The sequence below is a fragment of the Streptomyces sp. NPDC044921 genome (assembly GCF_056432865.1).
On sequence record NZ_JBWKIF010000002.1, the window covers coordinates 350,730 to 408,400 of the forward strand.

Below are 57,671 nucleotides of genomic sequence, written 5' to 3' on the forward strand. Positions count from 1 at the left end.
GGGGGGGGGGGGGGGGGGGGGGGGGGGGGCCCCCCCGGGGGGGGGCCCCCCCCCCGGGGGGGGGGCCCCCCCCCGGGGGGGCCCACACCGGGCCGGTCGTCAGACCTCACCGCGCCAGGCGCCCGTCTCCGCGCCGCGCTCCTCCATGAACTCCTTGAAGCGCCGCAGATCACCGGCGACCTGCCGCTTGACGAAGCCGAGCTTGTCGCCCACCGTCTCGGCCACGCCACTGGGGTCGAAGTCCATCTGCAGCATCACCTTGGTCGTGTCGTCCTGGATGCGGTGGAACGTCACCACACCGGCCTGCCTGGCCTCACCGTTCACGGTGGTCCAGGCGACGCGCTCGTCCGGGATCTGCTCGGTGATCTCCGCGTCGAACTCCCGCTCCTGGCCGCCGACCTTCGTCACCCAGTGCGTCAGGGTGTCGGTGCGCTGCTCGATGCGCTCCACGCCGTCCATGAACTGCGGGAACGTCTCGAACTGCGTCCACTGGTTGTAGGCGGTGTGGACCGGGACGCGGACCTCGATGGATTCCTCTACCTGCGACAAGGCGGTACCTCCCTTTCTCGTGACCAGAGCGACCGTCGAGTACCGGATTCCGCGCCGATCACTCATGGCCGGCACGACTTCCCGTGACCAGGTGTCCTTTCCGCCTCACCGGGGGACCCGTGCCGGGACCGCAGACCGGGAGGTGATCGCCATGACGGACACGGACCGCACGGCACCCGCCGCCGCGCGCCCGACCACCGCGCCGACGGCCGGTGACGAGCCCGTGAGCGAGCTGGTGCAGCGTGCCACGGCACAGCTCACCGAGCTGGTGCGAGGTGAGATGCGCCTGGCCCAGGCGGAGATGACCGAGAAGGGCAAGCGCTTCGGCAAGGGCGGCGGCCTGTTCGGCGGGGCCGGCGTGCTGGGTTTCGTCACCCTGCAGGCCCTGGTGGCCACGGTGATCGCCGCACTGGCGGTACCGCTTCCGGTGTGGGCGGCGGCCCTCATCGTCACGGCCGTCCTCGCCGTCGCCACCGGCGTGACGGCACTGGCCGGTCGCAAGCAGGTGCGCCAGGCCGGCTCGCCCGCCCCGCAGCGGACCATCGACAGCGTCAAGGCCGACGTGGCCGAGATCAAGGAGAGTGCACAGCGATGACCCAGCCCCCGCACGACGAGCCGACCGCCCGCAGCCCCGAGGAACTGCGCGAGCAGGTCGAGCGCACCCGCCACGAACTGGGCGACACGGTCCAGGAACTGGCCGACCGCGCCGACGTGAGGACCCGCGCCCGCGAGAAGGCGGTGGCGGTGAAGGAACAGGCCGGGCACAAGGCGCAGGCCTGGCGCGGGCAGGCGATGGCCAAGGCGTCCCAGGTCGCCCACACGGTGGAGGAGAAGCTGCCCGAACCGGTGAAGCAGAAGGGCGCCGCCGCCGCCCAGGGCGCCAAGGAGAAGGCCGCGCAGGCCGAGCAGGTCTGGCAGGACAAGGCCCCGCAGCAGGTACGTGACCAGCGCGGTGCCCTGCTGGCGGGCGCCGGCGCCCTGGTCGTCGCCTTCCTGCTGATCCGCCGCCGCAGGAACCGCTGACCGCCGGCCCGGCGACACCGGCCCCCGTCACCGCTCGTGCCGACGGGGGCCGTGGCGTGCGGTGAGAGTGAGAGGAACCGCACGAGGGCGTGGCTTGCGGTGAGGGGGACCGCACGGCAGGGTCGGGGAGCGTGGCCACCTTGCTGATCGTCCATCACACGCCCTCGCCCCACTGCCAGGCGATGTTCGAAGCCGTCGTCTCCGGCGCGACGGACCCCGGGATCGAGGACGTCCGGGTCGTCCGCGTGCCCGCGCTGTCGGCCACGGCCTCCGACGTCCTCGCCGCCGACGGCTACCTGCTGGGCACGCCCGCGAACCTCGGCTACATGTCCGGCGCTCTCAAGCACTTCTTCGACCAGGTCTACTACCCGTGCCTGGACGCCACGCGCGGTCGTCCCTTCGGGTACTGGGTGCACGGCGGCAACGACGTCACCGGAGCGGTGCGCGGCATCGAGTCGATCACGACGGGCCTCGGCTGGCGCCGTGCCGCCGAGGCCGTGACCGTGACCGGCGAGCCGGACAAGGGCGACACCGGACGCTGCCGGGAACTGGGCGCGACGGTCGCCGCCGGACTCATGGACTGAGTGGGCCGGCTCAGGTCTCGTCCAGCCGTCGGCGGTCCTGCTCGTCCCACGTGCGGGTGTCGCGCGGCTGGGTGTACGGCTCGGCCTCCGGCGGATGGCCACCGGCGATCGCCCGCTGCCGCACGGTCTCCGCGTCGAACTCCAGGCCGAGCAGGATCGCCAGGTTGGTGATCCAGAGCCAGACCAGGAAGATGATGACACCGGCCATCGTCCCGTAGGTCTTGTTGTACGAGCCGAAGTTGGCCACGTAGAAGGCGAAGCCGCCGGACGCCACCAGCCAGATCAACAGGGCCAGCAGACTGCCCGGGGTGATCCACCGGAAGCCCTTCACCTTGGCGTTCGGGGTCGCCCAGTACAGGATCGCGATCATGATCGTGACCAGGACGACCAGCGCGGGCCACTTCGCGATCGACCACACCGTCAGCGCCGTGTCGCCGATGCCCAGGGCCGTCCCCGCCTGGCGGGCCAGTCCGCCCGTGAACACGACGATCAGCGCGCTGATCACGGCCAGCACCATCAGCACGACGGTCACGCCGACCCGCACCGGCAGCAGCTTCCACACCGGCCGGCCCTCGGGCATGTCGTAGACGGCGTTCGCGGAGCGGATGAACGCCGCCACGTAACCGGAGGCCGACCAGACCGCGAGGACGAGACCGACGATGGCCATCAGCGAGCCGATGCCGGCGTTGCCCTGCAACTGCTCCACGGCCCGGGTGATGATGTCGCGCGCCGAGCCGGGGGCGAGCTGCTGGACGTTGTCGAGCACCTTGTCGGTGGTCGACCTGCCCGTCAGGCCCAGCATCGACACGAGCACCAGCAGCGCCGGGAAGAGGGCCAGCACCCCGTAGTAGGTCAGTGCCGCCGCGCGGTCGGTCAGCTCGTCGTCCTTGAACTCGCGCAGGCTGCCCTTGAACACCGCACCCCACGACGTCCGGGGCAGTTCCTTCGGCGAGTCCGGTGCCGCGCGCTCGACCTCGGGGCCGGGGCCCGGCTCCTCGGCGGTGCGGCCGGGGCTCTCCCCGCGTTCCGCCGCGGGCCCGGGGCGTGGCTCCTGCGCAGGCGGGGCCTGGGCCGCCTGGCGGTCTTTTCGTCCGGGTATATGCAGCTTCACCATGGGGGCCGGGTAACCCCTGGCCGTGGCCCTAAGCCGGGCTCGGCGAGGAAGTCACCGGGCGGTGCCGTCCCGCAGGGCGAGTCCGCGGCGCCGCAGCGCCTCGGACAGCACGCGCACGGCCTTCGGCCCGACCCCGTGCAGGGCGAGCGGCTGGCCCTCGGAGTGCCGGGCCACCTGCTTTAGGGTCGCCAGGCCGGCGCCGTGCAGGGCCCGGGCCGCGGGCCGCCCGATCCCGGCGGGCAGGTCCCCGCCGGGCACGCCGGCGGCGGCCTCGGCCCTGGCCGGTGACTCGGCCAGCCGCTTCGGGGCGCGGACGAACCAGGACGCCCGCACCAGGGCGTTCAGCTCCTCGCCGTCGAGCTCCGCGAGGGGCACGCGCAAGCCGGTCGGCGTCCCCTCGCGCAGCACGGGCTCACCGGTGGGACGCGCGGCCCGGGCCGCGGCCGTCTCCTGCGGCGGCAGGCTCAGCCGCAGCCGGCCGTCCTGCGTCACCGAGGCGAAGCGTCCGCCCCGCACGCGGAAGACGACCGTCCCGGCCCGCGCCTCCTCTGCGGCCTCCGGCAGGGCGAGCGCGGCCGCGCGCAGCCGGTGCACGCTGGTCATGGCCGCAGTGTGGCACAACGGCCGCGACGCCGCGGGGGGTTGAGGGAGCGCTCCCACTGCGTGCACGATTCCGCCATGACCACCTCTGCGACCGTCCGCCCCTACCGCCCCGAGGACCGTCCGGCCCTGGACGACATCTGCGTCCGCACCGCCCACAACGGCGGGGACAGCCGTCCCCACTACGCGGACCCGGGCGTCTTTCCGGCCACCTTCGCGGCGCCGTACGTCCATCTGGAGCCGGAGCTGGCCTTCGTGCTGGACGACGGGCAGGGGCGGGCCGTCGGCTACGTCCTCGGCACCGCCGACACCGCGCGCTTCGCCGAGGCGTTCCGCACCGCCTGGCTGCCCCTGGTCGCCGAGCGCCACCCGGAGCCGCCCGCGCGGCCGCGCACCCCGGACGAGGAGATCGCCTACCTGCTGCACCACCCGGAACGGATGGTCCTGCCCGAGCTGGCCGCCTACCCCGCGCACCTGCACATCGACCTGCTGCCCGACTGGCAGGGCCGCGGCCACGGGCGCCGGCTGATGCGGACGTTCCTCGGGGCGCTGCGGGACCAGGGCGTCCCGGCCGTGCACCTGGCCATGGCCACGGCCAACACGCGGGCCAGGGGCTTCTACGGCCGCATGGGGTTCCACGAGCTGCACGTCCCCGAGCCGGGCCCGGCCACCTTCCTGGGGCGCGGCACCGGGGAACTCGACCGGCTCTGACCGGCCCCCTGCCGCGAGCGGTGGGCCATCGGACTCCTCACCCGCATCGAACGCGCCAGGAGACACGGAAGTGGCGCAATCCCACATTGCCGCCACGGCCCATCAGGCGCAGCCTGTGCCCTGCGGGAGCGCTCCCACGCGGTGCTCCCGCTCTCCCCACGAGCAAGGCATCGAAGGCACGACAACCCCCACATCCGAAAGAAGGAGATCATGAAGTGTCATGGTCATGATCGTATGCTGTCCGGCGCGAGGTCCCGTCTGACGCTCGTGCTGAGCGCCCTGGTCGCCGCGCTGCTCAGCGTGATCCCCTGGAGCGGCACGGCCGTCGCCCACGGTTCCGTCGTCGACCCCGCCTCCCGCAACTACGGCTGCTGGCAGCGCTGGGGGAGCGACTTCCAGAACCCGCAGATGGCCCAGCTCGACCCGATGTGCTGGCAGGCGTGGCGGGACAACCCCAACGCCATGTGGAACTGGAACGGCCTCTACCGCAACGGCTCCGGCGGCGACTTCCAGGCCGTAATCCCCAACGGCCAGCTCTGCAGCGGCGGAAGGACCGAGGGCGGCCGGTACAACTCGCTCGACGCGGTCGGCCCCTGGAAGACGACCGACGTCACCGCCAACTTCACCGTGAAGCTGCACGACCAGGCCAGCCACGGCGCCGACTACTTCCTGGTGTACGTCACGCGGCAGGGATTCGACCCCACCACCCGGCCTCTGACCTGGAACGACCTCCAACTGGTCGCCCGCACGGGCACGTACGCGCCGAGCCAGAACTACTCGATCCCGGTGAGCACGTCGGGCCTGAGCGGCCGGCACGTCGTCTACACCATCTGGCAGGCCTCGCACATGGACCAGACCTACTTCCTGTGCAGTGACGTGAACTTCCGCTGACCTGCGTTGTCCCCGCCGGCGCGTGCGGCCGGCGGGGCCCGGTGTTTACCGGGTTCATGAGAGTTCCCCGAAAATCGTCCAGACGCCTGAACGCACCGGCGCTCCCGTACGTATGGGGCGAGGGGATTTTCATGCCCGGCACGCCACAAGCGCAGGAGAGCACCCTTGGCACGCAATTCGCGAAGACGCCCTACAGGCAAACGACGCGCGACCTTCGCCGCGTTCGCGCTGATCCTGGGCGGAGGCGGTCTGATGGCCGCGAACGTCTACGCCTCGGCCACGGACGGCGGTTGGGACGGGGAGGCCGAGCGGACGCGGTCCGGCGCGGGGGTTCCGGCCGGGGGCGCGACGATCGACTGCCCGGACGTCGGTACCGAACTGACCTCGGTCCCCGAGCAGGCCAGGGCGGAGGTCGACAAGGAACTCGCTCTGCTGGACGAGCAGATCGCCCAGGCCTACCAGCGGTTGACCGCCTCCGCCCAGCAGATCCGGCAGGACTCCGGCTTCGCCGACAGCGCGATCGTGAACCCGCTGAAGGACAAGCGGGCCGCGACCCTGGAGCGCATCGCGATCGCCATCGACCGGGTGGGGGACCGGCCCGAGGGGCTCGACGCCCTCGCCGCCTGCACGCTGCGGGAGTCCGGCAACCAGGCACCCACCGGGGACCAGGGCCAGGACGGTGGTGAACAGCCCGGCCAGGACCAGGGCGAGGGACAGCAGGACGGCCAGGGGCAGGGACAGGGCGGGAACGGGGGCCAGGCGGGCAACGGCCCCGTCGCCGCCGACTTCGTGGACATCAAGAACGTCCAGCCGAACGTCAGCACCCCCCGCCCGGAGGGGAACGCCTCGCGCGGCTCGTTCGCGACCAGCTGCGGTGTGAACGAGAACGGCCTGTTCAACTCGGACAACGTCATCGTCGCACCGGGTGTGAGCAACGGCGCCCACCACTTCCACGACTACGTCGGCAACCAGGCCAACGACGCCTTCGCCAGCGACCAGGACCTCGCGAACGCCGAGACCAGCTGCGTCGACCAGGGCGACAAGTCCTCCTACTACTGGCCGGTGCTGCGCCTGCAGAACGGCAAGCAGGAGCAGGACGCCCAGAAGCCGGGCGGTGGCATCGAGGGCAACGCCGGGGAGATCGTCACGCCGAAGCAGGTGACGCTGAACTTCGTGGGCAACCCGCGGGACAAGGTCACCGCCATGCCGCGGCTGCTGCGCATCATCACCGGTGACGCCAAGTCGTTCGTGAACGGCCCGGCCAACGCCAACGCCTCCTGGAGCTGCACCGGCTTCGAGGACCGGCAGCTGAAGGACAAGTACCCGCTGTGCCCGCAGGGCAGTGACGTGGTGCGCACCTTCAAGTTCCAGAGCTGCTGGGACGGCCGCAACATCGACAGCGCCAACCACCGCACCCACGTGGCGTTCACGGACGCCGCCGGGAACTGCCCGTCAGGCTTCCGCCCCATCCCGCAGCTCGTCCAGCGCATCGTCTACGACGTCGACGCGCCGAGCCTGGAGGACGGCGGCCGTACGACGCCCCTGTTCGCGGTGGACTCCTTCCCGGAGCAGCTGCACAAGCCGGTGACGGACCACGGCGACTTCATCAACGTCTTCGACGAGGGCCTGATGAAGGAGATGGTCGACTGCATCAACGAGGGCCGCACCTGCGGCGCCGGAGCGGGTCAGGGCGAGGAGCCCGGCCAGGGTGAGGAGCCCGGCCAGGGTGAGGAGCCGGGCCAGGGTGAGGAGCCCTCGCAGACTCCGGAAGCCCCGCAGGAGCAGCCGACGCGCACGCCGGACGCCCCGCAGGACGGGAACGCCGGCGGCAAGCCCGGTGACGCGGGCGGCGACGGCGGCAAGGGCGACGACGGCAAGAACGAGGGCGGCAAGGGCGACGGCGGCAAGGGAGAGGCCTCCGAGCCCCCTGCCGGGGAGAAGCCCCCTGCCGGGGAGAAGCCCCCGGCCGCGGAGAAGCCCACCGCCGCCCCGAAGCCCGCCGACGGGACCAAGGCCCCCGGCACCGCCGGACCCGAGGTCCTCGCGACGCCCTCGCCCGACGGCGGCGCCAACGGGGACAAGGAGGGTGCGGACGCGGACGGCCTCGGCGAGTCCCAGGCCGTCGGAACGGCCACCAGCGCCGCCCCGACGCCGTCGGCCCCGTCCCTGCCCGAGCCGCAGGCGGTCGGACAAGGCGGCCTCGCCGACACCGGCGCCCAGCTCTGGCCCGCCGCCGCGGGCGCGGTCCTGGTCATGGCGGGCTTGGTGGTGCTGCGCCGCGTGAGACGGAGCTGAGCGGCCGCACACCGGCCTGACCGGCGAACGGCGGCGGGGTCTCCCTCCTGGGGCCCCGCCGCCGCTGCGCGTGCGGGCGGGCGTCCGCGCAGCGGCCGGTCCGGGCCCCGCGGCCAGGGCCGGCACCCTTCGGCGACCGCCGAAACGACCACGTCCTAGCGTGATCCCATGAACCTCATCGTCACCTGGAACGGCACACCCGGCGGAGCGGCGGCGTGACGCCGGGGGAGATGGCGGCCGTGCTCGCGGCAGGTGCCGGTGCGGGGGCCGTCAACGCCGTCGTCGGCTCGGGCACCCTGATCACCTTCCCCGTCCTGCTCGCCACCGGACTGCCCCCGGTGACCGCCACCGTGTCCAACGGGCTCGGCCTGGTCCCCGGCTCCCTCAGCGCGATCATCGGCTACCGCGAGGAGCTCCGCGGCCAGGGCCGGCGCGCCCTCCTGCTCGGCGTCGGCGCCGTGCTCGGCGGCCTCACGGGCGCCGTCCTGCTGCTGACCCTGCCCGCGTCGGCCTTCGAACGCATCGTGCCGGTGCTGGTGGGCCTCGCCCTGGTCCTGGTCGCCTGCCAGCCCCTGATCGCCCGGGGGGTGCGCCGCCGTCGCCCGGCCGGGAGCCGCCCCCGCCGCGACGGCGGCCCGCTGCTCTTCACCGGCCTGACCCTGGCCAGCGTCTACGGCGGCTACTTCTCGGCGGCCCAGGGCATCATCTACGTCTCCCTGATGGGCATGCTCCTCGACGACACGCTCCAGCGGCTCAACGCCGTCAAGAACGTGCTGGCGGCCGTCGTCAGCACCGTCGCCGCCGTGGTGTTCCTCTTCTTCGCGGAGTTCGACTGGACGGCCGTCGTGCTGATCGCCGCCGGCTCCGCCCTGGGCGGTCTGATCGGAGCGCGGGCCGGACGCCGCCTCAGCCCCGTCGTCCTGCGCACCCTCATCGTGTCGGTCGGCACCCTCGCCCTCGTCCACCTGGTGACGCACTGACCCGCGCACCAGCGACGCCGGCCGGACCGCCGCCGGCGTCGCCTCGCCCTCGGCGTCGACGCGCGGCAGCACCCGCTCCGGCCACCGCGGTGCCCACCAGGCGTGTGTCACCGCGGAGGTGCGGCGGGGGGCGGTCTCCCGTGTCGGTGGAGGCGTTCGGTGCCCTCGTTGGACGCGTCCGTCACTCTGCCGCGGACGCGCCCCCGCGTGCGGCCGCCTTCCCGAGAGGTCCCTGGGAGGGCGCTGCGTAAGGCCTCCGCCGGAGGAACACCGAGGACCGCAGCGTCCGCTCCCGGCCCGGTGCCGGTGGCCCGCCCGGCCGCCGTAGCGCCCCCGAGCCCAGGGCCACGCCGAGCCCGACCAGCGCGCTGCCCGCGCCCTGCGCGAGGCCGTAGGAACCGGTGCCGACGAGCGGGGCGGTACCGGCCGCCGCCACCGGGATGAGACCGGAGAACAGCGTGGCGCGCTCCGCGCCGATCCGCTGCATGCCCATGTACCAGCACACGAACCCGACCACGGTGACCACCACCGCCTGCCACAGCAGGGCGGCGGCCTCGACGGCGTCCGGAGGCCGCAGCCACCCGGCCCCGTCGGCCGGGATGCCGACCGCCGCCGACTCCAGCGCGGCCACCGCGCACACGACCGCGGACAGCAGCCGGGGCCCGAGAGGCCGCAGCACGGGAACCGCGAGTACGGCGAATCCGACCTCGCCCGCCAGCGCGCACACCGAGAAGGCGAGGCCCGCGCCGTCCGTGCGCCCCCAGCCCTGGACGACGCAGGCGCCGGCCGCCACCAGCAGGGCCCCGTACAGCACCGTGCGTTGCGGCCCGCGTCCGTCCATCAGCGGTACGAGCACGGCGACGACCACCGGGGCACAGCCCACGAGCACCCCGGGAACGGCCGGTTCCGCGGTGCGCTCGGCGGCCAGTACGGCCAGGTTGAAACCCACCATGCCGACCGCCGCGAGCAGGGCGAGACGGCCCCACTGACGTGACGTCAGCGCCCTGAGCCGGGCGAGCGCGCCCCGCCCGGCGAGCGGGAACAGCAGCAGGCAGGCCAGCCCGTAGCGCAGGAACTGGCCGCCCGCGTACGGGTAGGCGCCCAGGACGCTGTTGGCGGTGAAGGACCCTCCGACGAGGACGCAGGCGAGCGCGGCGAGGAGGGCTCCGCGCGTGGTCGTGGCGTTCATGCGGGCGACGCTAGGCAGCCGGGCGGTCCGGGAGGAGGTCCACTTCCCCGCCCTTTTGGCGGACCACTTGACGGGCCGGCGGACCACATGACCGGCCCGTCGCCCCGTACGGTCGGGCGAGTGACGCGGCCGGCGAAAACAGCGGTGACCCGGGGCGGATGATCGCCTAGGGTCGGCGCAGCCGGGGGCAGGGGCCCTCGGACGACCACGTGCCGTGGAGGTGCACCGTGCGCTATCGGGAACTGGGACGCAGCGGCCTGTCCGTGTCGGAGATCGGCTACGGCGCCTGGGGCATCGGCGAGTCCGCGTGGGTCGGCGCCACCGAGGACGAGTCGGTGCGCGCGCTGCACCGGGCCCTGGACCTCGGGGTGAACTTCGTCGACACCGCACGCGGCTACGGCGAGAGCGAGCGCATCGTCGGCCGGGTGGTCCGGGAACGTGCCGGCGACGAGATCCTCGTCGCCACCAAGGTGCCGCCGCTGAACCGGCTGTGGCCCGCGCCCGGCGGGACCGACCCGGCCGAGGCGTTCCCCGGCGAGCACATCCGCAGCAGCCTGGAGGCCAGCCTGCGCGCGAGCGGACTCGACCACTTCGACGTCGTGCAGTTCCACGTGTGGAGCGACGAGTGGGTCGGCCGGGGTGACTGGCTGGAGACGGTCGAGGCGCTCAAACGGGAGGGCAGGATCCGGCTCTTCGGGGTCTCGATCAACGACCACGAGCCGGACAGCGCCCTGCGGCTGGTGCGCAGCGGCACGGTGGACACCGTCCAGGTCATCTACAACATCTTCGACCAGGCCCCGGCCGAGCGGCTGTTCCCCGCGTGCGTGGAGCACGGCGTGGGCGTCATCGTGCGCGTCGCCCTCGACGAGGGCGGGCTGACCGGGCGGATCAGGGCGGGTTCCACGTTCCCCGAGGGCGACTTCCGCAACCGGTACTTCCGCGACGGCCGGCCGGCCGAGGTCGAGCGGCGGGTCGCGGCGATCTGCGCCGACCTGGGCATCGGGGCGGACGACATGGCCGAGACCGCGCTGCGCTTCGTGCTCGGCGCACCCGCCGTCTCGACGGTCATCCCCGGCATGCGCGGCGTCCGCAACGTCGAACGCAACACCGCCGTGAGCGACGGGCGCCCGTTCGGGGACGACCGGCTGAGGATCCTCGCCCGGCACCGCTGGCAGCGCAATTTCTACGGCTGAGCGGCGGCGACGTCCGGGACCGGGCCGGGCGGCGGGAACCAGGAGCGCGTCTCACACGTCAACTCTTTGCCCGGAAGGGGCCGATCGGCCGGCAGACCAGCGGAGAGGGGAATCGCCATGGACGAGGCGACGTCGCAGCAGGGCGCGGAGCCGGAGGCCGCGGCACGCCGGGCCCGCTTCGGGACGCTCCCGGAGCCGGTGCGCGTGGAGGACATGGTCGAGGAGCGCGCGGCGAGCGTCCCCGACCCGTCGCGCACGGCGTACAACCAGGACGAGTGGCTCGTCCGCTACTGCCTGTGAGCCCCGGACCCTGACCGGCCCGGCGCCAGGGGCGGCCCTCAGGAATGCCGGGGGCCGGGCGCCCGCGCGTCGATGACAGGGCGGCCCGCCCGGGCCGCGCCCGCGCGCAGATCCCCCCGAGTACCGACCCGCAGGCCCGAGGTGCCACAGACGGCCACCCGGGCCGCTCCGGCCGCTCGGAGTTCCGCCCCCGCGGCCTTCGCGGCGCAGACGGCGCCCGTCCGGTCGTTCCCGGGACCGCGTGGCGGACGGCGCGGCTGCCTTCGCCCCCGAGCGCCATGCCCTGTCCGGGCGCCCGGCGGTGACGCCCCGGCCCGGCTACGTCCGGTCCCGCGCCCCCAGTCCGCGCAGCCACCGCACCACGTCCTCGGCGTCCTGCCGGCGGGCGATGCCGAGGGGCGTCAGGTCCTCGTAGCCGCGCCAGTCGATGTCGGCGCCGTGGGCGTGGAGGTACTGCGCGGTGGACAGGTGCCCGCCGTGGCAGGCGCCCCACAACGCGCTGGTGATGTCCGCGGGCGACGGCGGCTCGTCGGACTCCACGCAGGCCCGGACCCGGTCGAGCAGCCCGAGTGTCGCGGCGTCCTGGAGGGTGGTCCGCGCACCGTGCTCGACCAGCCGGAACGCCGCGCGCCACTGCCCGAACGCGCGCGCACCGGCGAGCGGGGTGCCCCCGGCGATCACCCCTCCGGGCGCCTCGATGTCGGCTCCGGCGGCCAGCAGCGCGTCCAGGACGGGCACGTCGTCGTTGGCGGCCGCCCAGTGCAGCGGGGTCTCCTCGTGCGCCCCGCCGAAGCGGGCGTCCGGATCGGCCCCGGCGGCGACCAGCACGGCGACCACCTCGGGACCACGGGGCCGGTGACCGGGCCAGTCCGTCGCGATGTGCAGCAGACTACGCGTGCCCTTGCCGTCCTCGCCCTGCTCGGTGATGCGCGCCGCGGCCAGCCCGGGGTGGTCGGCGAGCAGCCGCCGCAGCCCGGGCAGGTCCCCGGACCGGATCGCCTCCGTGACCACCACCGCCAGCGGCTCCTCGGACGTCAGTGACTGCACGGCGGTCCTCCTGGTCGACATCGAGGTGCCGATTCTGCCAGGACCACCCGGCGGCGGGCCGCGCCCGGGCCGCCCGGGCCCTCCGCCCCGCCGGGACGACATGCCCCCGGGCCCGGTGAGGCGTAGCGTCCGGGTAAGAGCGGGAGGACACCGATGTCCGGGAGCAACGAGCCACCTGCGGGTGCCGGATCCCTGGAAGACGCCCTGGGAGCGGCCCTGGCCGACGCCGTGCGCGGCACCGGCGCCTCGACCGGCGGGCTGTACCTGATCGACGACGCGGAGCCCGTGCTGCGCCTGGTGGCGCTGTGCGGCCTGCCGGTGGCGTTCAGCGCCCCCTGGCAGCGGCTGCCCCTCACCGCACCGTTGCCCGTCGCCGACGCCATCCGCGACGACCGGCTGGTCCAGATCGCGAGCCAGGACGAGATGGCCCGCCACTACCCTCGGGCCGCCGCCGTCCTGCCCTACCCCTTCGCCCTGACCGCGGTGCCCCTGACCGGCGTACGGCGTGCCTGGGGCGGTCTCGTGCTGATGTGGCCCGCGATGCGCCCCCGCCCGCTCACGCCCCGCGAACGCGACCACATCTCCTCCATCGCCCGCCGCATGGCCCGCCTGCTGGACGACGCCCCCCGGCCGCCCAGCCCGCCCGACGAGCCGCGCGTCGTCGCCCCGGAGGCCGTGCACCACCCCGTGCAGACCGGTCTGGCCGCCGCCGACTACCTCGAACGCCTCCCCGAGGGCGCCCTCGCCCTCGACCTGGAGGGCCGCATCGTCTTCGCCACGGCCACCGCGGCCCGCCTGCTCGGCCGCGGCACCGACCGGCTGCTCGGCACCCGCCCCTGGCAGTCCCTGCCCTGGCTGGACGACCCCGTCTACGAGGACCAGTACCGCACGGCGGTCGTCAGCCGCGCCCCCGTGTCCTTCAGCGCGCTCCGTCCGCCGGACCAGCGCCTCACCTTCCAGCTCTACCCGGACACCAGCGGCATCAGCGTCCGCGTCGTCCCGGGCGGGGAACGGGCCGACAACCCGCCGGCGCCCGCCCGCGCCCGCCCCGTGGCGGCGCCCACGGGACGCCTCTACCAGCTGGTGCACCTCGCCGCCGCGCTCACCGAGACGGTCACCGTGAGCGACCTCGTCTCGCTGATCGCCCATCAGATCCTGCCCGCCTTCGGCGCCCAGGGGCTGGTGCTGTCCTCGGCGGAGGCCGGCCGGCTGAAGATCACCGGCCACCACGGCTACCCCGACGACGTCATCCAACGGCTCGACGCCCTGTCCCTGGACACCGACCTCACCCCCGCCGGGCAGGTCATCGCCAGCGGCACCCCCGCCTTCTTCTCCCATCCGGCCGAGATGACGGCCAACTACCCCCGGGCGCCCCGGATCAGCGGCAAACAGGCCTGGGCGTTCCTCCCACTGATCATCTCCGGCCGCCCGGTGGGCTGCTGCATCCTGTCCTACGACCACCCGCACCCCTTCACCGCCGACGAGCGCGCCGTCCTCACCTCGCTGTCCGGCCTGATCGCCCAGGCCCTGGACCGGGCCCGCCTCTACGACGCCAAGCACCGTCTCGTCGGCGAACTGCAGCGCGCCCTGCTGCCCCGGGCCCTGCCCCGGCTGCCCGGGCTGGACGTCGCCGCCCGCTACATGCCCGCGGGCCACGGCACCGAGGTCGGCGGGGACTTCTTCGACGTCCTGCGGCTGAACGACACGACCGCGGCCGCCGTCATCGGCGACGTCGAAGGACACAGCGTCGCCGCGGCCGCCCTGATGGGCCAGGTGCGGATCGCGGTCCACGCCCACGCCACCGCCGGCGCCGCCCCCGGCGAGGTCCTCGCCCGCACCAACCGGCTGCTGGCCGACCTCGACTCCGACCTGCTCGTCTCCTGCCTCTACGCCCACCTCGACCTCGCCCGCCACGAGGTGTCCTTCGCCAGCGCCGGGCACGTCCCCCCGCTGCTGCGCCACACCGGCCGCCCGGGCCGCGTCCTGGAGGCCGAGCCGGGCCCCCTGCTGGGCATCGTCACCCACGCCCGCTACCCCGTCACCACCGCGCCCCTCCTGCCGGGCACCACCCTCGCCCTCTACACCGACGGCCTGGTCGAGATCCCGGGCACGGACGCCACGCGGGTCACGGCCGACCTCGCCGGGCGCCTGGACGGCACCGGCGGCCAGGACCTGGAGCGGCTCATCGACCGGCTCGTCCGCCACACGGCACCCACCGGCCGGCACACCGACGACATCACCGTGCTGCTGCTGCGCGCCACGGGCGGTCCGGACGGTCAGCCCTGACCGGAGGGATCCGCCCGTACGCGCCGCGCCACGTCCCGCAACTTGACGTTGTGCTCCTGGGACAGGCGGCGCAGCACGCCGAACGCCTCGTCCTCGCTCAGCCGGTGGCGTTCCATGAGGATCCCCATGGCCTCACCGATGGCGTGCCGGGTCTCCAGGGCGTGTTCGAGCTGGTCCACCGCGCGGGCGGTGGCGAGCGCCACGGCGGCGTGCGAGGCGAGCAGCCAGCCCGCGGTCTCGATGTCCCGGCCGAACGCTCCCGGGCGGCGGGAGTAGAGGTTCAGCGCGCCGAAGTCCTGCCGGTCGGTGTAGAGCAGCACGCCGGTCATGCTGCCGATGCCGAGGTCGCGGGCCGCCCGGCTGAACCGCGGCCACGACGGGTGCGGCACGGTCATGTCGGCGATGCGGAACAGCCGCTCCCCGTCCACCCGGCAGGCCGCGTCGAAGCACGGACCCTCGCCCAGTTCGCCCTGCAGCCGGTCGGACTCCTCGACCATGTCCCCGCAGACGGCCAGCGTCACGGCCCTGCCCTTGGACACCGTCAGGATGCCCGCCGCGTCACAGCCCTCGACGAGCTTCACCGCCGACGCGGCGATCTCGTCCAGGGTGGCCTGCACCGAATCCTGCGCGACCAGGTCGCGGGCGAGCGCGGCCATCTGCTCGGCGTACCGCTGCCATTCCACCGCCCACCACCGCCTCGCTCGCCGTGCCGCCCACCGTACTCCCCGCCGCCCGCCCCGTCCCGCCCCCGGGACCGTCCCGCGGCCTTCGTGACGGGTCAGCGGTAGGCGGTGAGCAGCAGCGCCACGTCGTCCGGCCGCTCCCGGGCGCGCCGGGCGGTTCCCACCAGCCGGTCGGCGAGATGCTCCACCGAGTCCGCCGGGGTGTCGGCCAGGCACCTGCGGACCTGGTCGATCCCCGTCTCGATGTCGCTCCCGGGCCGCTCGACGAGCCCGTCGGTGTAGAGCACGAGCACGCTGCCGGGGTCCAGCGTGAGCGCGGTGACGGGATAGTCCGAGTCGGGCTGCACGCCCAGCATCACGCCGCCCGCGAGATCCAGCGTCTGGGCACGCCCGCCGGGACGGCGCAGCAACGGCGGCGGATGGCCCGCCCGCACGGCGAGGGCCCGTCCGGTGCGCGGGTCCAGTTCGATGTAGCAGCAGGTGGCGAAGACGTCCGCGTCCAGCTCGGCCAGCAGCCGGTTGGTGTGCGTGATGACCTCCTGCGGCGGGCGCCCGCTCGCCGCGAAGGCGTGCACGGCACTGCGCAACTGGCCCATCACCGCGGCGGCTCCGACACTGTGCCCCTCGACGTCCCCGATGACCAGGGCCACCCCGCGCCCCGTCGTGATCACGTCGTACCAGTCGCCGCCGATGGCCATGCCCTGCGTGCCGGGGAGGTACCGGCCGGTGCTGCGCAGCCCCTCCACGGCGGGCAGCCGGTGCGGCAGCAGCCCCTCCTGGAGACCGCGGGCGACGGCGGACTCCGCGTCGTACAGCCGCGCCCGCTCCAGGGCCTGCGCGGCCAGCCCGCTCAGCGCGGTGAGGGCCGAGCGTTCGTCGGCCGTGAAGCGGTGCGGGGTGTCCCAGCCGAGGATGCAGCTGCCCACGGGATGGCCGGAGGCGATCAGCGGCAGGAACGACCAGGCGCTCATCCGGTCCAGGGCGATGCCCGGGTAGGCCCCCGAGAGGTCCTCGGGCGACTCGAAGAACAGCGGCAGCCGCGTGGTCAGCGCGTGGACGCCGGGCAGCTGCGTGTCGAGGGTGATGCCCTCGAACTGGGTGAGGAACCCCTCCGGGTAGCCCGACTCCCACAGCAGGTACATCCGGCCCTCGCGGACGGTGTACAGGGCGAGTTCCCGCACGCCGAACGCGGGCAGCAACTGCTCCGAGACGGCCCGGCACACGTCCCGCACGGTGACGGCCTCGGTGAGCACGCTCGCCATCTGCACCACGTGGTACAGCGCCCCGGCCCGCGCCTCGGCCACCGGCCCGGGCGGCGGCCCCGCGGCCGGGCTCCCCGCCACGGCAGCCGGGGCGGACCCGTCCTCGCGTGCCGGTTCGTCCCCGGTCGGCGGCCCGGCCGGGTACACCCGGCCGGTCAGCCCGTGCACGTCCGGGTACAGCACGAAACTCAGCCGGGCACCGCCCGGGTGCCGGACGAGGAAGGACACCTGCTCCTGCGAGAGCATCGCCGCCCGGTAGCGGTCCTCGTACGCGGGATCCCGCAGCCAGGTGATCACCTCCCACGGATAGCGGCCCAGCAGCTCCTCCCGGCCGCATCCGAGCAGTTCCTCGCTGCGCCGGTTGAGGTAGGTCAGGCGGCCGTCCTGGTCCAGGGAGAAGAGCGCGTCGGGCAGCCGTTCGGCGGCCTCGGCCGCGGTGAGCCCGACGGCCGCGTCGACCAGCGCGCAGACCAGCATCCGGCCGGAGCCGCCGGCGCCCCGCACGAGGTGGCCCCACAGCTCGACGGGCCGGTAGCCGGCCTCCCCGCCGCCGGGGGACGCGTCCAGCACCCGGAAGTGCCGGGACCTGACCCGGCCCCGGGCGAGCGCGTCACCCCGGCTCGCGCGCAGTTCGTGCAGGTCGTCGGGGCTGACGCGGGCCTCGATGTCGTCGAGGGTGCCGCCGAAGCCGGCCCGGTCGATGCCGAGCAGGGCGAGGGCGTCGTCGTCCGCCGTGCACCGGTCGGTGTCCAGGTCCCAGTCGAGGAGCCCGACCCGGACGGGGTGGACGGCGGGCGTCGGCAGCCGCACGCTGACGGGCTCGTCGTCGTACGCGACCGCGGCGGTGCCCGGGCCGGGCCCGGCGGCTCGGGGGCGGCCGGTGGCGAGGCGGCCGAGGCGCTCCGCCAGCCGCCGCTGCGCGGGACGCAGAGCCCGGCCCACCGCCTCCGCTTCGACCGGGGCCCGGGCGGCCGAGCGCAGCACGACCAGGACGCCCACGGTTTCGCCGCCGGCCCGGACCGGCTGGTAGGCGGAGCCGAACGAGTAGGGCAGCCCGGCGGTGAAGTGCGGGAAGCGCAGCATCATGGCGCGCTCGTCGGGCAGCCACAGCGTCTCGTCGCGCCGGTAGGCCTCGGCCATGGGCAGGGCACCCCCCACCGACACCCGCCACCAGCTCCTCAGCAGAGACCTGGGCACGCCGGTGACCATCGCCAGCACCAGGGAGCGGCGGTCGGGGGAGCGCAGGTAGACGAGCCCGCCGTAGCCGTCGAGATCCCGGACGGCCTCGACCAGCGGGGTCGTCAGGGCGTCCTCGATCCACCCCGTGCCCCCGGCCGGGCCCCGGCCGGTACTCCCGCCGTCGCGGCGCCGGCCACCGGGTGACCCCGGCCCGTCCGGTACGGCGGTCGCCTCATCCATGTCGCGTCCTCCCGGTACGGACGCACCGGACACCAATCGCTCCCCACCAGGATGTGCCATGGTCGGCGCTCCGGCGCGGCAAGTGCAACCTTTCGGTCAAGCCGGCCGTCTCACCTGTTATCACCCGCACGCAAGCCTCGGGGGCGGCAATGACAGGAATACGCATCACAAGAGCATGGGCGACGCTCGCGGTCGTGGGCGCCGTGGTGGGCGTGGCGGCGGTCCCGGCCGGTGCCGCACCGGCCGCCGGGCAGCGGGCCGCGACCCAGGTCACGGCCTGTCCGACCGGCTGGGGGAGCCTCGCCAAGACCGGCAGCGGCGCCACACAGGCCCCGCTGGAGAACGTCAGGACCGGGCGCCACGCCTGCTTCGACCGGATGGTCGTCGACGTGCCCGGCGCGGGCGGCGGCGTCGGCTACACCGTCCGGTACGTCGACCGGCTGTACCAGGACGGATCCGGCCGTCACATCCCGGTGGCCGGCGGCGCGGTCCTCGAGGTGCGCGTGGCCGCGCCCGCCTACGACCCGGAGACGGGTGCCCCCACGTACCCCGGCCGGGTGGCACGCCCGCTCCCGGGCGTCGACCTGACCGGCCACCGCACGTTCCGGGACACCCGGTTCGCCGGCAGCTTCGAGGGCGACACCCAGATCGGCCTCGGCGTCCGCGCCCGGCTGCCCTTCCGCGTCCTGCAACTGGACGGCCGTGTCGTCGTGGACGTCGCCCACAGCTGGACCGCGACCCGCTGACCTCCCACGCGCCCGGCTCCCCGGAGCCGGGCGCACCCACGACCGGCTGCCGTACGGACGCGGTGTACACCCACCACGGCTGCCGCAGAGACGCGGTGCGCACCCGCTCCCGGTGGCCGTGGGGCACGCCGCGGCACGCGAGCACCGGGAGGGCGAGGGCGCAACCTTCTCCTCGCGGCCGCCCCGCACCGCTCAGCGCTCACGCAGGCGGCCCAGTTCCTCCAGGGTCCGGGCCGCCGCGCTCGCCAGGCGGGGGCGGTTGCGGACGAAGCGACGGGTGGACCGGGCGGGCTCACGGCTCAGCCAGTGGGCGGCTCCGCCCGGCACCGGCCGGACCACCGCCCCCTCGTACACCCGCAGGTCACGGGTTTTCAGCGACTCCTTGTAGCGGGCCGGGCCGCTGCCCAGGTCGACGATCTCGATCCCGTCGGCCGCCGCGGCCTCCAGCATCCGCAACTGCAGCACCAGCCCGGGGGAGTACTTGGCGTAGGCGCGGTCGTACGCCGGGAACCACCAGGACAGCACCGTGCGCGAGCGCAGGCCGAAGTGCGCGGCGACGGGCCGGCCCGCGGCGTACAGCACGGACAGCACGCCACGGCACTCCGGCTCCTCGCTCCCGCCGAGCAGCCCCACCAGCCGGGTGATCCACTCCTGCGCGAACCGGTCCCGGCGGCCCGTGCGCCGGTACTGCGCCGACTTCCACTCCATCAGCGCCCGCAGGGCCCCCGGGTCCCGGGCGTCGTACACGAACCGCACCTCGCCGGCCTGCCGCGCCAGCCTGCGTTCCTTGGCCAGGGTCTGTCTGAGGAAACCGGGCGACTTCGCCCGCAGCCGCTCCGTGTACCGGGCGAAGCCCTCGCCGATGTCGACGACGGGTGAGGCGAGTTCCTCGGCGGCGTGCGCCGCGAACGCCTCCTGACCGGCCTCCAAGTTGTCGAACTCCCAGGACGACAGCCCGCAGACCCGCAACAGCCGGTGTGCGTCCAGGCGGATCCCGGGGCGCAGCACCGCCCCCTGACTGTCCGACACCCCGAGCCCGACGGCCCGGCCCCGCCCCAGCCGGCCCCTCTCGTACGGGAAGTACCCGACGGGCGAGCCGTCCTCCTGCAGCACCGCCACTCTGGCTCCCGGCCTGACCCGCCCCACGGCCGCGGTGAACCCCGGGTCGAGGAAGGGGTTCGCCGGGGCTCCGGACTCGGTGCGGATCTCCCGCCACATCTTCCGGTCGTCCGGGCCCAGTTCGTCCGGCCGCAGAACGAGCACGCGCTTTCCAGGCAATTCCGCCTCCTGTGTCATCGGCTGGGGACACGCGAAGGCCTGCACATCGCCGCGCCAGGGCACCCGGCGGTACGCGGGTTCGCACGGCGCAGGCCTGCTCGGTACCGCCGCTCTCAGCAGCGGAACGCCCGCAGCTCCACGGCGTTGGGGACGGCTCCACCGGACGCCGGCCACCGCCCGGCCCTCGTCGACGGCCCGCCCGCGTCCCGGTCGGTCCGGGGCGCCGCGGCCACCACGGCACTCACCCCGGCCGCTCCCGCCGCCCGCGGTGTGCGCGCCGCGAGCTGCCGCACCGACGGCTCCCCCTCACACGGACCCGGCTTTTCGGCCTCCTCGGCGGCACCACCGGAAGACGCACCCGGCTCCACGACGTCCGCCGCCACGGCGGCGGACGCGCGCCCGTCGCCCGCCGGTCCCGGCACGAGCAGCTGCAGCATCAGCAGGCAGGCCAGCAGGCCCGCCACCGCTGCCCCTCGTCGCCGCACCATCGGACCCCTGACCTGGGTAGAGCGGGGGGCGCCCCACGCGACCTCGACCCCAGGGCCGGCGCCGGACCAGACCCCCCGTCACGGCCGGCTGCGCCTTCCAGTAGGCCGAGCGCATCGACGCCCAGTCAACCCCCGGTGAGCCGATTCGCCCCACTCGCTCGATCGCGGCGGCAACACGAGGGAAAGCGCTACCTCCGGAGAGGGTGTCAGTCGCCCACGCCCGGCACCTCGCCGCCTTCGGCGCCCGCCCCGTCACCGATCTCGCGGACCAGTTCGATGGCTCGCCGAGGGTGCCGAGCCGCTCGTCGAGGGTGTCCCCGGCCGGATAGAGGCGGACGGTGTCCACACCGGCGTCCCGCCAGACGCGCAGCCGCGCGCGCACCATCTCCTGTGTGCCGATGAGCGTCGTCGCCAGCACCATCTCGTCGCGTAATAAGACTCACTCGGTCAAGAGGGCGGCCGACCGGGGCGATGAGCAGGAGGGGCGGCGTGCCCCGGTGCGCGCGGACGGGCCCGGCGAGCCGCGTACGCTACCGATGGCTCCCTCGCGCGGGATCCTCGCGTCTGACGTGCCCGCCGGCGGGGGAGCCATCAGGACGGCAGCGGCCGAGCCGTGTCGTCGGCGGGCACGATGTGCACGCCCGGACGCGGTCCCCAAGGCCCGGCCGCGCCGGTTCGAGCGGAGGAGCGAGATGGGATCGGCGATGAGCGAACGGCATCACCGCCGCCAGCGATGGGCCGCCAGGGCGGCCCTGGCCGCGGCCGCGTCGGCGGCACTGCTGCCCCTCGTCTCCGGCGGCCTGCGGGGACTGCTGCTGCTCGTGGCCGCGCTGGCGGGCCTCGCCCTGACCGCGGCCGCCCTGTGGTGGGTGCTGTCCCGGCGCGGAGCGGTCCGCATGGCCGCGGCCACGCTGGCCCTGGTGGCACCCGTCGGCCTCATCACCCTCTTCGCCGCCGCCAACCTCCTCTGGGTGGTCTTCCTGTCGCTGCTGCTGTGGTGCGCGGCGGTCTGGAGCGGCCGCTACGCGCTGCGCAGCACGGGCCTGCGGCCGGTACGGGTCAAGGAGTACCGCACCCCGCCGCCGCAGCGCCCCTTCCTGCTGCTCAACCCGCGCTCCGGCGGCGGCAAGGTCGAGAAGTTCCACCTGAAGGAGAAGGCCGAGGCGCTGGGGGCCCGGGTCGTCCTGCTCGACCCGGAGCAGCGCCAGGACGTCACCGCCCTCGCCCGTGCCGCCGTGGCCGACGGGGCCGACCTGCTCGGGGTGGCGGGCGGCGACGGCACCCAGGCGCTGGTCGCCGCCGTCGCGGCCGAGCACGGCCTGCCGTTCCTCGTCATCGCGGCCGGCACCCGCAACCACTTCGCCATGGACCTGGGCCTGGACCGCGACGACCCGGCCGCCTGCCTCGACGCCCTCACCGACGGCGTCGAACTCCGCGTCGACCTCGGCTTCGCCGACGACCGCCCCTTCGTCAACAACGCCTCGTTCGGTGTGTACGGGGCCGTCGTCCAGAGCCCCGGCTACCGCGAGGACAAGGTGGGCGCGGCGCTGGAGCGGCTGCCCGAGCTCCTCACCCGGCAGAGCGGCCCGCGTCTGACGGCCGTCGCCGACGGCACCACCATCGCCGACCCACAGGCCGTCCTGGTCAGCAACAACGCCTACCGCATGGACGACCCGTTCGGCTTCGGCCGCCGCGAGCGGCTCAACTCCGGGCGGCTGGGCGTCCTCGCCGTCCGGGTCGACAGCGCCGTCGAAGCCGCCGAACTGCTGCTCTCGCCGCGGCCCGAGGGGCTGACGGTGCTCACCGCCCAGCACGTGGTCGTCCAGGCCGACGAACCCCGGCTGGAGGTCGGGCTCGACGGCGAGGGGCTCACCATGGACACCCCCGTCCACTGCCGCATCGCCCGCCGCGCCCTGCGGGTCCGGGTGCCCCGCGACCGGCCCGGGGTCCCCGAGGCGCCCCCGCGGCTGGACTGGCGCCGGCTGCGCAAGCTGGCCGCCGCGGTCGGCCGCACGGCCGCACCGGGCCGCTCCCGGCAGGGCTGAACTGCCGTACGCGCCTGACCGCTCCCGGCACGGCTGAACTGCCGTACGCGCCTGACCGCTCCCGGCACGGCTGAACTGCCGTACGCGCCTGGCCGCTCCCGGCAGGGTTGAACGGCCGTACGCTCCCGGGCTGTGTGGCGGAAGGTCCCCCGCGCCGTCGGCACGGGGGACCTTCCGCCACGGGCCGCCGCGGGTCAGGCGCTCTTCGGCCCGGCCTGCTGCACGACCTCGAAGGACCACAGGGTCGAGCCGCTCGCCGCGGGCCGAGGCCGCTCGCCGCCCTCGCCGCCGCCCTGGTGCGCGGCCTTCATCGGCCCCTCCATCCAGGCCTGGAAGGACTCCTCGTCGCGCCAGCGCGTATAGACGAGGTAGGTGTCGGTGCCCTCCACCGGGCGGAGCAGCTCGAACCACTCGAACCCGTCGGAGCTCTCCACGGCGTGCGCGCGGGAGGCGAAGCGCTTCTCCAGCGTCTCCCGCTGCTCGGCGGGCACGGTCAGTACGTTGATCTTGACTACGCTCATGCGCCCATCTTGCCCGACGGCTCGAGCGCGCGGGCCGAGCCCCGGACCGCCACAGCTTTTGAACGCGTTCAAATATCGGCTAGAGTCGCTTCCACGCATCGACGGGGGAGGCCCGTGTGAAGTTCGTGCTGCCCGGTGGGACCGGACAGGTGGGAACAGTCCTGAAGCGCGCGCTCAGCGCGGCCGGACATGAGGTCGTCGTCCTCAGCCGGCGCCCCGCGCGCGAGGGCGAGGTGCACTGGGACGGCGCGCACCCGGGCCCCTGGACGGAGGAGATCGACGGCAGCGACGTCGTGGTCAACCTGGCGGGACGGAGCGTGAACTGCCGGTACACGCCCGGCAACCTGCGCCACATGATGGACTCCCGGGTGCACTCCACCCGGGCCGTGGGGGAGGCGATCGCCTCCGCCGCCCGCCCGCCCCGCGTCTGGCTGCAGATGAGCACCGCCACCGTCTACGCCCACCGCTTCGACGCCCCGAACGACGAGGCCACCGGCGTGATCGGCGGAAGCGAACCCGGCGTTCCCGGTTACTGGTCCTACAGCGTCGCCATCGCCCAGGCCTGGGAGCGGGCCCAGGAGGAGGCGGCCACCCCGCACACCCGCAAGGTGGCCCTGCGCGCCGCCATGGTGATGAGCCCCGACCGCGGCGGCGTTTTCGACGTCCTGCTGCGGATGGCCCGGCTCGGCCTCGGCGGCCCGGTCGGCGGGGGCGCGCAGTACGTGTCCTGGATCCACGACCGGGACTTCGTCCGGGCGGTCGACTTCCTCGTGGCCCGGGACGACATCACCGGGCCGGTCAACCTCGCCGCCCCCGGACCCCTGCCGCAGCGCGCCTTCATGCGGGCCCTGCGCGCCGCGTGGGGCGTCCCCGTGGGCGTGCTCGCGACACGGTGGATGGCCGAGATCGGCGCCTTCGTCCTGCGCTCGGACACCAAACTGCTGCTGAAGAGCCGCCGCGTCGTCCCCGGCCGCCTGCTCGACGCGGGCTTCACCTTCGACCGGCCGGACTGGCCGGCGGCCGCGGACGACCTCGTACGGCGGCTCCGCGGCCGCGACGCGCGGTGACGGGATACGGTGAACCCGGTCAGCTCTGCCGCTTGCCCTGTTCGAGGGCCTTGCCGGTCATGTCGGTGACCTGCCCGGCCGGGGGCGCCTCCGCCTCCACCTCGGTGCCGAAGTCGGTGAAGTCCATGACCGTGCGCACCGTGACCTTCTCCGGCGCGGACGAGGCGGTGCCGGAGGACCGTTGCGCCGGCTGCTGCGGGGCCTTGACGGTCATGTCGAGCTGCTGCCGGCGCAGCCGGCCCTCGTCGTCGAGCCACACGTCCATCGGCAGGGTGGGGCCGACCTGCTTGCGCAGGGTGTCGCCGTTCGGCAGCTCGGCGACGTCGACGTTGACGCGGTAGTGCGTGGTTCGCACGCCGTTGATCGTGGCCGTGCCCTTCTCGGTCACGTCCTTGTCCGTGATGGCCTTGGCGTAGGCGGCGGACCGCGCCGGATCGTTCACGCCGTGGTCGCCGGCGCCCTGCCGGCCGGCGACCTCGCCCAGGTCGATCCTGATCCAGGGCTTGCCGCCCGGAGCCTGCCCCTTCGGCATCTTCTGGTACAGCACCTGGTCGATCACGCGCTGCTCGATCCGCTGCCCCTGCGCGGTGAGCGTCATGACGCTGTCGCCGTCCTCCAGGTCGACGACGCCCTGCCCGTGCGCCGTCTCCGAGCGGCCCTCGACCGAGGTCTGCACGCGCAGGGCGACCTTGGCGGTGTCCTCCTCGGCCGTCCTGTCGTAGGCCGAGCGCACCACCCGCGTGCCCTGCTCCCCGGCCCCGGCGCTCGTCTTCGCCGAGGAGGCGCCCGCCTCCTTCTTCGTGCCGCCGTCGTCGCCGCAGCCGACCAGCACGGTGCCGGCCAGGACGCCCGCGACGCCTAAGACCCCGAGCTTCCTGCCGTTGCCTGCGCTGCCCATCGAACCAGCTCCTCTCACGTGGGTGTGGTGCGACTCATGTGCCCAAGCCGGGCCCTGACACACCTATCCGCTCAAGGAGTTGGATAACGGGCGCGATGCCCGGGCGGTCAGTGGCGGCGGCCGCGGAGCCTGCCGAGCAGACGCTGGGCCTGGGCGCGCTTGCGGGGGTCGGCCGCCGCCCGCCGGGCCTGTTCCACGGCCCGCCGCCCCTGCGGGCTCCGGGCGAATTCCTTGATGCGGTTGAGCATTCCGGCCATGACGCGCCTTCCTTCGTGATCGACGTGACGGGTGTCTGTAGCTCGCCTACCCCCTGGACCGGGTGCTCAGGCACACGCCCCCCGGTCGGTGCGCGACCGAACGTGTTTGGCGCCCGAGTCCGAGGCAAAGCGGTGTCACATGACTGAAGAGAACAAGCGCGCGAACCAGAAGCCGACCACCATCCGGGCCACGCAGTCCAAGGCCCGCCGCACGGCGGACAAGGCCACCGCCCCGGCGTCCCAGGCCGCCAAGGGCGCGGCAGACAAGGCCGGTGACGCGGCATCAGCCGCCAAGTCGGGCGCGGAGCGCTCCGCGGAGACGGCGAAGACGGCCGCGCAGACGGCGGCCAAGGGCGTCGAGGCGGGCCGCCAGGCGGTCGTCACGGCCTCGGGGCACGTCGCCACCACGGCGAAGACGGCCTGGACGGTCATCGCCCACCGCAAGCTCGTCGCCGCGGGCGTCGGTGCCGGCCTGACCGCCCTGAGCGCCGCCTCGTACGCCGTGGGCCGCCGCGCCGAACGCGGTGCGCACGGCCCGCTCACCCGGCTCACCGGCGGGCGGATCTGACCCCGGCCGGCACGCGCGGCGTGCCGGCCACGAGGGGCAGGCGGCGCGGCGCATCACCGGGCGTCCCGGTGGTCCGTAGCGCCGCCCTCTCGCCTGTGCGCGGCCGGGACGCCCCCAGGGCGCGTGGCATGGCGCACATCCTGCCCTCACCGGGGTGCCCCTCTCGCGCGCCACCGCCGTGACGAGGAAGGATGAGACCGCACACGAACGATCGACCCATGTGGAGGAGCGGGCCCATGCAGCACGAGCGAGCGGGCAGTCCGGCCGGACCCGAGGATCTCGTCGACGTCGCTCGGCTGGTGACCGCGTACTACGCGCTCCACCCCGACCTCGACGACCCGGGGCAGCGCGTGGCGTTCGGGACCTCCGGACACCGCGGATCGTCGCTGGCGAGCGCGTTCAACGACGACCACATCGCCGCGACCAGCCAGGCCATCTGCGAGTACCGCGCGGAACAGGGCATCGACGGCCCCCTGTTCCTGGGCGCCGACACCCACGCCCTGTCGGAGCCGGCGCGGGTCACGGCCCTGGAGGTGTTCGCCGCCAACGAGGTGACGGTGCTGATCGACGCCGCGGACGGCTACACGCCGACCCCGGCCGTCTCGCACGCCATCCTCACCCACAACCGCGGCCGCGGCACCGGCCTCGCGGACGGCGTCGTGGTCACCCCGTCCCACAACCCGCCCGCCGACGGCGGCTTCAAGTACAACCCGCCCAGCGGCGGCCCCGCCGCCTCCGACGCGACCTCCTGGATCCAGGACCGGGCGAACGAGATCATCCGGGGCGGCCTGAAGGACGTACGGCGCGTCTCCCACGCCCGCGCCCTCGCCGCCGCCACCACGGGCCGCTACGACTTCCTCGGCACCTACGTCGCCGACCTGCCTGCCGTCCTCGACCTGGACGCGATCCGCTCGGCCGGTGTGCGCATCGGCGCCGACCCGCTCGGCGGGGCCTCGGTCGCCTACTGGGGCCGCATCGCCGAACAGCACGGCCTCGACCTGACTGTGGTCAACCCGCACACCGACCCCACCTGGCGCTTCATGACGCTGGACTGGGACGGCAAGATCCGTATGGACTGCTCGTCGCCGTACGCCATGGCGTCGCTGATCGAGCAGCGCGAGCGGTTCGACATCGCCACCGGCAACGACGCCGACGCCGACCGGCACGGCATCGTCACCCCGGACGCGGGCCTGATGAACCCCAACCACTACCTCGCGGTCGCCATCTCCTACCTGTACGCCCACCGTGAGGACTGGCCGGCCGCCACCGGTGTCGGCAAGACGCTGGTGTCCTCCGCCATGATCGACCGGGTCGCCGCCGACCTGGGCCGCGAACTGGTCGAGGTGCCGGTCGGGTTCAAGTGGTTCGTGGACGGGCTCGTCGGCGGCACCATCGGCTTCGGCGGCGAGGAGTCGGCCGGGGCGTCGTTCCTGCGCCGCGACGGCTCCGTGTGGACCACCGACAAGGACGGCATCCTGCTGGCGCTGCTCGCCTCGGAGATCACCGCCGTCACCGGCAAGACCCCGTCCGAGCACTACGCGGGCCTGACCGCCCGCTTCGGCGAGCCGGCCTACGCGCGCATCGACGCCCCGGCGACCCGGGAGGAGAAGGCCCTGCTCGCCAAGCTCTCCCCGGCCCAGGTCAGCGCCGACACCCTGGCCGGGGACGCGGTCACCGCGGTGCTCACCGAGGCGCCCGGCAACGGCGCCCCCATCGGCGGCATCAAGGTGACGACGGACAACGCCTGGTTCGCGGCCCGCCCGTCCGGCACCGAGGACGTCTACAAGGTCTACGCCGAGTCCTTCCTCGGCCCCGACCACCTGCGCCGGGTCCAGGAGGAGGCCAAGGGCGTGGTGCTGGCGGCCCTGTCCGCCTGACCGGCGGCACGCCGCGGCCCGGGCCACCGCTCCACGTGACCCGGGCCGCGGGGGAACTCAGCCGCGCAGGCTGCGGGCGGGCAGCATGACGTGCACCGCCGAGGTGAGGACCTCCTCGTCGGAGGTGAAGGCGGCCAGCGTCCGGACGTCTCCCGGCTCGGCGCCCTCGGGCCACGGACGGGTGGCGAAGATCAGGTAGGAGGAGCCCAGTTCGGCCACCGCCTCCAGCCAGGTCTGCGGCGGTACGAACTGCGCCTTGAGGTGCTGCACGGTCAGGACGGCCGACCCGGGCACGACGAGCAGGCTCACCGGCAGACCGGGCCGCTGCGTCGCGTCGACCAGCCCCTCTGCTGAGATCGAGGTCACCGCGGCACCGTACCGGCGCACCCCGGGGGCCCGGCCCGCTGTCACCCGCCTGGACCACGCCCCGCCGGCCTCTCCACACGAACGAGGGGCCCGGGCGCCACACCGGCCCGTGATACAGGACACTGGACGAAGATCCGACCCGGGAGGACGACACGTGATCATCTTCGGCACCAAGGGATACCTGTACCAGCTCGCGATACTGACGCTGGTGTGCGGCCAGTGCGGCAACCCCTCCGCGCACACGCTCCGCAAGCGCGTCACGAAGTTCACCCTGTTCTTCGTGCCGCTGTTCCCCGTCTCCACGAAGTACCAGACGCAGTGCACCTTCTGCGGGGCCGAACAGAAGGTGACCAAGGAGCAGGCCGAACAGCTGCAGGCCCAGGGCGCGGGCGGCCAGGGCGGCCAGCCGTACGGGCAGCCGCAGCAGCAGAACCGGTTCTGAACCCGGCGCGTCCCACCGGGCGCGGGCGCCGTTCCGTCGGGTCCGGGCGGGTCCGCAGATGCCGGCGCTCCACCGCCTCCTCGACGCCGGTCCGCGCTCAGCCGCACCGCGCCGACCTCCATGAGCGCCGGGCCGCCCTCCCACGTCACCAGCCCCGCGGGGCCAGGGTGTCGGTCACCGCCGCGGCGAGCCGACCGCCGAGGTGGTCCTGGCAGACCCGGGCGGACGCCACGGCGCTGCCTGCCGGGTGGGACCGCCGCGCGTGGCCGAGCGCTCCCGCAACCGGGGCCCTCCGAGCCGGGCTGATCCACACCGCTCCGCCGCTGCCGCGGCCCGGCACCCCGAGTTCCGCCACGGCCTTCGCCCGGAGACGGCCCGCGCGCCCCCCCGCGTCCGCCGCGTGACCGCGGTCAGCACCGAGGCTCCGGACCGGTCCCGGCACGGCGGCGGGCTCACGGTCCGGTGGTGGGCGCCGGCGCCGCGCTCCGGCGGCGGTCGGACCGCAGCGCCGCGGCCGTCGCCGCCGCTCCCAGCCCTTCCCACACCCCGACCCCGACGAAGACGTCAGGTGCCCTGCCGCCGATCGCGGCGGCGATGAAGACGGTGCAGGTCAGCAGCCGGAACGGTACGGTCCAGCGGAAGAAGGCCCGCCAGTCGGCCAGGGCCGCCAGCACGTAGTACACGCCCATGTTGAGGGCCGCCATGGACGACGCGGTCATGAACGCGGGCGTGAAGTCCCCGGTCGCGCGCTCAGTCGGCGCGGTGAGACCGAGCAGGGACAGCTGGGCGGCCGGTGAGACCAGGCCGAGCACGCCGAGGGCGGCGGCGAGCAGGCCGAAGACGGCGATGGTCCAGCCCGGGGCGGAGCGGGGAAGGCGCACGCCGGGATCGTATCCGTGTTCGACCACCGGGTGTGGCCGGTTTCCGGTCACCGGTCGATCATTTGGGAGGTGGCAACCGCGGCATCCCGGGTACTCGACTGCCACGAGCCCGGACCTGTGTGTGGGCCGATGGGCCTCCCGCAGTCGATCAGTGAAAAACGGAGGCATGCAGATGAGCACCGTCAAGGAAACCGTGGAAGTCGACGTCCCCCTGCACACCGCCTACAACCAGTGGACGCAGTTCGAGGAGTTCCCGAACTTCATGGAGGGCGTCGAGGAGGTCAGGCAGATCGACGACCGTCACAACCACTGGACCACGAAGGTCGGCGGCGTGCGGCGCGAGTTCGACACGGAGATCGTCGACCAGCTGCCCGACGAGCGCGTCACCTGGCGCACGACCAGCGGAGACGTCAACCAGAAGGGCTCCGTACGCTTCGAGCGCGTGGACGACACCCACACGCGGGTGGAGCTGGTGATGGAGGTCGAGCCCAGTGGGATGGCCGAGAAGGCCGCGGACATGATGGGCACCATCGATCGCCGGGTGAAGGGCGACATGAGGCGCTTCAAGCAGTTCATCGAGGAGCGCGGCGGCGAGTCCGGCGGCTGGCGCGGCCGCATCCAGCCGGGCGGCGGCACCGGCCCCGCCCTCTGACCCTCCACGGCTCCACCGGGAACCCGGCTTCCGTCAGGAGGCCGGGTTTCTTCGTGCCCGCCTTCGCCGCGGGCCGCCCGGCGCTTCCCCCTGGCCCCTTGTGCGCTCCGCGCGGAGAGTACGTGACGTTTCGGCCATCGTTCTGTCATGCACCTGTCCATGTCGGCCTCCCGGTGGCACGCTGCCCTCTGACTGTCCGCAGCGACACCCCCTGCCTGACCGGGCGACGGCTTCCGCCGCCCGGCCCCCACAGCAGAAGGAGACCGCGTGATAGGCAGACCCCGTAGCCTCCGCCCGTCCGGCGCCACCCCGGTGCGCCGCACCGTGTTCGCCGCACTCGCAGGCGTCGCCGCGCTCCTCGCGACCGGCGTCACCGCCGCACCGGCCGGCGCCGCCCCGGAACCGGGCGTGGCGGCCCCCTCGGCGCGCGAACGCGCCCTGGCCTTCTGGACCCCGGAACGGATGCGCGCGGCCACCCCGCTCGACGTCCTGACCGTCGACCGCTCCGCGGTGCGGCCCGCGGCGCCCCGCAAGGGCAAGGCGACCGTCGTGGCGCCCAGCGCCCCCGCCTCCGCCGTCGGTCCCCTCGCCTTCCCGCACGGCGGCGGACCCTGGGCCGGCGGGGGAGCGGTGACCAAAACCGCCGGACGGGTGTTCTTCACCTACCAGGGGCGCACCGCCTCCTGCTCCGGCAACGCCGTCACCAGCGCCAACAAGAGCACGGTGCTGACCGCCGGGCACTGCGTGAAGATGCAGGGCGCCTGGCACACCAACTGGGTGTTCGTGCCCGGCTACCACGACGGGCAGCGGCCGTACGGCACCTGGGCGGCGGCCAGGGCCCTGTCCACGCCCCAGTGGACGGCCAGTGAGGACATCAACTACGACATCGGCGCCGCCGTCGTCGCCCCGCTCGACGGCAAGCGGCTCACCGACGTCGTCGGCGGCCAGGGCCTGGCCTTCAACACCGGCTACAACAAGGCCATGTACTCCTTCGGCTTCCCGGCGGCCGCCCCGTACGACGGCGAGAAGTTCATCTACTGCAGCGGCACCACCTTCCGCGACTTCCTGCTCTCCAGTGACCACGGTCTGACCTGCAACATGACCGGCGGCTCCAGCGGCGGCCCGTGGTTCACCCAGTTCGACGAGGCCACGGGCACCGGCCTGCAGTCCTCGGTGAACAGCTTCAAGTACAACTTCCTGCCCAACGCCATGTACGGCCCGTACTTCGGGGCCGACGCGCAGAACCTGTACCAGAGCGCCCAGTCCTCCTGAGCCACCGCCGCACCGGGAGCCGGGTCCTCCGCCGAGCCGTGACGGAGGACCCGGCTCTGCGGGTGTGCGCCGTCCCGTGCCGGCAATTCCCTTGCGGTGATCGCCGGTACGGACACAATGGCCTGAATGATCGGCAACCGCATCACCTCCCGCACGGCGGACGGCGTCCGCGTCCCCGGAACCTGGCGTCACGCCTTCATCCGCAACGGCGACTACTACCTCACCGACCTGTTCATCTACGCGGACGGGCTGATCGACTGCTGGGGCCTGGTCACCCTGGAGGAGTTCGAGCGGAAGCTGCGCAGCGGCTGGGTGGCCACCGAACTCCCGGAGGGCGCCCGGGTCTCCGCCCACGACCTGGCCGTGTGGACGTTCAGCGAGCCCCACGCGTGGCACACCCCCGAGCTGCTGCTGGCCGAGGTCCGCGACACCATCGACCAGCTCAACGGCCGGCCGGACTCCACGGACCGCTGCCTCGCCGCCGTCGACGTGTTCCTCGCCGAGCGGACCGAGGAGAACCGGGCCGCCGCCCGCGCCGCCTACTACGCCATCCCCGAGACCCAACGGCATTACGCGCTCGGCGACATGGACCGCAAGGACGAGCCGCTCCTGCTCCTGGTGACCGGACCCGGCGGAGAGCTCGCGTCGCTGCCCGGCGAGACCGTCGACCAGGACGAGTACGACGAGGCGGTCGCCTACTTCGAGGACCGGGCCAGGTGGCTGGCCGAACGCCCCGCACGCGTCCCGGCGGACGGGCCGGCGACCCCCGTGGCCCCCGCGATCCACCTCCCCCAGAGCCATCCGTTCAAGCCCTCGGACGCCCCGGGCAAGCAGGCGCTGCGCAACGACTACCCCGCGCCCGTTCGGGTCGACGGCGACACCTACCCCTCGGTGGCCCATGCGTACTGGGCCCTGTCCACCGCCGACCCCGCGTCCCGGGCCGCCGTCCGGGACGCGGACACGGCGTTCGCCGCACGCAACACGGCGGTCGGCGCACCCCGGCGCGAAGGGTGGGAAGAGGCCCGGACCGCCGTCATGGCCGCCCTGCTGCGGGCCAAGTACACCCAGCATCCGCATCTCGCCCGCGTCCTCCTGGACACGGCCGACGCGACCCTCGTCTACGACGACGACTCCGGCCACTGGGGCGACAACGGCGGCCGGGGCCGCAACTGGACCGGCCGCCTCCTGGAGCTCGTCCGGTCCGAACTCCGGGCCGGGCAGGCGGGGATCGCCCCGCTCGCCTAGGACGTGTCCGCAGGGCCCTCCGTCCGCCCGCAGGGCAGGAGGGACTTTGCGGACACGTCCTGGAGCGGCCGGCGGCTCAGCGCGTCGCCTCGGCGAGCCACTCGACCTGCCGCGGATCCGACGCCGCCGGCACGAAGATCAGCTCGTCGCAGCCGGCTTCGGCGAACGCCTCGGCGTAGGACGCGGCCATCTCCGCGGTCACCGCCGCACCGGCCGCGACCTGCGCCGCGGCCTCGCCGAGGAAGCCGTAATAGTCGCCGAGATAGCCGTCGGCGTGGGCCCGCGCGTCCGGGCCCAGCGCGAAGTAGGCCAGCGCCAGCTTGCGGGGCGTGCCCGTGCGGCCCGCCTCCTGCCACGCCGTGTCGACCCCGGCCGCGGCGCGGGCGAACGTGTCCGGCGTGCCGCCGCCCATGATCCAGCCGTCGCCCAGCCGGGCCACCCGCCGGAAGCTCGCCTCGGTCGCGCCGCCCAGAATGAGCTCGGGACCACCCTCACGCACGGGCTCGGGGCCGATCGCCCCGGCGAACCCCCGCTCCTCGCCCGCCCAGACCCGCTTCAACTCCACCAGCTGCTCCTCCAGCCGGCGCCCCCGGCCCCCCGTCGGCAGACCGCTCGCCGCGAAGTCGTCGTCACGCCCGCCCAGGCCCACGCCGAGCACGAACCGGCCCCCGGACAGCCGGTCGACGGAGGCCGCCTGCTTCGCCAGCAGCGCGGCGTTCGAGTACAGCGGCCCCAGCAGCACACTGGTCGTCAGCCGGATCCTGCTGGTCACGGCCGCGGCCGCGCTCAGCGCGACCAGCTCCTCGTACCCCGGGTAGACCAGCCGTCCGATCGTTCCGAGCGTGCTGAACCCCGCCTCCTCGGCCCGCCGCGCCCACTCCACGAGCACCCGGCCTTCGGTGCCGGGAACCGTGTTGGGAAGGCCTATACCGATGTCCATCCGTACCTCCGGTCACGCGAGGGAACTTGTCACCACTCCCTGCCCAGCACGCCGGGCGTGACGCATGCATCGCGGGGCCGGTGCATCCGGGGTCCGTGCCATGGGCATGCATCGGTCGTCTGTCGCCCCCACGACGGACGCCCCCACAAGGAGTGAGACCGGCCATGAACGCTCCCGCGACGCCCACCCGCACCGCCCCCGGAGACCTGCCCCTGATCGGCCACGGACTCCAACTCGCCCGCGATCCCCTGTCCTTCATTTGTTCCCTGCGCGCGCACGGCCCCGTCGTGCGCATACGCATCGGCCCCACCCCCGCCTACGTCGTCACCGACCCCGCTCTCACCCGCAGGGTCCTGGTCACCGACGCCGCGCACTACGCCAAGGGCGGCAGGATCATCGACGCGCTGCGCGTGTTCTTCGGCGACGGCCTCGCCACGATCGCGGACGGCGACGCCCACCTGCGCCACCGGCGGCTGATGCAGCCCATGTTCAGCAAGGCGCACATCGCGGGCCGCGGTGACGCCATGATCGAGCAGGTCGCGGCCATGGTCGCCGCCTGGCCCGAGGCCGAGCCGCGCGACGTCTGCGACGACATGAACGCGCTCACCCTCGCGGCCTTCCTCGTCGCCCTGTTCGGCGCGGACCTGCCGGAGCACCTGGCGGGCGAGTTCATCGCACTCATGCCGAAGCTCATGAAAGGAACGATCCGCCAGACGCTCCTCCCGCCCTGGGCGACCCGGCTGCCCCTGCCCGCCAACCGGGCGCACACACAGCGCGTCGCCCGTCTGCGCATCCTCATCGACCAGGCCGTCGACCACCGCGCGGGCCGGACGCCGGGGACGCCCCCCGGCGCCGGTGCCGGGACCGGTGCCACGCCGGCCGCCGCCGGGTGCCCGCACTCGGCGGCGGCCGGCGAGCGGCGGACCGGCCTGTTCGACACCCTGCTCACCGCCGAGGACCCGCTGAGCCGCCGTCAACTCCAGGACGAGGCCATCACGTTGCTGACCGGGGCGATCGAGACCACCGGCACCACGCTGGCCTGGACGCTGTACGAGATCACCCGCGACCCGCGTGTGGAGCGGCGGCTGCGCGCCGAACTGGCCGCGGTGTGCGGCGACCGCCCGCCGGGTTACGGCGATCTGGAGCATCTGCCGTACGCCCGCAGCGTGTTGCGGGAGGCCGTCCGCAAGTACGGCCCGGCCTGGCTGGTGACCAGGACGGCCACCCGCGCCGTCGATCTCGGCGGCCACCTCGTGCCCGAGGGCGCCGACGTGGTGTGGAGCCCCTACCTCCACCAGCACGACCCCGGCGTGTTCGCCGACCCGGACGTCTTCGATCCGGACCGCTGGACGCCGCAGAACGCGGCGGCCACCCGCGGCTCGTTTCTCGCCTTCGGCGACGGCCGGCGCAAGTGCATCGGCGAGAACTTCGCCTGGGCCGAACTCCACGTCATCCTGGCGACCATCCTGCGGACCTGGTCCTCCTTCGCCCTCACCTCCCGCCCGCCCCGGCCCCGGGCCGTCGTCACGGTGAAGCCGGACCGCCTCACCATGGCCTTCCACGGCAGGGCGGCCCGAGCACCGCACAGCGCCCCGGTGGTGCCCGGACCCGGAGGAGGAACACGACCCTCGCCCGCGGCGGGCTGACCCCGCGAAGAGGCCCGCGGCCCGTGGAGGCGAGGGCAACCTTCCCGTGGCTCGGCGGTCTTCCTTCCCGGGAGGTGTCCCATGGGGACGGACCATCAGATCGCCTTCTTCCTGCGGGAGTCGGGGGCTCCGGAGCCGGAGCGGCGCGCGGCGGCGGTGAAGGGCCTGGGCAGACGGGGCGGGGCCGAGCACGTCCCCGTCCTCGCCCGGGCGGCCGCCGACCCGGCGCCACCGGTCCGCGCGGCCGCCGCCCGGGCCCTGGGCCGCCTCGGGCTCGCGCGGGCCGGCCGCGACGTCCTGCCGCCGCTCCTGCGCGACACCGATCCGGGCGTGCGGTGCGGGGCCTGTGTCGCCGCCACCCGGCTCCGTCTCGACGGCCCCGAGGTCGTCGAAGCCTTCGCCCGGCTGCTGTCCGACCCGGACCGCCACGTACGGATCCTCGCCCTGGAGGGACTGGCCGCCCTGGGCGTGCCCGGGGACGCCGCGGCCCTCGCCGCCCTCCTCGGCGATCCCGACTCCGCCGTCTGGGGACGGGCCCGGACCCTGCTGTACGCCTGCGCGGACGACGAGGCCGTGCGCACCGAGGTGATCCGCACCGCCCGCCGGGGCCCGGCCGCCGCCCGCGCCCGAGCCCTGGAAGAGCTGCCGCGGCGGTGCACCGAGCCGCTCCTCGACTCGCTGCTCGACGGCCTGCGCGACCCGTCCCCGCGGGTGCGCGTCCAGGCCGCCCGGCGCCTGTGCGACGTGGCACGACCCCAGGTACAGGACAGCCTGGGGGCGGCCCTGCGGACCGAGCGGGACCCCGAGGTCGCCGCCGCCCTGCTGGAAGGCCTCAGCGACCGGGCCGACAAACGCCTGAGCGGACCTGCGGCGCACTGGCTGCGCGACCCCGTCGCCGGGCCACCGGCCGCCCGGCTGCTGGGCGCCCTGGACACGGGCACGGCCGCCGCACACCTGCGCACCGCCCTGGCCGACACGACGGTCCCCGCCCGCACCCGGGCCGCCTGCGCCACGGCCGTCGGATCCGGCGGCCGTTGGGACGCGGTGTGGCTGCTGCTGCCCCTCCTGGACGACCCCGACGACGACCTGCGCGCCGGGGCCCTCGACGGGCTGGAGCACCTCGTCGGGAACGGCCTGCGCCCCTGGGAGCGGCACCCCGTGGCCTGGGCCCTCTCGGCCCACCTGGAGTCCGACGCCCGGTACGTGTGGCGCACCCGCAACGCACTGTGGGGCCTCACCCAGGCACTCCCCGCCGTACGGCGCCTGGCGGACACCGCCGGCTCCGGCGAGGTCCGGGCCGCCGCGCTGTCGCTCCTCGACGGCGGCGACGCGACCGACCCGCACACCCGGCACGACGTACGGCGCTTCCTGCGGGGCCTGGACGACCCGCACGAGCGGGCCCGTTACGAGGCCGTGCGCGGTCTGCGGCGCTGGGTGGACGCCAACGGATCGTGGCCACCGGGCGCCGAGCACGCCCGGGGCCGGCTGGCCGCCCTCACCGCGGACACCTCACCCCGTCTGCGGGACGCCGCGACCGCCCTGCTCGCCGCGCTGGACAGCGGCCCCGGCACCCGCCGGTCCGGTCCGGGGTGAGGGCGCGCGGAACCGTCGCCCGCACCGGCGATGTCCGTCCACGTACCGGCGGACACGGCGTGTCGCCCGCGTGACCGGTCCGGCGCCCTCGTCCAGGCGGCCCGGGGCGCCGACGCTGTCCTGGCCGCCGGGGCCGTGACGCCGCTGGGCCGCGCCATCAGGAGGGCCCGCGCCTGCCCGGCCTCGGCCTGTTCCCGCAACCCCACCACCCCACCGGGGAGTTCGCGCCCCGATGCTCGGCGGACGCTCCCTGGGGGGCACCGCGGCCGACCGCCTCGGCGGACTGGCCGTCACCGCCGCCGTCGAACTGGCGGTGCCGCGCCCCCGGGACCGGCGGCCCGCACCGGACATGGCCGGGTACTGGTGGTCCTACGACACGCGCCGACTGCCCGCGGAACCGGAGGAGTTGCTCGCGGCCGGGCCCGCACCCGGGAGCTGGTCCGGCGGCTGCCCGAAGAGGAGGGCGTGGTAACGGACCTGACCGCGCTGGACCGACGGGCAACCGTGCGCCGACCGCCCGGACACGGCACACCGGCCGGCGGCCTGGACCGGTCTCCCGGGCACCGCGCACCGGCTGTTCAGGAGCACCCGCCGGCTGGGCCCACGGTCATGCGGAAGTCACGGACCGAAGCCGCCGCGGCTCTCCGGCCGTCGAGGAAGGCGAGCGGCCCGCCGGGCACGGCCGTCAGGCGTGCCCGCCCCAGCCGGGCGCGCCCCGACAGCCGCAGCGGCACCTCGCAGGTCCCGTGCGCGGGGTGCGGCTGCAGCAGCCTGCCGCGCACGGGCAGGCGGCCCGGCAGGGGCAACAGGTCCCGGTGCAGCCCGGTCACCACCGGATCGGGTCCGTCCCCGGCACGCTCCACGACCATGCGGGTGCGCACCGCGGCCCGGCCCGGGCGCGACGGGGGCGCGGTCGCGGGCCCGAAGACGAAGGACCCGAACTCCTTGGGGATGCCCCACAGCGTGCGGCCGCCGTCCCGGGAGCGTTCGTCGTCCACCCATACCTCGACCGCGCACGCCGCCGGGCCCCGCCGGTCCCGCACCGCCAGGGCGACCAGCAACTCCCGGTACGCCAGCGTCCCGCCCGGCCGGTAGTCCACCCAGAAGGTCACCACCAGGCAGGACCGCCCCAGCCGCAGGGGACGCACCCCTGGAGGCAGCCGCCAGTCGGGCACCTCCCGCAGGGGCACCGGCCAGAGCGCCGTGAACATGTCGCCTCGCAGGTGCCACGGCTCCGGGGGAAAGGACTCGGTCACGGGGTTGCCTTCCGTCGTTGGCGACCATGCCGACGCCGTACGGGTACCCGCCACCGGTCAACCGGAGCGGGAACGCCGCCGCCCGAGCAGGACCGCGAGCGGAGCGGCCGTGAAGACCGACGAGTACGTGCCGACGGCGATGCCGATGAGCAGCGCCAGGGCGAAGTCGGTCAGCGAGGACCCGCCGAGCACGGCGAGGGCGGTGAGGACCAGCGCGGCCCCCACGCCCGTGTTCACCGTGCGGGGCAGGGTCTGCAGGATCGCCGGGTTCACCGCGTCGGCCCAGCTCTTGTCCCGGTGGCGCCCGGCCAGCTCCCGGACGCGGTCGAAGAGGATCACGGAGTCGTTGACCGAGTAACCGACGACGGTGAGGAGGGCCGCCAGGAACACGCCGTCCAGAGGCTTGCCCAGCCAGGCGAAGACGCCCACGAGGATCACCACGTCGTGGGCGAGGGCGGCGACCGCGGCGGTGCCGAACACCCAGCGGAACCGGACCGCGAGGTACAGCAGCTGGGCACCCAGGGCGACGGCGAGGGCGACCAGGGCGTTGCGGCGCAGTTCCTCACCCAGGCTGGGGCCGACGAGTTCGTCGCGGACCTTCTCCGCCCCGCCCGCCAGCTCCCGCACGGCCGCGGTGACCTTCGCCTCCTGTGCGTTGCCCATCGGCTCCGTGCGCACCGTCAGGCCCGTCGCGTCGGAGGACTGTACGACGGCCCGCGGGAATCCGGCGTCGGCCAGAGCGGTCCTGACCCGGTCGGTGTCGACGGGGGAGGACGTCGCGTACTCGACGAGGCGGCCCCCGGTGAACTCCACGCCGAGGTCGACCCCGCGCACGATCGTGCCCGCTCCGGCCAGGACGAGCACGGCGGCGCCGACGGCCAGCCAGCGGCGCGGGCGGCGCCTCAGCTGCGGGTCGCGCCGGGTGAGGCGGTCGCGGACGGCACCCGTGGCCGCGATGCCGGTGAGACCGGGGGAGCGGCGTACCCGGGGGCGGCTCGCGGCGAACTCGGCGAGCACCCGGGTGATCACCAGGGCGCTGAACATGGAGGCGAGCACCCCGATGCCGAGGGTGACGCCGAAGCCCCGCACCGGTCCGGAGGCCAGGAAGAACAGCAGCGCGGCCGCGATCAGCGTGGTGGTGTTGGAGTCGGCGATCGCGCTGAGGGCGTTGCGGAACCCGGCGGCGAGTGCGGAGCGGGCGCTGGGGCGGCGACCGGCCGTGTACTCCTCGCGGGCCCGTTCGAAGACCAGCACGTTGGCGTCCACGGCCATGCCGATGGCCAGCACGAACCCGGCCAGCCCGGGCAGGGTGAGGGCGGCGCCGAGCGCGGCCAGGGCGGCGTAGGAGACGAGGCCGTAGCAGGCCAGGGCGAGCACGGCAAGCAGGCCCATCAGCCGGTAGACGACGATCACGTACAGCGCGGTCAGGGCCGTGCCGATGGCGGCGACCCAGGCGCTCGCGGCGATCGCCTCGGCGCCGAGGGTGGGGCCGACGGTGCGCTGCTCGACGGTCTCGACGGGCACGGGCAGGGCGCCGCCGTTGATGAGCAGGGACAGTTCCCGGGCCTCGTCCGGACCGAAGGATCCCGTGATCTGCGTGGCGCCGTCGCGGATGCCGCTGCCGCAGGACAGGGAGGGGTCGACCTGGGGAGAGGAGACGATCTTGTCGTCGAGGACGATCGCGATCCGCCGCGCGGGGTCGCCCACAGGGTGGCAGGCGGCCTTGCCGGTCAGGCGGGCCCAGCGGTCACGGCCCGCGTCCTCGAAGTCCACGGTGACGTGCCACCCGGCGCCGCCCCGGTCGTCGAAGCGGGCGGCGGCCTCCTCGACGTGCTCGCCGGTCAGGGCCGCGGGTCCGAGGCGCAGCGGTGTGCCGGACTCGTCGGGCAGCGTGCGGGAGGCACCGTCCCCCGCCGCGGGAACGGGGTGGAAGGTGAGCTGCGCGGTACGGCCCAGGACCTCGGCGGCCTCGCGCGGGTCCTGCACTCCGGGCAGTTCCGCGATGATCCGGTTCTCGCCGGAGCGGACGAGGGTGGGTTCGGCGATGCCGAGCGCGTCGATACGGCCGCGCAGCACCTCCAGGGTGCGGTCGGTGGCCTCGCGGTCGGCCCCGGCGGCCGGGGTGGAGCGGGTCTCCAGCACGATCTGCGTACCGCCGCGCAGATCCAGCCCCAGGCGGACCGGCACGGTGACGGCGACGCACAGCGATACGGCCAGCAGGGCGAGGGCGAGCAGGGCCCTCACCCGGGCGGAACGGGTCACGACAAGCCTCCGGTGGGCGCACCCGGGCACGGGGGACGCGGCCGGGCGCTGTCAGGAAGAAGGAAAGGCAGAAGGAAAGCGAGAAGGAAGGGGAGCGTCGGGTGCCGGAGGACGCGGGGGTGCCCGTTCGAGGCCGGGGGCCGCCGGTGGCGGGGAGGCGGGCGCGGCAGCCGGTACGCCGGGCAGCGTTCCGACGCCCGCGGGCGGTACGGCCGTCCGCCGCGCGCAGGCGTGCGGGTGGCAGCGCGGGGCGGGGTGCTCGCCCTGCGACTCCTGCCGGGCCGCGGCCCGGGCCGCGCAGACACCGTCGCAGCCGTCGGCGACGCGCGACCCGGCATCCCGGTCGGCGGCCGCTGCCGGGGTGGAGCCGGGCGCCGGGCTGGCGCCCGGACCGGACGCCGCAACGGTCGCCGGGCCGGGGGGTGGGTTGGGTGCTGCAACGGTCGCCGGGCCGGCGGGCGGATTGGGTGCTGCAACGGTCGTCGGACCGCTGGCCGGATTGGATGCCGCAACGGTCGTCCGGCCGGTGGCCGGACCGGATGCCGCAACGGTCGTCGCACCAGTGGCTGGACCGGATGCGGGACCGGGTGTCGCACGGGTCGCCGGACCGGGCGTGTGACCGGTGGTGAGGCCGGACGTGTCGCCGGTGGTCGGGCCGGGCGTGTGACCGGTGATCTGACCCGGCGTGTTGCCGGTCGGTGAAGCGTGTGGGGTGCCGGTGAGCGGCGCGGTCGGCAGCGTCAGGGCGACGATCGCCAGCAGCGCGACGAGGAAGGCCCGGCAGCGCCGCCGGGAGGTGGGTTCCACCTAGGGTTCGATCAGTCCGGCGCGGATGGCGTAGCGGGTGAGCTCCAGGCGGTCGCGCAGGCCCAGTTTCTGCAGCAGGTTGGCGCGGTGCCGCTGGACGGTCTTGACGCTGATGAACAGCAGGTCGGCGATCTCCTTGGACGAGTGCCCCTCGGCCACCAGCTTCAGCACCTCCTCCTCCCGGGGCGTGAGCACCTGGTCGGGGGTCTCCTCGCCGTGCCGGGCCCGGTCCAGGTAGTTGCGGATCAGCGCGGTGACGGCACCCGGGTACAGGAAGGGCTCGTCCCGGACGGCCGCCCGGCACGCGGCGACCAGGTCCCGGTCCGCGACGGACTTCAGCACGTAGCCGCAGGCTCCCGCCTTGAGGGCCTGGAAGAAGTACTGCTCGTTGTCGTGCATGGTGAGCATCAGGATCCGCAGGCCCGGCTTGCGGGCGGCCAGCTCGCGGGCGGCCTGCAAGCCGGTCAGGCGCGGCATGGCGATGTCGAGCACCGCCAGGTCGACCTCGTGGGTCCGGGCCAGCTCCACGGCCTCGGCGCCGTCGCCGGCCTCGGCGACCACGTTCAGGTCCGGTTCCTGCTGGAGGATGAGCCGCACCCCGCGCCGGACCAGGGCATGGTCGTCGGCGAGCAGGATGCGGATCGTGCCGGTCCCCGTCTCGGCGGGCGTCATGGTCTCGGTCATGGTCAGAGCTGCTTCCTGGGAACGGGTGCGGTGAGCCGGACGCTGGTGCCGGCGCGCGGCGCCGGGGTGATGTCGAGACTGCCGCCGATCAGCAGGGCCCGCTCGCGCATCCCGCGCATCCCGGCGCCCTCGCGGGGGGCCTCGATGCCGCGGCCGTCGTCGGTGACGGTCAGCTCCACACGGCCGGCGGCGTGCCGCAGGGCGACGGTGACGCGTTCGGCGTCCGCGTGCCGGGCGGCGTTGGTGAGCGACTCCTGGGCGACGCGGTAGAGGACCAGCTCCGTCTCCGGCGCCAGGACGGGCAGGTCGGTGTCGAAGCGGCGGGTGACCTGCATCCGGGTGTGGGTGGCGAAGTCCTCGGTCAGCGAGGTGATCGCACTGACCAGACCCAGGTCGTCCAGCACTCCGGGGCGCAGCCGGCGCACCAGGCGGCGGACCTCGTCCAGCGACTGCCGGGTGATCTCCTGCACCTCGTGCAGCTCCGCGCGCAGCCCCGGGGGCGCCTCGTCCGCGCTCCGCTTGAGGCCCAGCAGGATCGCGGTCATGCTCTGCCCGACCTCGTCGTGCAGTTCCTGCGCGATACGGCGGCGTTCGGCCTCCTGCGCCAGCAGGGCCCGGGCGCTGCTGGTGGCCCGTTCCTGCTCCAGCCGCTCCAGCATCGCGTTGAAGGTACGGATCACCTCGGGCACCTCGCCGCCCCCCGACACGGGCAGACGCTGGCCCGGGCGGAGCAGATCGACCGTGGTCATCAGCCCCTTGAGCCGGGCCAGGGGTGCCAGGCCGAGCCGCAGCAGGGCCGCGTTGGCGACCAGCATCACGGCGAGACCGACGACCAGGATGACGGCCTCCGTGAGCAGGATCGGCACGGACACCGTCACCGGGGCCCACAGCAACAGCGCCGTGGCCGCGCCGAGCACCAGGGCGTTGAGGGCGAAGATCCGCCAGAACAAGGACACCGGACCTGCGACTCCTCTGCTCACGTGCTCGCCCCGCCGCCGCGGCGGGGTGCCGGCGGGGTGCCGGCGCGACCGGACCTGCGGCCGGCACGGGACGGCGTGCCGCGGCTCTGCGGTACCTCCGCGGCGGGTGCCGGGCCGCCTCGGCGCGGTCCACGCCACGCGGCTGGTTCTCCGCCGCCCCGGCTGGTTCTCCGCCAGCCTGCCCGCTGCCGCACCCCCGCGTCGATGGGGGCCAGCCCCCATTTCCCGGGGGCGTGCCCTACCCACGGCACCCCGCATGGGTCACCGGTCCGGGCGGGAATGGGGCCCGCGCCCGATGGGATCGCGCGGCGGAACGGGCCAGGGTGGAAGGCGACGAGACCACCCACCCGGCGCGGTGTGCCGCCGGGCAGCCGAGAAGAGGACGATCGTGACCCTGGAGGTTCCCCGGGCCGAGCCCGACCCGCACGAAGCCCGTCAGCGCCTGGAGCACGCCCGCACCTCCCGGCTGGCGCAGCTGCAGGCCCTCGACGAGAGCCGGCCGGATCCGGACGACTACCTGCTGTCCGAGCAGAAGACCGCCATGCGGCGGGTGCTCAAGGAGATCGACGAGGCCTTCGGGCGCGTCGAGCGGGGGACCTACGGCACCTGTCTGGGCTGCGGCAAGCCCATTCCCGCGGAACGGCTGGAGATCCTCCCGTACACCCGCCACTGCGTCGCCTGCCAGCGCCGCACCGTCTGACCTCCCGTTTCCGAACTCCTACGCCCTGCGCACGAAGAAGGGGTGACGTGGTGAAGCAGCAGACCGTCGGCCGGAGTGCGCCGCACCTGTCGGCCGAGGACCTCGCGGCCCTGCGCGAGAACCTGCGCGAGCAGCGCCTGTTCCGCCGGGAGCAGCTGCGTCGGCTCGCCGGCCCGGTCGCCTCCCGCGCCGAGCGCCGGCGCGGGCAGCAAGCCTCCGCGCAGCTGGAGGTGAGCGTCAAGCTCGCCGCCTCGGCCCGCATGGTCCTCGCCGACGTGGAAGCGGCCCTGGCCCGCATGGACGCGGGTGTGTACGGCGCCTGCGGCCGGTGCCGGCGCCCCCTCGACCGGGAGCGCCTGATGATCGTGCCGCAGGCCCGCTACTGCGGCCGCTGCCAACAGGCCGGCGGCACGCTGCGCTGAGGGGCCGGGCTCCGCCCCGGGCCCTGGCGGATGCCGGCGACCGGGGCCGCGCGGCTTGCCCGGAGTGCGGGGGAAGGGCCGGGGGCGGTCCGGCGTGCGGGTGAGCGGGGTACGTCGAGAGCGACACCGGCGGGAGTGACACCGGCGGAGGTGACGGCCGGTTCGGCATCGCACCGCGGGTTCCGCCGGGGCCGGGCGCACCGGGCCGCACGCCGGCCGGGTGGTTCACGTCCCCGCGCCGGCCAGGTCCCACCCCGCCGTCCAACCGCCCGGAGCGGTGTCCCAGGGCCGGGGACCGGTGCCGTCCGTCCAGGCCCGCAGGGCCTCCCCGTCCACGCACACGATCCCGCACTGCTCGGCGTACTCCACCGCGGGCGCGGTGAAGTCGCTGGTGGTGACCAGCGCGGCGACATCGGCCTCGTGGACGGTGAAGCACGTGCCGCCGAAACGCTGCAGGTCCTGGGAGCCGACGCGGTGGGAGGGGTCGTAGTGCTTGCACTGGATGACGATCCGCCGTCCGTCGGGGGTGAGGGCCACGACGTCGGCGCCCAGGTCCCCGGCGCCGCCCACGACCTCGACGGCGGAACAGCCGTCCCGTTCGCACAGTGCGGCGACGGCCTCCTCGAACTCCTCGGGCGTCAAAGCGTCGTAGTCGGCGGCGGTTGCGAACTCCTGGGACGCCAGGGCGCCTTGCTCGGCTACGGCCCCGGCCGCCGGGCCCGGAGGGGACTGCCGGAGGGCGTCGAGCTCGTCGGCCGCCTCCCGCGCCGCCTCGTCCAGCGCCGCCGCGGCCCGGCGCGCCGCTCTCGCCACGTGCACCCGGCGCCGTAGTCCGACGAACCCCGCGATCGCCAGCACGGCCAGGACGAACACCCAGGCGGGCCGCCGCTCGGCAGCGTCCGCCACCGTGCGCGCCGCGAGGCCGAGGACGCACACGACCACGGCGAGGAACAGGAAGAACAGCGCGGTCGAGCGCAGGTCGAAGCGGCGCCGGCGGTTCACCGGCGGTATCGGACGCGTGGGTGCGGTCACGGTGTGCCCCCCATTCAGGGATCGATGGAAGATCGTTTCCACCGTCTTCCCAAGATCGGGTCCCGATCCCCTGCCGGAGCGGTCCGAAATCGCCAAAACGCGACCGGAAGTTGTTTGGGCCACCGTCGTGCCTTGAACAGGACTGAACGATTCTGCTTGGGTGGCGGATCAGTGGGGGGCGGCCCGGTCCCGGACCCGTGATGGTCACACCCTTCATGCAGACCAGGGGGAAGGTGCATGAAGTACTTCCGTCTGCTCGTCCTGGGCAACGGCATCTCGGCGTACGGCAGTTACCTCAACATGGTGGCGCTGAACGTCTTCGTCTACGACGCCACCGGCAGCGCGCTCGCCGCCGGCCTGTTCATGGCCGTACGCCTGGCGACCAGCGTCGTCTCGGGCTGGATCAGCGGACGGCTCGTCTCGGTCCACGACCGCAAGCGCCTGATGGTGGGCGCCGATCTGTGCCAGGCCGTGGCCCTGCTGAGCCTGCTGCTCGCCCCCGACGGCGTGCGCCCCGGACTGCTCTACGCCCTGGCCGTGGTGACGGGCGGCTGCTCCACGCTCTCCCAGGTCGCCCTGCGCAGCAGCATCCCGGAGATCGTCGGAGCCGAGCACCGGGTCCGGGCCAACGGGCTGCTGGTGACGGGACGTTCGCTCGCCATGATCGCCGGCTTCGCCTCCTCGGGCGTGGTGGTGGCGCAGCTCGGCTACACCGCCGCGTTCGCCCTGGACGCCGCGACGTTCCTGGTCTCCGCGACCATGCTGTTCCTGCTCCCGGTCCGCACCCGCGCGGCCGACGACCCGGCGGGCGGCGGGCCCGCCCGGGCCTCCGGCGCCGCCCGCTGGACGGTCCGGATGCTGCTGGGCACGGCCCCGCTGCTGATGGCGATGATCGCCCTCCGGGCGGTCGACGGACTGGGCTCCTCCTCCCACAACGTGGCCCTGCCCCTCTACTCCAGCAGCCTCGACCCCGACCATCCGGCCACCTTCATCAGCCAGTTCTGGGCCACGTGGGCCATCGGCAACATCGTCGCCCAGCAGGTGATCGGCCGGGTCACCCGGAAGACCGGGCGGACCCCCGGGGAGCGGGCGTTCGCGCTCGGCGCCTGTGTGATGTCGGCCGGGTTCATCGTGGTCTTCAGCGGCCTGCCGACCGTGCCCGCCGTCATCGCGGCGCTCGTCGCCGGAGCCGCCGACGGCTTCACCGAAACCGTCTACGTGTCGCGGCTGCAAAGCGCCCCCGACGAGCAGCGCGGCCGTCTCTTCGGGCTCTCCGCCTCCGCCGAGAACACCGGCTTCGGTCTGGGCATGCTGGTCAGCGGCGCCCTCCTGGAGCGCTTCTCGCCACTGCAGGTGGTGGCCGCCTTCCACGGGCTCGCGATCGTCCTGTGCGCGGGGCTGCTCCTGCTGCTGATCCTCCGGGGCAGGCGCACACCCGCCCCGCCCGCGGACGAACCGGCCGCCGGTGAACGGCCCGGCGTCGCCACCCCGCCCGGTGCGACCGAAGGGAGCGACCGATGACCACGACGGTCCCCGACCCCCGTATGGCCGTCATCGGCATGGCCTTCCGGCTGCCCGGCGCGGACACGCCCGAGGACCTCTGGCGGATCGTCCGGGACGGCACCGACTGCATCACCCGCTTCACCGACGAGGAACTGGCCGCCGCCGGTGTCCCGGCCGAGGAGTACGGGGCCGAGGACTTCGTCGGGGCCTCCGGGATCCTGGACGACCTCGCCGGCTTCGACGCCCGGCACTTCGCGATGAGCCCGCACGAGGCCCGGATCACCGACCCCCAGCAGCGCCTGTTCCTGGAATGCGCCCAGCACGCTCTGGAGAACGCCGGCTACGCGCGGGAACGGAACGGCACCCGCATCGGCGTCTACGCCAGCACCGGCTACCACCTCTACACCCTGCAGAACTACCTGCTGAACAACGTCCTGCCCAGCCGCCCCCCGTCCGACTGGCCCAGTGGCATGCAGACGATCGTCGGCAACTACGCCGACTTCACCGCCACCCGCGTCGCCTACCGCCTCGGCCTGACCGGACCCGCCGTCAACGTCCAGACCGGCTGCTCCAGTTCCCTGGTCGGGGTGCAGGCCGCCGCCCAGGCGCTGCTCATGGACGACTGCGACCTCGCCCTCGTCGGCGCCACCGCGGTCCACGTCCCGCAGGTCCTGGGCTACCGCTACGTCAAGGGCTCGATCCTGTCCAGGACCGGCCGGCTGAGGGCCTTCGACGCGGGCGCCGACGGCACCGTGGGCGGCACGGGCGTGCTGGCGATCGTCCTGAAGCGGCTGACCCGGGCCGTCGCCGACGGCGACACCGTGCACGGGGTCGTCCTCGGCTGGGGCATCGCCAACGACGGCGCCGGCAAGAGGGCGTACGCCGCCCCCAGCGCCGACGGGCAGCGCGCCGCCGTCCGGCAGGCCCTGCGGCGCGCCGGTGTCGGCGCGGACACCATCGGCTACCTGGAGACCCACGGCACCGGCACCCTCAAGGGCGACCCGATCGAGTTCGACGGCGCGGTCCGCGCCTACCGCGAGGACACCGACCGCACCGGCTACTGCGCCCTCGGCTCCGTCAAGGCCAACATCGGCCACCTGGACGCGGCCTCCGGACTCGCCGGCCTGGTCAAGGCCCTGCTGGTGCTGCGGCACGGAGTGATCCCGCCGATGGCCAACTTCACCCGGCCCAACCCACTGCTCGACCTGGACCGCAGCCCGTTCTACATCCCCGGCACCGCACGGCCCTGGCCCGCGAGCGACGGGCCGCGCCGCGCCGGCCTCACCTCGCTCGGCGTCGGCGGCACCAACGTCCACCTGGTCCTCGAACAGGCCCCCGAACCGGCGCCCAGGACCGCCACGGCCCCGCCCCCGGACGTCCTGCTCGTCTCGGGCAGCAGCCCGCAGGCCCTCGCCGACAACGCCCGCGCCTTCCGTGACGAGTTACGCCGGCCGTCCGCGCCGCACCCGGCGGACCTCGTCACCACCGCCGCCGTCGGACGCGCCCACGGCCGCCACCGGATCGCGGCCCGCGGCACCACCCCGCACGCCCTCGCCGACGCCCTCGACGACTGGCTCGCCGGCACCGTCCGGGCGCGCGTCACCTCGGGCACGGCACCGGCGGAGGGCCCCCTGCGCGTCGCGTTCCAGTTCACCGGCCAGGGCAGTCAGTACCCCGGCATGGCCGCGGCCCTCCACGCGCGCTTCCCCGCCGTGCGCGAGGTCCTCGACGCCTGCGAGCAGCACCACCACGCCCTCACCGGCGACTCCCTCCTCGCCGCGCTGACCACCGAGCACTCCCCGGACACGCCCGGCGGGGACCCCCTCGCGGACACCGACCTCGCGCAGCCCGCGCTGTTCGCCCTCCAGTGCGCCCTCGTCCGGCTGTGGCACGACACCGGCGTCGCACCGTACGCCGTGACCGGACACAGCGTCGGGGAGTACGCGGCGCTGCACGCCGCCGGAGCCCTGTCACTGGAGGACGGACTGCGCCTCACCACCGCGCGCGGCCGGCTGATGCGGCGGGGCTGCGCTCCCGGCGCGATGGTGGCCGCGCCGCTCGACCGGGCCGCCGCCCTGGCACTGGCCGCCGAGGTCCCCGGACTCGAACCGGCCGTCAGCAACGGCGACCACGCCCAGGTGCTCGGCGGACCCGTCGCGGCCGTCGACCGGGCCTGCGCCCTGCTGGAGGAGCGCGGCACACCGGGGCAGCGGCTGCCGGTGACCCACGCCTTCCACACCGCCCTGATGGAACCGGTGCTGGAGGAGTTCCGGAAGGTTCTCGACGACGTGGAGTTCCGCCCGGTGCGGATCCCGTTCGTCAGCGCCCTGGACGGGGTGGTGCGCCCGCCCGGCTGGATCCCCGGTACGGAGCACCTGCTGCGGCACACCCGCGAACCCGTGCGCTTCGACGAGGCGTTGCGCACCCTCGGTGCTCAAGCGCCGGGCGTGCTGCTGGAGATCGGTCCGCACACCACCCTCAGCGGGCTCGCCCGCCGTGCGCTGCCCGGCGTGACGGCGGTCCCGTCCCTGCGGCGGGGCAGCGCCCTCGACACGCTCTGGGGCGCGGCCGCCGCGCTGCACTGCGCGGGAGCCGACCTCCGCTGGGAGACGCTCCTGGCCGGCAGCGGGGGCAGACGTGTCCCGCTGCCCGGATACCGATTCCAGCACCAGGACCACTGGACCGGGCCGGAGCCGACGGCCCTCAGCACGGGAACAGCAGCGAGAACAGCGAGAGCAGTGAGAAGGGGAGCCGACGTGGTTCAGCAAGAGGCAGCGGTCGGGCGGGTACTGCACGGCATCGTCGAAGCGACCGCCCGGCACCTCGGCGGGGATGTGTCGGCGATCGACCCCGACGCCGACTTCTTCGACCTGGGCGCCGACTCGCTGCAGATGATCAGCGTCCTGCGGGAGCTGGAGCAGCAGTACACGGTCAAGGTGACGATGCGGCAGCTGTTCGAGGAGACCGGCACGCCGCGGCGGCTCGCGGAGTTCATCGTCGCGCGCACGCCGGACACCGCGGCCACGCCCGCGCAGGCGGTGGGGGAGCGGCCCGGGCCGGCGGACACCGCCGCGGACTCCGTGGCGACCGCTGCCGACGCCGTCGCGACCGGGACCGCTGACGGGCAGGCCACGTCCGTCGTCGCCCCGCCGGTTCCCGAGCCCGTGCCTGCCGTCCCGCCCGTTGCCGGGGTCCCGTCGGCGGCTCCGCCCGTCGCCCCGGTGGATCCCGAACCCGCGCGGCCCGTCGTGCCTGCCGCCCCGGCGGGTCCCGAGTACGCCACGCGGCAGGAGCTGGAGGACCTGGCGCAGAAGATCCAGCAGATGTCGCAGATACAGCTGCAGATGATGACCCAGCTCTCCCAGCTGCTCGCGCTCCAGACCGCGGCGGCGACAGCCCAGCTCAACGGCGTCAACGGCCGCAACGGCACGGTGGCCAAGTGAGCAGCGGACTGAACGGCGTGACCGCCGCACTGGACCGGGACCTGGCGGCGATGGCCGAACTCTCCCGGCGCATCACGGAGCAGATGGGCCCGACCGCCGCCCCCGCCCCGGAACCGCCGCGCGTGCACGGACCGCGCGTGTCGGTCACGAGGACCTCCGGCATGGTGAAGGACGCCTCCCCCCACTCCCAGCAGGAACACCTCGCCGGCCTCGTCCGCCGCTACACCGCGAAGACGCCGACCTCCAAGCGGATCGCCCAGCGCTACCGCCGCGTGCTGGCCGACAGCCGGGCCGTCGTCGGCTTCCGCAGCGCCACCAAGGAGATGCTCTACCCGATCGCCGGACGCCGGGCGAGCGGGGCACGCCTGGAGGACGTCGACGGCAACGAGTACGTCGACATCACGATGGGCTTCGGCGTCCTCCTCTTCGGCCACGAGCCGGACTTCGTCACCGAGGCCGTCCGCGAGCACCTCTCCCGCGGCATCCAGCTGGGCCCGCGCAACGTGGAGACCGGCGAGGCGGCGGAACTCCTCGCCGAACTCACCGGACTGGAGCGCGTGGCCTTCGCCAACTCCGGCACGGAGGCGAACTCGGCCGCCATCCGCCTGGCCCGCGCCGCCACCGGCCGCGACAAGATCGTCACCTTCCTCGGCGCGTACCACGGCCACGCCGACAACGTCCTGGGCCGCGCCTCGGGCAGCGGCACCGAGCAGCTCACCGTCCCCGTGTCCCGGGGCATCCCGCACAACGCCGTCTCCGACCTGCTGGTCCTGGACTACGGCAGCGACACCGCCCTGGAGACGATCGCCCGGCACGCCGGCGACATCGCGGCGGTCCTCGTGGAGCCGGTGCAGAGCAGGCACCCGTCGCTGCAACCGGTCGACTTCGTCCGGAAGTTGCGCGAACTCACCCACCGCCACGGCATCGTCCTGCTCTTCGACGAGATGCTGACCGGCTTCCGGCCGGCCCCGCGCGGCGCCCAGGAGCTGTACGGCGTCACACCCGACCTGGCGACCTACGGCAAGCTCCTCGGCGGCGGCTTCCCCATCGGGGCCATCGCGGGCCGTGCCGACATCATGGACGGCGTCGACGGCGGCCACTGGTCCTACGGCGACGACAGCTACCCGCCCGCCGACACGACCTTCTTCGGCGGCACGTACATCCAGCACCCGGTGTCGATGGTCGCGGCCCGTGCCGTACTGACCCACCTCAAGGAGCACAGCCCCCGTCTCCAGGAGCGGCTGAACGCGCGCACCGACGAACTGGCCGCGACGCTCAACGGCTTCTTCGAGGCCGAGGAGTTCCCGCTGCGGATGAGCCACTTCGGCTCCCAGTTCCGCTTCGAGCACCGCGCCGACATGGAACTCCTGTACCACCACCTGATGCTGCGCGGCGTGCACGTGTGGGAGTGGCGCAACTTCTTCCTGTCCACCGCCCACTCGGACGGCGACATCGAGTTCGTGGCCGACGCCGTACGCGAGTCGCTGCGCGAGCTGCGGTCGGCCGGGTTCTTCCCGGGCGGCCGGATCATCGCCCCCGGACCGGCCGCGTCTCCGGCGGCCGCACCGCCACCAGCCGCGTCTGCGGCCACCGCACCGCAACCGGCCCCGGCCCCGGCGGCCGCACCGCAACCGGTCCCGGCCCCGGCGGCCGCACCGCAGTCGGCCGCGCCCACGACCGCCGTACCGAACCCGCCCACGCCCTCGGCCCCACCGAAACCGGCTCCGGCCCCCGAAGCGGCCCCCGCGGCCGCGTCCGAGCCCGTACCCGAACCCGCCCCCGTCGCCTCCATGGCCTGGAACGCCGCCGCCGTGAAGACCGGCTCCCGCCCGGCTCCCGCGGCCGACGCCCCGGCCCGCACCCCCGACTTCAGCGTCTACTTCTTCGGCGACTACCCGCAGGACACCGAGGCGCCCGGCCACGGGCAGTACGAACTCCTCATGGACGTCGCCCGGTTCGCCGACCGGCACGGCTTCCACGCGCTGTGGATGCCCGAGCGCCACTTCCACTCCTTCGGCGGTCTCTTCCCCAACCCGGCGGTGCTCGCCGCCGCGCTGTCCCGGGAGACGGAGCGCATCCGCCTCAACGCCGGTTCGGTCGTCCTGCCGCTCCACGATCCGATCCGGGTCGCCGAGGAGTGGTCCATGGTCGACAACCTCTCCGGCGGACGCGTCGGCATCGGCGTCGCGAGCGGCTGGAGCGCCAACGACTTCGTCTTCTTCCCCGACCGGTTCGGCCGCCACAAGGAGCTGATGTACGAACAGGTCGAGGAGGTGCGGAAGTTCTGGCGCGGACAGAGCCTGCGCCGGGCCGGTGGTGACGGCGAGACCGAGGTCCGCCTCTTCCCGCGGCCGGTGCAGGACACCCCGCCCCTGTACACCGCCGTCGTCGGCAACCCCGCCTCCTTCGAGCTCGCCGCCCGCCACGACCTGGGCGTCGTCACCAACCTGATGACCCAGACGGTGGAGCAGCTCGCCGACAACATCGCCCGCTACCGGCGCACCCGCGCCCGGCACGGCCTGGACCCGGACGCCGGGCGGGTGGCCGTCCTGCTGCACACCTACCTCGCCGGGGACCACGACACCGCGCGCACGGAGGCGTACGAGCCGCTGTCCCGCTACATGCGGGCGTCCCTGTCCGTGTTCAGCGGCGTCACCAACAGCCTCGGGCACAGCATCGACCTGGCCGCCCTGAGCGAGGACGACCTGGAGGCGGTCTTCCGCCGGGCCTACGGCCGCTACTGCGACCAGCGCGCCCTGATCGGCACGCCGGACAGCGTCCGTCCGGTCGTGGACGCGGTCACGGCAGCAGGCGCCGACGAGATCGCCGCCCTGGTCGACTTCGGGGTCGACGCCGACCGGCTGCGCGACGGACTGCCGCGCCTGGACGCGCTCCGCCGCCACTACGGCCGCGGGGACAGGGCCGGTTCTCCGCCCCGGGCCGCCGCGCCCGCCCGGTCCGCGGCCCCCGCCGACGCCCCCTTGTCGCCGGGCCAGGAACGCATCTGGTTCCTGGAGCGCCTGCTGCCCGGACGCACCGCCTACAACGAGGTCAAGGCGATCCGCCTGGAAGGCCCGCTCGACGTGACCGCCCTGCGCGCGGCCCTGCGCGGCCTCGTCGCCCGCCACGAGGGCCTGCGCACGGTCTTCGAGGTGCGGGGGGACGAGCCGCGGCAGGTCGTACGGGCCTCGGCGGAGCCCGACTTCGAGGTCGTGGACGCCACCCACGCGCCCGAGGCCACCCTGCGGGAGGTCCTGTCGGCGGAGAGCGGCCGCCGTTTCGACCTCGCGCACGGCCCGCTGTTCGTGACCCGGCTGGTCAGGACCTCCGAGACGGAGCACGTGCTCGTCCTGTCCCTGCACCACATCGTGATCGACGCGGCGTCGGCCACCGTCCTGGCCCGCGACCTGTCGGCCCTCTACCGGGCCGAACGTGACGGGACACCACCCGAACTCCCGGCCCTCACCTGGACCTGCGCGGACCACGCCAGGGAACTGGCCGCGTCCGCGCACGGCCCGGAGACCGAGCGGGAGCTGGCGTACTGGCGCGCCACCCTCGGCGGCGAGCTGCCCGTCCTCGCGTTGCCCACCGACCGGCCGCCCCCCGCCACCATGACCTCCCACGGCCGGGCCGCCTTCCACACCCTGGACCCGGAACTCTCCCGACGGCTGCGGGAGCTGAGCCGCGCCCGGCGCGGCACCCTGTTCATGACCCTGCTCGCCGGATACGCGGCCATGCTGCACCGGGTCACCGGCCAGACCGACATCGTCGTGGGCACCCCGTTCTCGGACCGGCCCGAACGGGCCGAGCACCTGCTCGGGTTCTTCGTCAACACCCTCGCCCTGCGCCTGGACGTGTCCGGCGACCCGGCGTTCGCCACCCTGCTCGACCGGGTGCGCACGGCCGCCCTCGACGCGTACGACCACGCGCGCGTGCCCTTCGAGCGGGTGGTGCGCGAACTCGCCCCGCCCCGGGCGGTCGACCGGACGCCGGTCTTCCAGACGTTCGCCGAGTTCCAGCGTGCCGAACCGTTCCGCTTCGACCTGCCCGGCATCCAGGCCACCCCGCTGGACGCCGGGCCCGACAAGTCCCTGACGGACCTCACCGTCTACTTCACCGACCAGCCGGACGGCATCCGCTGCCATCTGGAGTACAACACCGACCTGTTCGACCGGCACACCGTCGACCGGTTCTTCGCGACGTTCCGGGACCTCCTCACGGCGGCGGCGGACACGCCCGAGGCGCCGCTGTCGCGGCTCGCGCCGGACACCGCCGAGCCCGCGGCCGGGGGAGACCCCGGCGAGGGGGATCCCGTCGGCATGGATCCCGTCGAGGCGGGTCCGGTCGAGGCGGGTCCGGTCGAGGCGGATCCCGTCGAGGGTCTCGTCGAGGGAGATCCCGTACCGCCGTGGTTCCGGCGCGGCCCGGTCCGCCCGCCCGCGGACACCACCGTCCACGCCCTCGTCGCCCGGCGGGCCGCCGCCCGGCCGGACGGCACCGCGGTGATCAGCGGCGACCGCCGCCTGACCTACCGAGAGCTGGACGACCAGGCCGAGCGGCTGGCCGCCGCCCTGCGCGAACAGCACACGCCGGGTGACGACGGTGGGCGGTTCGCGGACGCCGACCCGCCCGGCCGCGCCGCACCCGTCGACGTCGAAGTCGACGTCGACCTGCCGACGGTGGCGCTGTGGCTGCCGCGCTCCACCGACCTCGTCGTCGCCATGCTCGCCGTGCTGAAGGCGGGCCGCGCCTACGTGCCGCTCGACCCGTCCCTGGGCCGGTCCCGGGCCGAGCAGGTCATCGCCGAGTGCGGGGCCCGGATCGTGGTGGCGACGCGCGAGACGGCCGCCGCCCTGACGCTGCCCGGGGGAGTGACCGTGCTGACGCCCGACGCGACCGCGCGCCGGACGCCGGGCACCGCCGCACCCGCCACCGGCCCGGGCTCCGCCTGCTGCGTCCTGTACACGTCCGGCAGCACCGGAACCCCCAAGGGTGTCGTGGTGCCCCACCGCGGCGTCGTCGACCTGTGCGCCTGGCAGCACCGGCGCTTCGCCCTCACCCCGGCCGACCGCAGCGCGGTCGTGTGCAGCCAGAGCTTCGACGCCTCCCTGCTGGAGATCTGGCCGGCGCTCACGGGAGGCGCGTCGGTCACGATCGCCGGCGACGACCTGCGCAGGGACCCCCTCGCGCTGGCCCGCTGGTACGCCGAGCAGGACGTCACCTTCTCCATCCTCCCCACCGCCCTCGGCGAACAGCTGCTGCGCCTGCCCCCGCGCGACCAGCCGCCGCTGCGTCACCTGCTGCTCGGCGGCGACGTCCTGCGCACCCGGCCGCGGCCCGAGGCGCCGTACGAGACGGTCAACGTGTACGGGCCCACCGAGACCACCGTGCTGTGCACCACCGCGACGGTCGCCCCGCAGGGCTCCCGGGACGCCCGGCCGATCCCGATCGGACGCCCCGTCGACAACGTGACGGTGAGCGTGCTCGACCCCGCCGGGCGCCCGGTGCCGGTCGGCACCGTGGGGGAGCTGTACGTCGGCGGCCCCGGGGTCGCCCTCGGCTATCTGGGCCGCCCCGAGCTCACGGCCGAGCGCTTCACGCCGGACCCGGACGGGGCCCCGGGCGCCCACGCGTACCGCACCGGAGACCTGGTCCGCTGGACAGCGCAGGGGACGCTGGAGTTCTGCGGCCGGGCCGACGACCAGGTGAAGATCCGGGGCTTCCGGGTCGAGCCGGAGGAGGTCTCCCGCGTCCTCAACTCCCTGGACGCCGTGCGCGACGCGGCCGTCCTGGCCCGCCGCGACGCCCATGGCGAGGCCTACCTGGCCGCCTACGCGGTCCCCGCCGATCCGGTCGGCGCGACGGCCGACGACCGGCAGGCGTGCGCCGACCTGCTGGCCGGGGAACTGGCGGACCGCCTGCCGGAGTACCTGGTGCCGCGCGCCTGGCGGATCCTGCCCGCCCTGCCGGTGACCGGCAACGGCAAGCTGGACCGCTCCGCCCTGCCGGCCCCCGACCTCGTCTCGACGGCGGCGGCCCCCCGGCCGGGCCCCGCCACCGGTGATGGGCCGGCGGGTCGTCCGACGGACGTCGAACGGCGCGTACGGGCGCTGTGGGCGGCCGAGTTCGGCGTCGAGCCGGGCGCCCTGGCCGCGGACACGTCCTTCTTCGACCTGGGCGGTCACTCCATCACCGCGATGCGCCTGGTCAACCGGGTCCGCGAGGAGTTCGGCACCGAGTACCCGATGCTGAGCTTCTACCAGGAGCCCACCCTGCGGGCCATGACGGCCCATCTGACCGAGGCGGCGGGTACGGCGCCGGACACCCGGGCCGAGCCCGACGACGGCCTCCCCGCCGCGGTGGAGCGACGGGCACCGGCCACGCTCCAGCAGGCGCGCTTCGCCTCGGTGCACGCCGACCACCGGCTGCCGCAGGTCTTCAACGTCGCCCTGCGGATCACCCTCACCGGCACCCTGGACGTACCGGCCCTGCGCACGGCCCTGACCCGGCTCGTCGAACGGCACGAGGGACTGCGCACCCGCCTGGCCCCGGTCGCGGACGGCTGGGAGCAGCAGGTCCTGCGGCCGGGCCCGGTGCCCCTGCCGCTGGAGGACCTCACCGCACGGCCCGCGCACGAACGCCGGGCCGCCCTGGACCGGGCGAGCGCGGAGGCCGCCGGGACACCCGTCGATCCCACCCGTGGGACGCCGATGACCCTGCGCCTGCTGCGCACCGGCGACGACACCTGGGTGCTGCTCCTGGTCCTGCACCACTCCGCCTGCGACGGCTGGTCGGTCAGCCTGCTGCTGAAGGAACTCGCCGCCCTCTACGGCTCGGCCCGGCGGGGCGAGCCGGACACCCTGCCGGAGGTGGAGTGCCAGCCCGTGGCGTACGCCCGCTGGCAGCGGGAGCAGGCCGACGAGGCGGCCGAGCAACGCAAGGTGGAGTTCTGGCTGCGTGAACTCGACGGCGTGCCCTTCACGGTCGGCCTGCCCCTGGACCGGCCCCGGCCCGCCACGTCGAGCGGCCGGGGCGGGGCCGTGCCCTTCACCGTCCCGGCCGAGGTGCGGGCCGCCGTGGAGCGACTGGCGCGGGAGCGGGGCACGACACCGTTCGTGGTCACGGCGGCGGCCCTGGGCCGGCTGCTCGCGCGGAAGTCCGGCCAGGACGACGTCGTGTTCAACATCTCCTACGCCAACCGTGAGCGCCGCGCGTTCGAGTCCCTGCTGGCCTGCACCGTCACCGGGTTCGCGCTGCCCGTGCGGGACGGGGCCGCCGGTCCCTTCACCACGCTGACGGACCGGATCGCCCGCACGGCGGTGGAGTGCATGGACCACGCCCTGCCGGTGCGCCGGATCGCCCCCGCGCTGCGGGAGCGCACGGGCGCCGAGGTACCGGACCGGCTGGACGTCGGCTTCGCCTACCAGAACTCCCTGGACGCGGAGGTCGAACTGCCCGGCCTGACCACGGCGGTGGAGGACCTGGCCCCCGCCGCCTCGCGGACGGAACTCACCTTCGGCCTCGTCCCGGCCGGGGACGAGCTCCGGGGCTTCGCGGAGTACTCCTCCGATCTGTGGGACCGCGCGACGATCGAGGGCTGGACCCGCGACTACGTGGAGCTCCTGCGCGAGGAGACCGCCCGGGCGGCCGGGGACTGACCCCGGCGGGCACCGT

47 protein-coding genes and 1 pseudogene are annotated in these 57,671 nt (G+C 74.5%); 27 read left to right on the plus strand and 21 right to left on the minus strand.

Translation table 11 applies throughout. The features are described from left to right. Positions 1–99: 99 nt before the first annotated feature. Positions 100–549, minus strand: a complete 450-nt coding sequence (locus AC07DA_RS04275) for an SRPBCC family protein (protein ID WP_479124425.1) — start codon at positions 547–549, stop codon at positions 100–102. 151 nt (positions 550–700) lie between these two features. Between AC07DA_RS04275 and AC07DA_RS04280 the strand changes: the two genes are divergently transcribed. From AC07DA_RS04280 to AC07DA_RS04290, 3 genes are all read left to right on the plus strand, one after another. After that, positions 701–1,144 carry a phage holin family protein gene (locus tag AC07DA_RS04280; RefSeq protein ID WP_479124426.1) on the plus strand — a complete coding sequence of 148 codons (444 nt, stop codon included), beginning with the start codon at positions 701–703 and terminating at the stop codon, positions 1,142–1,144. Continuing rightward, the gene (locus tag AC07DA_RS04285) at positions 1,141–1,572 is read left to right on the plus strand and encodes a DUF3618 domain-containing protein (RefSeq protein WP_479124427.1); all 432 of its coding nucleotides are present in this window, start codon (positions 1,141–1,143) and stop codon (positions 1,570–1,572) included. The genes AC07DA_RS04280 and AC07DA_RS04285 overlap by 4 nt, the downstream gene beginning before the upstream one ends. 131 nt (positions 1,573–1,703) lie before the next feature. After that, positions 1,704–2,156, plus strand: coding sequence for a flavodoxin family protein (locus tag AC07DA_RS04290; protein WP_479124429.1), 453 nt, complete (start codon positions 1,704–1,706; stop codon positions 2,154–2,156). Between the two features lie 10 nt (positions 2,157–2,166). Here AC07DA_RS04290 and AC07DA_RS04295 read toward each other — a convergent pair whose 3' ends face one another. Then, on the minus strand, positions 2,167–3,270 hold the full coding sequence (locus AC07DA_RS04295) for a YihY/virulence factor BrkB family protein (protein ID WP_479124431.1): 1,104 nt from the start codon (positions 3,268–3,270) through the stop codon (positions 2,167–2,169). 51 nt (positions 3,271–3,321) lie between these two features. Beyond that, a complete protein-coding gene (locus AC07DA_RS04300; protein ID WP_479124432.1) occupies positions 3,322–3,873 on the minus strand; it encodes a helix-hairpin-helix domain-containing protein in 552 nt (183 codons plus the stop codon). A 75-nt stretch (positions 3,874–3,948) separates the two neighbouring features. Between AC07DA_RS04300 and AC07DA_RS04305 the strand changes: the two genes are divergently transcribed. From AC07DA_RS04305 to AC07DA_RS04320, 4 genes are all read left to right on the plus strand, one after another. Next, positions 3,949–4,581, plus strand: a complete 633-nt coding sequence (locus AC07DA_RS04305) for a GNAT family N-acetyltransferase (RefSeq protein ID WP_479124433.1) — start codon at positions 3,949–3,951, stop codon at positions 4,579–4,581. A 210-nt stretch (positions 4,582–4,791) separates the two neighbouring features. Next, positions 4,792–5,472 (plus strand): lytic polysaccharide monooxygenase auxiliary activity family 9 protein, encoded by a 681-nt coding sequence (locus AC07DA_RS04310; protein WP_479124435.1) that lies wholly within the window; start codon positions 4,792–4,794, stop codon positions 5,470–5,472. Positions 5,473–5,724: 252 nt separating this feature from the next. Continuing rightward, positions 5,725–7,767, plus strand: a complete 2,043-nt coding sequence (locus tag AC07DA_RS04315; RefSeq protein ID WP_479124714.1) for a DUF1996 domain-containing protein — start codon at positions 5,725–5,727, stop codon at positions 7,765–7,767. Positions 7,768–7,997: 230 nt separating this feature from the next. Further along, positions 7,998–8,747, plus strand: a complete 750-nt coding sequence (locus AC07DA_RS04320; protein ID WP_479124716.1) for a sulfite exporter TauE/SafE family protein — start codon at positions 7,998–8,000, stop codon at positions 8,745–8,747. A gap of 181 nt (positions 8,748–8,928) precedes the next feature. On the opposite strand, the gene AC07DA_RS04325 is transcribed toward AC07DA_RS04320, so the two are convergent. Continuing rightward, on the minus strand, positions 8,929–9,936 hold the full coding sequence (locus AC07DA_RS04325) for a DMT family transporter (RefSeq protein WP_479124436.1): 1,008 nt from the start codon (positions 9,934–9,936) through the stop codon (positions 8,929–8,931). 227 nt (positions 9,937–10,163) lie between these two features. On the opposite strand from AC07DA_RS04325, the gene AC07DA_RS04330 reads away from it, so the two are divergent. Both AC07DA_RS04330 and AC07DA_RS04335 read left to right on the plus strand, forming a co-directional pair. Then, the gene (locus AC07DA_RS04330) at positions 10,164–11,129 is read left to right on the plus strand and encodes an aldo/keto reductase (RefSeq protein WP_479124438.1); all 966 of its coding nucleotides are present in this window, start codon (positions 10,164–10,166) and stop codon (positions 11,127–11,129) included. A gap of 117 nt (positions 11,130–11,246) precedes the next feature. Continuing rightward, positions 11,247–11,429 (plus strand): hypothetical protein, encoded by a 183-nt coding sequence (locus AC07DA_RS04335; RefSeq protein ID WP_479124439.1) that lies wholly within the window; start codon positions 11,247–11,249, stop codon positions 11,427–11,429. A 318-nt stretch (positions 11,430–11,747) separates the two neighbouring features. Here the strand turns inward: AC07DA_RS04335 and AC07DA_RS04340 are convergent, their stop codons facing one another. Continuing rightward, positions 11,748–12,476, minus strand: a complete 729-nt coding sequence (locus tag AC07DA_RS04340) for an ankyrin repeat domain-containing protein (RefSeq protein WP_479124440.1) — start codon at positions 12,474–12,476, stop codon at positions 11,748–11,750. Positions 12,477–12,629: 153 nt separating this feature from the next. On the opposite strand from AC07DA_RS04340, the gene AC07DA_RS04345 reads away from it, so the two are divergent. Continuing rightward, positions 12,630–14,762 carry a SpoIIE family protein phosphatase gene (locus AC07DA_RS04345; protein WP_479124442.1) on the plus strand — a complete coding sequence of 711 codons (2,133 nt, stop codon included), beginning with the start codon at positions 12,630–12,632 and terminating at the stop codon, positions 14,760–14,762. On the opposite strand, the gene AC07DA_RS04350 is transcribed toward AC07DA_RS04345, so the two are convergent. Then, the gene (locus AC07DA_RS04350; RefSeq protein WP_479124444.1) at positions 14,753–15,445 is read right to left on the minus strand and encodes a GAF and ANTAR domain-containing protein; all 693 of its coding nucleotides are present in this window, start codon (positions 15,443–15,445) and stop codon (positions 14,753–14,755) included. The two genes, AC07DA_RS04345 and AC07DA_RS04350, sit on opposite strands and share 10 nt — an antisense overlap. Positions 15,446–15,540: 95 nt before the next feature. Further along, the gene (locus AC07DA_RS04355) at positions 15,541–18,126 is read right to left on the minus strand and encodes a SpoIIE family protein phosphatase (protein WP_479124446.1); all 2,586 of its coding nucleotides are present in this window, start codon (positions 18,124–18,126) and stop codon (positions 15,541–15,543) included. 149 nt (positions 18,127–18,275) lie between these two features. Between AC07DA_RS04355 and AC07DA_RS04360 the strand changes: the two genes are divergently transcribed. After that, complete coding sequence (locus tag AC07DA_RS04360; RefSeq protein WP_479124448.1) at positions 18,276–18,872, plus strand: AMIN-like domain-containing (lipo)protein; 597 nt, start codon at positions 18,276–18,278, stop codon at positions 18,870–18,872. A gap of 192 nt (positions 18,873–19,064) precedes the next feature. Here AC07DA_RS04360 and AC07DA_RS04365 read toward each other — a convergent pair whose 3' ends face one another. The 3 genes and pseudogenes from AC07DA_RS04365 to AC07DA_RS04375 form a co-directional block, all read right to left on the minus strand. After that, positions 19,065–20,168, minus strand: a complete 1,104-nt coding sequence (locus tag AC07DA_RS04365; protein ID WP_479124449.1) for a GNAT family N-acetyltransferase — start codon at positions 20,166–20,168, stop codon at positions 19,065–19,067. A gap of 95 nt (positions 20,169–20,263) precedes the next feature. Beyond that, positions 20,264–20,614 (minus strand): hypothetical protein, encoded by a 351-nt coding sequence (locus AC07DA_RS04370; RefSeq protein ID WP_479124451.1) that lies wholly within the window; start codon positions 20,612–20,614, stop codon positions 20,264–20,266. 230 nt (positions 20,615–20,844) lie between these two features. After that, positions 20,845–21,074, minus strand: a pseudogene (locus AC07DA_RS04375) (hypothetical protein); the annotation flags it as partial. Between the two features lie 256 nt (positions 21,075–21,330). Between AC07DA_RS04375 and AC07DA_RS04380 the strand changes: the two are divergent. Then, complete coding sequence (locus AC07DA_RS04380; RefSeq protein WP_479124452.1) at positions 21,331–22,683, plus strand: diacylglycerol/lipid kinase family protein; 1,353 nt, start codon at positions 21,331–21,333, stop codon at positions 22,681–22,683. Between the two features lie 194 nt (positions 22,684–22,877). On the opposite strand, the gene AC07DA_RS04385 is transcribed toward AC07DA_RS04380, so the two are convergent. Beyond that, the gene (locus AC07DA_RS04385; protein ID WP_479124453.1) at positions 22,878–23,204 is read right to left on the minus strand and encodes an antibiotic biosynthesis monooxygenase family protein; all 327 of its coding nucleotides are present in this window, start codon (positions 23,202–23,204) and stop codon (positions 22,878–22,880) included. A gap of 116 nt (positions 23,205–23,320) precedes the next feature. Here AC07DA_RS04385 and AC07DA_RS04390 point away from each other — a divergent pair, with 116 nt between their 5' ends. Beyond that, positions 23,321–24,271 carry a DUF1731 domain-containing protein gene (locus AC07DA_RS04390; RefSeq protein WP_479124455.1) on the plus strand — a complete coding sequence of 317 codons (951 nt, stop codon included), beginning with the start codon at positions 23,321–23,323 and terminating at the stop codon, positions 24,269–24,271. A 19-nt stretch (positions 24,272–24,290) separates the two neighbouring features. Here AC07DA_RS04390 and AC07DA_RS04395 read toward each other — a convergent pair whose 3' ends face one another. Together AC07DA_RS04395 and AC07DA_RS04400 are read right to left on the minus strand one after the other, a co-directional pair. Then, positions 24,291–25,169 carry an SCO4651 family lipoprotein gene (locus AC07DA_RS04395; protein WP_479124457.1) on the minus strand — a complete coding sequence of 293 codons (879 nt, stop codon included), beginning with the start codon at positions 25,167–25,169 and terminating at the stop codon, positions 24,291–24,293. 107 nt (positions 25,170–25,276) lie between these two features. Beyond that, entirely contained in the window at positions 25,277–25,426 is a 150-nt protein-coding gene (locus tag AC07DA_RS04400; RefSeq protein ID WP_479124459.1) for a hypothetical protein, read from the minus strand. 139 nt (positions 25,427–25,565) lie between these two features. On the opposite strand from AC07DA_RS04400, the gene AC07DA_RS04405 reads away from it, so the two are divergent. Both AC07DA_RS04405 and pgm read left to right on the plus strand, forming a co-directional pair. Next, entirely contained in the window at positions 25,566–25,994 is a 429-nt protein-coding gene (locus tag AC07DA_RS04405) for a hypothetical protein (protein WP_479124461.1), read from the plus strand. 236 nt (positions 25,995–26,230) lie between these two features. Next, complete coding sequence (gene pgm / locus AC07DA_RS04410) at positions 26,231–27,871, plus strand: phosphoglucomutase (alpha-D-glucose-1,6-bisphosphate-dependent) (RefSeq protein ID WP_479124463.1); 1,641 nt, start codon at positions 26,231–26,233, stop codon at positions 27,869–27,871. A 57-nt stretch (positions 27,872–27,928) separates the two neighbouring features. Here pgm and AC07DA_RS04415 read toward each other — a convergent pair whose 3' ends face one another. After that, complete coding sequence (locus AC07DA_RS04415; protein ID WP_479124465.1) at positions 27,929–28,237, minus strand: DUF5949 family protein; 309 nt, start codon at positions 28,235–28,237, stop codon at positions 27,929–27,931. A gap of 154 nt (positions 28,238–28,391) precedes the next feature. Between AC07DA_RS04415 and AC07DA_RS04420 the strand changes: the two genes are divergently transcribed. Next, positions 28,392–28,679 (plus strand): zinc-ribbon domain-containing protein, encoded by a 288-nt coding sequence (locus AC07DA_RS04420; RefSeq protein WP_479124466.1) that lies wholly within the window; start codon positions 28,392–28,394, stop codon positions 28,677–28,679. Between the two features lie 452 nt (positions 28,680–29,131). Here AC07DA_RS04420 and AC07DA_RS04425 read toward each other — a convergent pair whose 3' ends face one another. Next, entirely contained in the window at positions 29,132–29,560 is a 429-nt protein-coding gene (locus tag AC07DA_RS04425; RefSeq protein WP_479124468.1) for a hypothetical protein, read from the minus strand. Between the two features lie 172 nt (positions 29,561–29,732). Between AC07DA_RS04425 and AC07DA_RS04430 the strand changes: the two genes are divergently transcribed. The 3 genes from AC07DA_RS04430 (at position 29,733) to AC07DA_RS04440 (ending at position 32,729) form a co-directional block, all read left to right on the plus strand. Continuing rightward, positions 29,733–30,212: an SRPBCC family protein gene (locus AC07DA_RS04430; protein WP_479124470.1), complete on the plus strand. Its 480-nt coding sequence runs from the start codon at positions 29,733–29,735 to the stop codon at positions 30,210–30,212. Positions 30,213–30,479: 267 nt separating this feature from the next. Next, positions 30,480–31,484 carry a trypsin-like serine peptidase gene (locus tag AC07DA_RS04435; protein WP_479124472.1) on the plus strand — a complete coding sequence of 335 codons (1,005 nt, stop codon included), beginning with the start codon at positions 30,480–30,482 and terminating at the stop codon, positions 31,482–31,484. A gap of 126 nt (positions 31,485–31,610) precedes the next feature. Further along, the gene (locus tag AC07DA_RS04440) at positions 31,611–32,729 is read left to right on the plus strand and encodes an NADAR family protein (RefSeq protein WP_479124473.1); all 1,119 of its coding nucleotides are present in this window, start codon (positions 31,611–31,613) and stop codon (positions 32,727–32,729) included. A gap of 76 nt (positions 32,730–32,805) precedes the next feature. Here AC07DA_RS04440 and AC07DA_RS04445 read toward each other — a convergent pair whose 3' ends face one another. Then, the gene (locus AC07DA_RS04445; protein ID WP_479124475.1) at positions 32,806–33,669 is read right to left on the minus strand and encodes an LLM class flavin-dependent oxidoreductase; all 864 of its coding nucleotides are present in this window, start codon (positions 33,667–33,669) and stop codon (positions 32,806–32,808) included. Between the two features lie 164 nt (positions 33,670–33,833). Between AC07DA_RS04445 and AC07DA_RS04450 the strand changes: the two genes are divergently transcribed. From AC07DA_RS04450 to AC07DA_RS04460, 3 genes are all read left to right on the plus strand, one after another. Further along, positions 33,834–35,315: a cytochrome P450 gene (locus tag AC07DA_RS04450; protein ID WP_479124477.1), complete on the plus strand. Its 1,482-nt coding sequence runs from the start codon at positions 33,834–33,836 to the stop codon at positions 35,313–35,315. 81 nt (positions 35,316–35,396) lie between these two features. Then, complete coding sequence (locus AC07DA_RS04455) at positions 35,397–36,908, plus strand: HEAT repeat domain-containing protein (protein WP_479124479.1); 1,512 nt, start codon at positions 35,397–35,399, stop codon at positions 36,906–36,908. Between the two features lie 232 nt (positions 36,909–37,140). Then, entirely contained in the window at positions 37,141–37,380 is a 240-nt protein-coding gene (locus AC07DA_RS04460) for a hypothetical protein (protein ID WP_479124480.1), read from the plus strand. 106 nt (positions 37,381–37,486) lie between these two features. Here the strand turns inward: AC07DA_RS04460 and AC07DA_RS04465 are convergent, their stop codons facing one another. From AC07DA_RS04465 to AC07DA_RS04480, 4 genes are all read right to left on the minus strand, one after another. Then, positions 37,487–38,164 (minus strand): acetoacetate decarboxylase family protein, encoded by a 678-nt coding sequence (locus tag AC07DA_RS04465; RefSeq protein WP_479124482.1) that lies wholly within the window; start codon positions 38,162–38,164, stop codon positions 37,487–37,489. Positions 38,165–38,221: 57 nt separating this feature from the next. Then, on the minus strand, positions 38,222–40,426 hold the full coding sequence (gene secD / locus AC07DA_RS04470) for a protein translocase subunit SecD (protein ID WP_479124484.1): 2,205 nt from the start codon (positions 40,424–40,426) through the stop codon (positions 38,222–38,224). Positions 40,427–41,233: 807 nt separating this feature from the next. After that, the gene (locus AC07DA_RS04475; protein ID WP_479124485.1) at positions 41,234–41,917 is read right to left on the minus strand and encodes a response regulator; all 684 of its coding nucleotides are present in this window, start codon (positions 41,915–41,917) and stop codon (positions 41,234–41,236) included. A gap of 2 nt (positions 41,918–41,919) precedes the next feature. Beyond that, positions 41,920–42,873, minus strand: a complete 954-nt coding sequence (locus tag AC07DA_RS04480; RefSeq protein ID WP_479124487.1) for a HAMP domain-containing sensor histidine kinase — start codon at positions 42,871–42,873, stop codon at positions 41,920–41,922. Between the two features lie 412 nt (positions 42,874–43,285). Between AC07DA_RS04480 and AC07DA_RS04485 the strand changes: the two genes are divergently transcribed. Both AC07DA_RS04485 and AC07DA_RS04490 read left to right on the plus strand, forming a co-directional pair. Beyond that, entirely contained in the window at positions 43,286–43,597 is a 312-nt protein-coding gene (locus AC07DA_RS04485; protein WP_479124488.1) for a TraR/DksA family transcriptional regulator, read from the plus strand. A 47-nt stretch (positions 43,598–43,644) separates the two neighbouring features. Continuing rightward, complete coding sequence (locus AC07DA_RS04490) at positions 43,645–44,019, plus strand: TraR/DksA family transcriptional regulator (RefSeq protein ID WP_479124490.1); 375 nt, start codon at positions 43,645–43,647, stop codon at positions 44,017–44,019. 225 nt (positions 44,020–44,244) lie between these two features. Here the strand turns inward: AC07DA_RS04490 and AC07DA_RS04495 are convergent, their stop codons facing one another. Continuing rightward, complete coding sequence (locus AC07DA_RS04495) at positions 44,245–45,051, minus strand: restriction endonuclease (RefSeq protein ID WP_479124492.1); 807 nt, start codon at positions 45,049–45,051, stop codon at positions 44,245–44,247. A 237-nt stretch (positions 45,052–45,288) separates the two neighbouring features. Here AC07DA_RS04495 and AC07DA_RS04500 point away from each other — a divergent pair, with 237 nt between their 5' ends. From AC07DA_RS04500 to AC07DA_RS04510, 3 genes are read left to right on the plus strand one after another with little or no spacing between them, the layout of a single operon-like run. After that, positions 45,289–46,572 carry an MFS transporter gene (locus AC07DA_RS04500; RefSeq protein WP_479124494.1) on the plus strand — a complete coding sequence of 428 codons (1,284 nt, stop codon included), beginning with the start codon at positions 45,289–45,291 and terminating at the stop codon, positions 46,570–46,572. After that, the gene (locus tag AC07DA_RS04505; RefSeq protein WP_479124496.1) at positions 46,569–49,997 is read left to right on the plus strand and encodes a type I polyketide synthase; all 3,429 of its coding nucleotides are present in this window, start codon (positions 46,569–46,571) and stop codon (positions 49,995–49,997) included. Before AC07DA_RS04500 ends, AC07DA_RS04505 begins: the two co-directional genes overlap by 4 nt. Positions 49,998–50,047: 50 nt before the next feature. Further along, positions 50,048–57,655, plus strand: a complete 7,608-nt coding sequence (locus AC07DA_RS04510; RefSeq protein ID WP_479124717.1) for a MupA/Atu3671 family FMN-dependent luciferase-like monooxygenase — start codon at positions 50,048–50,050, stop codon at positions 57,653–57,655. The last annotated feature ends 16 nt before the right edge of the window (positions 57,656–57,671 follow it).

Coding starts and splice junctions, on each gene's coding strand:
- AC07DA_RS04460 (WP_479124480.1), top strand. CDS start 37,141: ATGCTCGGCGGACGCTCCCTGGGGGGCACCGCGGCCGACCGCCTCGGC.
- AC07DA_RS04285 (WP_479124427.1), top strand. CDS start 1,141: ATGACCCAGCCCCCGCACGACGAGCCGACCGCCCGCAGCCCCGAGGAA.
- AC07DA_RS04345 (WP_479124442.1), top strand. CDS start 12,630: ATGTCCGGGAGCAACGAGCCACCTGCGGGTGCCGGATCCCTGGAAGAC.
- AC07DA_RS04315 (WP_479124714.1), top strand. CDS start 5,725: ATGGCCGCGAACGTCTACGCCTCGGCCACGGACGGCGGTTGGGACGGG.
- AC07DA_RS04430 (WP_479124470.1), top strand. CDS start 29,733: ATGAGCACCGTCAAGGAAACCGTGGAAGTCGACGTCCCCCTGCACACC.
- AC07DA_RS04360 (WP_479124448.1), top strand. CDS start 18,276: ATGACAGGAATACGCATCACAAGAGCATGGGCGACGCTCGCGGTCGTG.
- AC07DA_RS04355 (WP_479124446.1), bottom strand. CDS start 18,126: ATGGATGAGGCGACCGCCGTACCGGACGGGCCGGGGTCACCCGGTGGC.
- AC07DA_RS04505 (WP_479124496.1), top strand. CDS start 46,569: ATGACCACGACGGTCCCCGACCCCCGTATGGCCGTCATCGGCATGGCC.
- AC07DA_RS04445 (WP_479124475.1), bottom strand. CDS start 33,669: ATGGACATCGGTATAGGCCTTCCCAACACGGTTCCCGGCACCGAAGGC.
- AC07DA_RS04380 (WP_479124452.1), top strand. CDS start 21,331: ATGGGATCGGCGATGAGCGAACGGCATCACCGCCGCCAGCGATGGGCC.
- AC07DA_RS04305 (WP_479124433.1), top strand. CDS start 3,949: ATGACCACCTCTGCGACCGTCCGCCCCTACCGCCCCGAGGACCGTCCG.
- AC07DA_RS04320 (WP_479124716.1), top strand. CDS start 7,998: ATGGCGGCCGTGCTCGCGGCAGGTGCCGGTGCGGGGGCCGTCAACGCC.
- AC07DA_RS04365 (WP_479124449.1), bottom strand. CDS start 20,168: ATGACACAGGAGGCGGAATTGCCTGGAAAGCGCGTGCTCGTTCTGCGG.
- AC07DA_RS04300 (WP_479124432.1), bottom strand. CDS start 3,873: ATGACCAGCGTGCACCGGCTGCGCGCGGCCGCGCTCGCCCTGCCGGAG.
- AC07DA_RS04405 (WP_479124461.1), top strand. CDS start 25,566: ATGACTGAAGAGAACAAGCGCGCGAACCAGAAGCCGACCACCATCCGG.
- AC07DA_RS04450 (WP_479124477.1), top strand. CDS start 33,834: ATGAACGCTCCCGCGACGCCCACCCGCACCGCCCCCGGAGACCTGCCC.
- AC07DA_RS04510 (WP_479124717.1), top strand. CDS start 50,048: ATGGCCGAACTCTCCCGGCGCATCACGGAGCAGATGGGCCCGACCGCC.
- AC07DA_RS04310 (WP_479124435.1), top strand. CDS start 4,792: ATGAAGTGTCATGGTCATGATCGTATGCTGTCCGGCGCGAGGTCCCGT.
- AC07DA_RS04475 (WP_479124485.1), bottom strand. CDS start 41,917: ATGACCGAGACCATGACGCCCGCCGAGACGGGGACCGGCACGATCCGC.
- AC07DA_RS04395 (WP_479124457.1), bottom strand. CDS start 25,169: ATGGGCAGCGCAGGCAACGGCAGGAAGCTCGGGGTCTTAGGCGTCGCG.
- AC07DA_RS04500 (WP_479124494.1), top strand. CDS start 45,289: ATGAAGTACTTCCGTCTGCTCGTCCTGGGCAACGGCATCTCGGCGTAC.
- AC07DA_RS04335 (WP_479124439.1), top strand. CDS start 11,247: ATGGACGAGGCGACGTCGCAGCAGGGCGCGGAGCCGGAGGCCGCGGCA.
- AC07DA_RS04455 (WP_479124479.1), top strand. CDS start 35,397: ATGGGGACGGACCATCAGATCGCCTTCTTCCTGCGGGAGTCGGGGGCT.
- AC07DA_RS04440 (WP_479124473.1), top strand. CDS start 31,611: ATGATCGGCAACCGCATCACCTCCCGCACGGCGGACGGCGTCCGCGTC.
- AC07DA_RS04325 (WP_479124436.1), bottom strand. CDS start 9,936: ATGAACGCCACGACCACGCGCGGAGCCCTCCTCGCCGCGCTCGCCTGC.
- AC07DA_RS04295 (WP_479124431.1), bottom strand. CDS start 3,270: ATGGTGAAGCTGCATATACCCGGACGAAAAGACCGCCAGGCGGCCCAG.
- AC07DA_RS04385 (WP_479124453.1), bottom strand. CDS start 23,204: ATGAGCGTAGTCAAGATCAACGTACTGACCGTGCCCGCCGAGCAGCGG.
- pgm (WP_479124463.1), top strand. CDS start 26,231: ATGCAGCACGAGCGAGCGGGCAGTCCGGCCGGACCCGAGGATCTCGTC.
- AC07DA_RS04400 (WP_479124459.1), bottom strand. CDS start 25,426: ATGGCCGGAATGCTCAACCGCATCAAGGAATTCGCCCGGAGCCCGCAG.
- AC07DA_RS04280 (WP_479124426.1), top strand. CDS start 701: ATGACGGACACGGACCGCACGGCACCCGCCGCCGCGCGCCCGACCACC.